This window comes from Buchnera aphidicola (Mindarus abietinus), assembly GCF_964059085.1.
Taxonomy (GTDB): domain Bacteria; phylum Pseudomonadota; class Gammaproteobacteria; order Enterobacterales; family Enterobacteriaceae; genus Buchnera_A; species Buchnera_A aphidicola_C.
The window spans coordinates 75,364-133,034 of sequence record NZ_OZ060398.1 but is presented as its reverse complement, the minus strand read 5'-3'; the positions used below and the strand labels follow the sequence as shown (position 1 = coordinate 133,034).

Genomic DNA, 57,671 nt, shown 5'->3' with positions numbered 1-57,671 from the left:
AGTATTAATCTTTATACTCAAGGAGACTCATATTTCCCCAATTTTTTAAACAAAAACATATGGAAAGCAACTTTTTATAAAAAGAATTACTATTTTTCTGATTTAAAAAAAATAGAATTCTGCTTTAATATATTAGTTAGAAAAACCAAGTGAACTTAAATATCAAAATTGAACAAATTTTTTTTTATCTTCAAATCGAAACATTGTTAATCCTCCTCCCCAACAACAACCTGTATCTAATGGTATTACCCAATCTGGAGTTTTAGTTCCTGATAAAGTTGACCAATGTCCAAAAAAAACTTTATAATTTTCGCTAATAGCAGGGTTTTTAATTTCATACCAAGGTTTAATTTTTTTTTTAATAAAAGATGGATTTTCTTTAGAATTCATTTCTAAGCTACCATCTAAATAACAATATCGCATTCTCGTTAAGACATTTACAGAAAATCTAAATCGGAAAATTCCAGTTAATTTATCTTTCCAATAATTTGGATAATCTCCTCTAATAGAATTTAGAATATTAAAATAATTTTTTTTCTTTAATAATAGTTTACATTCTTTAGCACATTTTTTTGCTGTTTCAATATTCCATTGAGGAGAAATTCCAGCATGAGAGATTAGTATTTTCTTTTCTTCTTCTACTCTTAATAAGGGTTGATTTCGTAACCACCTAATTAATTCATCAAGGTCGCTTGATTTTAATAATTTAGTTAAATTATCTTTTTTAGTATGCTTTCTTAATCCAGAATGTATCAATAACAAATTTAAATCATGATTTCCTAACACTATTTTCGCTGATTTTTCCAATGAAAAAATATATTGGAGAACACTTAAAGAATCAGGGCCTCTTGAAACTAAATCTCCACTTAACCAAAGTACATCTTTAGACGGATTAAATTTAACTTGTTCTAATAACAATTTTAATTCTTTATAACAACCATGAACATCTCCTACAAAATAATTACTCATTTATTTTTTCCTAAATAATTAAAAATGTAACTAACAAAAAATATTTTTAATAAATTTTTTATTATATTTTAAAAACTAAATATAAAAAATTTTTCATTTTGGAATTAAAAAATTTTTTTTAACTAAATAATCAGTTAAACGACAATATTCAGATATTGATATATTTTCAGCTCTTAGTAAAGGATTAATCCCTAAATCATATAATTTTTTTTCAGAAAATAGTTTTGATAAACTATGTCGAACTATTTTTCTCCTTTGAGAAAATGCTATATTAGTAATATAAGATAATATCTTAACATTTTTCACATAATAAGGAGAACAAATATGTGGCTGTAAACGAATAAAAGAAGAATTAACTTTAGGAATAGGGAAAAAAGATTGTTTAGAAATATCTAATATTGGAGTGACTTTAAAAAAATACTGAATAATAACACTTAATTTTCCATAATTTTTTTTATTGGGATGAGCCTGAATACGATTTGCTACTTCTGTTTGAAACATAAAATGCATATCTTTTATAATACTACTAAATTCTATTAATTTTAGTAATAAAAATACTGAAATATTATATGGTAAATTTCCAAAAATTCGTATTGGTTTATTATTTTTCCTATAAAATTCTAAAAAATTAAATTTCATAACATTTTTAGAAAAAATTACCAATTTTTTTGAAGGAAAAAAATTTTTTAATTTTTTTGACAAATTTTTATCAATTTCTATAGCATATAGCTTTTCTATATATTCTAATATAGGAAAGGTTAAAGAACCTAATCCAGGACCAATTTCTAACAAAATCTCTCCTAATTTTGGGTTAATACTATTAACAATTTTACTAATAAAATTTTTATCAACTAAAAAATTTTGTCCTAATTTTTTAGAAGGTTGAAATGATTGCATTTTTTTTTGCATATAATATAACTCATTTTTTTTTAAAAAATACAGCATAAATTATTTTTTTTTTGTAAAAAATATTTTTTATAAAATAATAAAAAATATAAATTTTATTTTTTTCGATAAAGTATAAAATATATAAAACATAAATTAATATAAATGAAATGAGAATTTATGGAATCATGGTTAAAATTACTATTGCTGCAATCTTTAACTTATTCTTATATAATTATAATTATAATTTCTTTTTTGGAATCATTAGCAATAATTGGTTTGTTTTTACCAGGCATTGTTTTTATGTCTATGATAGGTACTTTAATAGGCAATCAAAGTTTAAATTTTTATTCAGCATGGGTAACAAGTAGTGTAGGATGTTTACTTGGAGATTGTTTATCCTATTTTCTAGGTTTAAAATTTAAGCACTGGTTGTATTTTTTAAAAAATATAAAAAGATATGAATCTGTTCTTTTAAAAATACAAAATACTGTTCGTACTCATAGTATGGCAACAATACTGATTGGTCGTTTTATTGGGCCTACCAGAGCTCTAATTCCAATGGTTTCAGGAATGTTAAAATTATCTTTTAAAAAATTTATAATTCCTGATATGATTGGCTGTTTGTTATGGCCTCCTATTTGTTTTTTTCCCGGAATTATAACAGGAATAGTAATAGATTCCCCAAATTATAATGGAAATGATGATAATCTTAAATGGATATTATTAACAATACTTTTAATATTTTCTAGTGGAATATGGTTTTTATGGATAAATAGACATAAAAACTCTAATCAACTATTAACCCTATCATTATCAATAAAAAAAATTAATTATATTGGATATATATTAATTTTTTTTGGATCTATTGGATTTATTTTACTTCAATTTCATCCAAAAATATCATTTTTAAGACATGCGATAATAAAAATTATTTCTTTTTAATAAAAAATATTCATTTAAAAAAATTTGTAAAAGTTAAATACTATATTTTTAAAATAATCGGCACGGAGGGATTTGAACCCTCGACCACTGACACCCCATGACAGTGCGCTACCAAACTGCGCTACGTGCCGAAATTTATTTAAATAGTTTCTATTGTATTAAACATTTATAAAAAATAAAATATATTAACATTTTAATTTAGTTCACATAGATGAAATCTATATGTGTTATTTTAGGTTTAAATGCATGATAGTGAATTTCTTTAATTATAACAATATATTTTTTTTCAGAAACAATTAATTCTACTTCTTTTTTATTAAATTTTAAATTGATAATAATCTTATCATCTATTTGAATGTGCAAAATAGGTTTTTTTTTTCCATACACTATAGCTGGAAATTTATTATTTGTTCGTAAAAGTCTGCTAGCACTTTTTCCTATTTTTTTTCTTTCTACAGCATGAATAGTTAACATTATTTATTCCTATGAAATAAAAACATAAATTTTATATATTAATTTTTATAAAAAGTTAATAATTTTTACAAATCAAAAACAAATACTACATGGATTGTAATAAAGATATTTCTTGTTTCCACAAACTAGAATCAGTAGTTTCTAAAATTAAAGGAATATTTTCAAATTCTTTTTGTTTAATAATCCAATTAAAAGGAATTATTCCTATATTTCCTTTTCCTAAATTATGATGACGATCTAAACGACTATTAAAAGTTGATTTAGAATCATTTAAATGCATTCCTTTTAAGTACTTAAATCCTATAATTTCTTTAAATAATTTAAACGTATTCCTACAATCTTTTTCTGTTCTTAAGTCATATCCAGAAGAAAACAGATGACATGTATCTATACATATTCCTACTCTTGATTTATCATCAACTTTTTGTATTATTTTAAATAATTGCTCGAAACAAAACCCTATATTGGTTCCTTGTCCAGCAGTATTTTCTATTACTGCACTTACTCCTTTTACTTTTTCTAAAGCTATGTTAATCGAATCTGAAACAAGTTGTAAAGATTTATCTTTATTAATTTCTCTTAAAAAACTACCTGGATGAAAATTTAAATATAATAAACCTAGTTGCTGACAACGATATAATTCATCAATAAATGCTTTTCTAGATTTTTTTAATAATTTTTTTTCAGGATGACATAAATTAATCAAATAACTACTATGAGGTAGTATTTTAGATTTTTTAAATTTATATTTAGTGCATGCAGTTTTAAAATCTAATATCTCTAATTCACTTAACGGTAAAGATTTCCACCTTCTTTGATTTTTAGTAAAAAATGAAAAAGCAGTTGCACCCAGTTCATGAGCTCTAATAACTGCCATTTTTAATCCGCCTGCAGCACTTACGTGTGCTCCTATATATTTCATATTCTTAACTAATCCAAAAAAATAATAATGATATATATATGTATAGTACTATATGTTAAAAGAACAACATATTTTTTTAATAAATATTTTTTTTATTAAAAAAAAATATTTATTGAATAAAATTATTTTTTATTAATATATAATTTATAAACGATTATATTATTAATGTAAATAATACTCTTTAATTAATATTTAAAGAATTAAAATAAAATTTTTTATAAAAGCATAGTTTTTTACTATTAATTAATAATTAATATCTAATTTTTATAATTAACCTTATGAGAAAAAAATGAAAAAAAAAAAATATTTAACTATTTATGAAACTATTCATAAATTAGAAAATTTTTGGACTGAAAATGGATGTACTATTATTCAACCTCTTGATATTTCTGTTGGAGCAGGTACATTTCATCACAAAACATTCTTTTCTACTATAAATAGTACTCCTGCTAAATTTGGATATATTCAACCTTCTAGAAGACCTTATGATGGAAGATATGGAAAAAATAATAATCGTTTACAACATTACTATCAATTTCAAATTATAATTAAACCAGTTCCATCAAATATTCAAGAACTTTATTTAGAATCTCTAAAACATATTTTTATTGATCCTTCTGAAAATGATATACGTTTTATAGAGGATAATTGGGAAAATACTACTTTAGGAGCCTGGGGGGTTGGATGGGAAGTATGGTTAAATGGAATGGAAATTACTCAATTTACATATTTTCAACAAGTAGGAGGATTACACTGTGATCCTATTACAGTTGAAATTACATATGGACTAGAAAGAATTTGTATGTATATACAAAACGTTACAAACGTATATAAATTAATCTGGAGTAAAAATAAAAAAAATAGTATTACTTATAAAGATTTATTTCTTAAAAATGAAATAGAACAATCTTCTTATAATTTTAAACATTCTAATATTCAATTATTACTAAATCTTTTTGAAAATCATTTATTAGAATCTAAAAGATTATTATCTCTTAATCCTGCATTATTAATTCCATCATATGAACATGCTTTATATGCTATACATAATTTTAATTTGTTAGATGCTAAAAAAACTATGTCTTCTTCAGAAAGACAAAAAAAAATTCTTTTTATACGTGCATTAACTAAAGAAATAGCCACTAAATATAAAAACCTATAACGATTTTTATTAAGAGGACTTATACTATGAAAAAAATATTTTTATTTGAATTAAGAACAGAAGAACTTCCTGCAGATATACTTCGAGACCTATCAGAATCTTTTTTTAATAATTTTAAAAAATTATTAATTGTTTATCATATAAAATATGAAAAAATATTTTGCTTTACAACACCAAGAAGACTAGCAATTAAACTATATTTATTAAGTAATGAAAATTACTATAGTTTTTCTAAAGAAAAAAAAATAATTAGTTTAGTAAAATTAAATGAGAAAGAAAAAAAAAATCCTAAAAAAGTTATTTATTTTTTATCTAAAATCATTAACTTTTCTATTAAAAAAATTATTTCTTCTAAATTAATGAAATGGGATAGTAATGAATACAGATTTTATAGACCTGTTAGAAATATTTTAGCTTTATTGAATAAAGAAATTATTGATATTAAATTATTTAATATTTCAGCTACTCGAACAACTACAGGGCATTTATTAATGCATAATCAAAAAATTACTTTAACTCATGCGAAAGAATATCCTTCTTTATTAAAGAAAGAAGGAAAAATAATACCGGATTATGAAGAAAGAAAAAAAATAATACTCAAGAAAATGTTAAAAAAAACAAAAAAAATAAATGGAATTTGTAAAATTAATAAAAATTTATTAGAAGAAACAACCTCATTGGTAGAATGGCCTGATATTTTAATAGGAAAATTTGAAAAAAAATTTCTAAAAATTCCATTAAAAATATTAATTCATGTTATACAAAAAATTCAGAAATGTTTCCCAATATATGAAAAATCTAATAAGTTAAAAAACTATTTTTTAATTGTCACTAATATTATTACAAAAAATAGTAAAAAAATTATTTTTGGAAATGAAACTGTTATACATTCACGATTATTAGATATTGAATTTTTTTTAAAAAAAGATAGTTTTATAAAATTAGAAAATTATCTTCCTAATTTAAAAAATATAATATTTCAAGAAAAAATAGGAACTATATTCGATAAAACAATACGATTAAAAAAATTATCAGAATGGATTTCTATTTTTACTAAAGCAGATCTAAAAGACGCTATTCGTGCTTCTATGTTATCAAAATGCGATCTTGTTACTAACATGGTTTTTGAATTTCCAGAATTACAAGGTATTATAGGTAGTTATTATGCTGCATATAATAACGAATCTCTTCCAGTAATTAACGCTATTAAAGAACAGTATTATTTATTCAAAAGAAATAAAAAAATTCCATCTCATCCAGTATCCTGTACTTTATTAATAGCAGATAAAATTGATACTATTTCTAGTATGTTTTCAATTAATAAAATACCTTCGGGAGAAAAAGATCCTTTTTCATTAAAAAGAGCAGCTTTAGGAATAATTAAAATAATTTTATTTAATCAAATTAATATCAATTTAACTGAATTAATTAAAAAATCAATTGATTACATTCCTTTAAGTAATAATAAAAAAATAATATTTCAAATAAAACAATTTATTTTAAATCGATTATTTAATTTTTATAAAGATCAAGGATATTCTATTAAAATAATTAAATCTGTTTTGTCCTTAGAATTAGAAAAATTAATAGAAATTAATAATAGAATAATTGAAATATCTTCTTTAAAAAGTGAGCTAATATTACTGATTGCAATTTATAAAAGAATTCAAAATATATTAAAAAAAAATAAAGAAAAAATTAATACTACTATTAATGAAAAAATTTTAATTGATTTAAGTGAAATAGAATTATTTCATGCTTTTAAAAGGTCAAAAAAAATAATAAATGAACTTTTAGACAAAAAAAAATATAAAAACTCATTACTTGAAATAATTAATTTACAAAATTTTATAGAAAAATTTTTTAAAACAACAATCATTTATCATGAAAACCAAGATATTCGTTTAAATCGTTTATTACTTTTACAAAAAATAAAGAAAATTTTTTTAAAAATTACAAACTTTTCGTTATTAATTTAACTTAAATTAAATTAGTTGTTTTAACTTAACTATTTTTTATAAAAAGTAAATTATTCAATGCTTTTATTTTCTTTTAAAAAAAAATAAATATATGTTATATATATCTATATGATATATATAATATATTTTAGTAAAAAAATATATAAAAACATAGATTTAATTAATTCTTTTAAAATATTTTTTAAACATAAAAAATTAGAAAAAAATTATTAATTATTTAATAAATATTTATTTCTTTTTATTATCTTTTATTTAGATAAAAAATATAAAAATTCATAAAAAACATGATAAAAGTTATTAACTAATAATAGTTAATATTTTATTAAAAAAATACTGCTATTTTTTTAATAGTAAAAATTTTTAATAAATTTTTTTAATTCATTTTTTTTAATTGATTGCCTTAAATCATTCATAAGTGTTGAATAATAAGAAATATTATGAATAGTATTCAATCTGATACCTAAAGTTTCATTGCTTTTATCTAAATGATGTAAATATGCTCTGCTGTAATTCTTACATGTGTAACATGTACATTCCGAATCTAAACTCAAATGATCACTTTTATATTTTGAATTTCGAATTCTAATTATTTCTTTTTTTGTAAATAAAAAACCATTCCTAGCATTTCTAGTAGGAATAACACAATCGAACATATCAATTCCTTTACTTACAGCTTCTACAATATCTATCGGTTTTCCTACACCCATTAAATATCTTGGTTTTTTTTCAGGCAATTTTAAAGAAATTTTTTCGATTAAAGAATACATTATTTTTTTTGGCTCTCCTACAGCAAAACCTCCTAAAGCATATCCGTCAAATCCAATTTTTAACATTTCATAAATTGAAAAATATCTTAAATCTTTAAACATTCCTCCTTGAATAATTCCAAATAACATATTTTTATTATTTTTTTTATTAAATTGTTTTTTACTTCTTTTAGCCCATCTTAAGGATCGTTCAACAGAAGTTTTTACTTTATCCCAGCTATTTGGATAAGAAATACATTCATCAAAACACATTACGATATCCGATTGTAAAAAATGTTGAATATCTATTGATTTTTCAGGAGTTAAGAATAGTAAATTTCCATTTTCTGGGTTTTTAAAATTTACTCCTTTTTCTAATACTTTACAAAAATTGGATAAACTAAAAATCTGATATCCTCCAGAATCAGTAAGTATTTTTCCATTCCAATTCATAAAATTATGCAAATTACCAAAAGAATTTATAATATTTTCTCCCGGACGAAAATATAAATGAAAAGCATTTCCTAGTATTAAGCGTATACCGATTTTTTGTAAATCTTCCGAAGAAACACCTTTAACACAACCATATGTACCGACTGGCATAAATACAGGAGTTTCTATACTTACTTCTCCTAAATTTAAAATACCATATCTTGCTAAACCATCTTTATGTAAAACCTGAAATTTCAAATTCTCACCTTTAAAAAAAAGTTATAAGGTAATAAGATTTAAGTATCTATTATTTAATTAAAAAAACATTTTTATTTTCATTTTTTTTTTTTTGGTAATGAACATTGCATCTCCGTAACTTAAAAATCTATATTTTTTCTTGATCGCTTCTTTATAAACATTAATGGTATTTTTACAACCTAAAAAAGAAGCTACTAATAATATCAATGTTGATTTTGGAAGATGAAAATTTGTTATTAACGCATCAGCCATAGTATGCTTATAGCCAGGGTAAATAAAAATATTTGTTTTTCCAAAAAAAGAAATTTTTCTCTTGTTTTTTTTTCTATAAATTTGAAGAGTTTCAAGAGCTCTTATTGTACTAGTTCCGACAGCTATAACTCGATTCCCTCCCCTTTTGCATTTTTCTATTTTATCTATAACTTCTGAATTTATTCTTACATATTCTGAATGCATTACATGATCTTTAATGTTATTTGTTTTAATCGTTTGAAATGTTCCTAAACCAATATGTAAAGTGATAAATGCAAATTGAAAATTTCTTTTTTTTAATTTATCTAATAAAAAATGATCAAAATGTAAACCTGCAGTAGGGGCAGCTATCGACCCTGGTTCACTACCATAAATCGTTTGATAAGAAATTTTATCATGAATATTATCTTTTCGATGAATATAAGGAGGTAGAGGAACATGTCCTAAACAATATAATAAGTCTAACACTTTTTTTATATTATGAAATTTTATTTCAAAACATTTTTTTTTTATTGATATTATAGAACAATAAAATTTATCTTTTTCCCCACATATAAAAACATCTCCTATTTTAGAAAAATTAGATGATCGAATTTTTGCTATTACTGTAGTATCATTTTTTATTTCCAAAACAAAAATTTCTACTTTTCCGCCTGTTTTTTCTCTTATTCCAAAAATTCTAGCCGGAATAACTTTAGTATTATTAAATATTAACAAATCTTCAGGATTAAAATAATTAATAATATTTTTAAAAAAAGTATGTTTAATATTTCCATTTTCACCGTTAACTAATAATAATCGGCTTTCGCTTCTTGATGGAAGCGGATAATAAGGTATATGAGATTTAGGTAAAAAAAAATCAAAATCAGAAAAATAATACATATTTTATTGAATAAGACATATAAATTTTTTATTTAATTTATTAAATTATCATATTTTTAATAAAATGTATAAAAATATATATTTCAAAAAGTAAAAATTTTAATAAAAAACTATTTATTTCTTAAAATAATATTAAACTTGGCTTTTAATCGTAAAATACATTTTTCTACTAACTTTAAAATTTCATCTTCCATTAACGTTTTAAACTGATTTTGAAAAAATAAACTAATTGTCATGCTTTTCATTCCTTTAAAAAATTTTTTATCAGTATATATATCTATTAAAGAAACTTTTTTTATATTTTTAGGTGATATTAATTGACATTCTTTGTAAACATCATTAAAAAAAATTTTATCAGATATTAAGAATGATATATCCTTATTACTACTTGGATAAACGGAAATATTTTTAATACTAAAAAAATTGAAAGGAAATAAATTTTTAATTGATATTTCAAATAAAAAAACAATATCTTTTAAATTAAATTTCTTAATTAAAATTGGGTTTAAAGTACCAATTCTCCCAATTGATATGTCATTTAATAATATTTCTGCACTTTGTTGACAATGTAATCCAGGGAAAATTTTAGGAAAAAAAGAAATACTAGAATGATAACCCGTTAAAAAAAACATAGATTCTAAATCATCTTTCAAATCAAAATAATTTAATTTTCTATCTGCTATATTCCAATGTTTCTCTGTTATAGCCCCGCTTATTGCTCCAGAAATAAATAATTCTTGTTTTATTTCAAATTCTTTATTTTCATTAATTTTAAAACATAAACCTGTTTCAAATAAACGAATAGATGTTTCTTGTCTATTTTGATTATATGCAATAGTGTTTAATAAACCAACAAATAATGTTTGTCTCATAGAAGACATTTCTATTGAAATAGGATTTAATAAATTGATTGTTTTTTCATTTTTAATAAAATAATTTTGCTGTAAAGGATTTATAAAAGAATAACTGATTATTTCACTATAACCTTTATAAAGAAACATATTTTTTATGTCTTTTAAACAAAATAAAAGCTCATTTTTTTTATTAACAATATTTTTTGATTTTATTGGAGTAGAAAGAATTTTATTACATCCTTTTATTCGAATTATTTCAGAAATAATATCTTCTTCAAAAAAAAGATCATAACGCCATGTAGGTATAATTACTCTCCAAATATTATCTTTGTACTCTGATAATTCAAATCCTAAATTAATTAAAATTTTTTTTATTTCAATAATATTTATTGTATATCCTAAAATTTTTTTAATTTTTTCTAAATGTAAAAAAACTTTTTTTTCTTTAAAATAATTAGAGAATACATTCTCTTTTATAATCGATCCTGAAAAACCTCCACAAATTTGTACTACTAATGCAGTAGCATACTCTACAGCATAAGTTTGTAACTTAAAATCTATTCCTCTTTTATACGTTTCTAGAATCTTATGAGAAATATATTTATGATTTGATAAAGTTTTAGCATATTCAGGAGTTAAAAAAATACTACTTAAAAGAACATTGCTAGTATTAAAAGAAATTGCATTATCTTTTGAATTTAAACCAGAAGGTATAAAAATTATTTCTGATTTTTTATTTGTAACAACAACTATTTTTTTTTCTAAAATGATTGATTTTTTTTCTTTTATTTTAAATATCTCATTTTTTTTAGAAAATCGAACTTTTAAATTTATATTATTACTGTTCCAGGAACATATATGTAAAGGTTGATTTAATTCAATCAATACATAATTAATAATATTAAAAATAATATTTTTTTCTAAAAAAATATGAGAACTTCTTAATTTTTCTTTCATCCAAAAAGGAGTATCTACCGATAAATTAACATTTTTAATAATTCTCCCTATATATTTTGGAGACTCTTTACAAGTTAATATTTTAATATTTCCTAAACTTTTTATTTTAACAGGTAAAAAATTTTTTTTTAGTTGAAAAAAATTTAAATTATTTAAAACAGATACTTCTCTTGCTATACCAATAATTCCTAATACATCAGCACGATTAGAAGGAATACTAATATTGATAATAGAATCATTTAAAGGAAAATATTTCTGTACATCTTCTCCAATTAAAGCATTAAAAGGTAATTCAATTATATTATTGGTATAGTTATCAAACATGCCTAATTCTTGAAATGAACACAATATTCCTTCGGATAATTCATTCATTATTACTTTTGAAAAAACTTTTTTATTTTTAAAAATTGTACTTCCTTTGACAGCTACAGCAACTTTTATTCCTATTTTACAATTTTTAGCATTACTAATAACTTGAATATTTTTTTCTTTTTCTATTTTAACTTGAAGAATTTTTAATTTCTTAGATTTAGGATGTATATCACAATATATAATTTTTCCTACTACTATTTTTTTAAATTGATTCGATTTATTAATCAATATTTCTGATTCTAATCCAGCTTGAGTCATTTGATTACAAATTTCTACACCATTAACTAAAGGATTTATCCACTCAAATAACCATTTTTTACTAAATTTCATTAAAAATATCACCTAATTTTTTATTTAAATTGTTTTAAAAAACGCAAATCATTTTCAAAAAATAAACGAATATCAGTAACTTTATTACGTAACATTACTAGTCTTTCTACTCCCATTCCAAATGCACATCCTTGATATTTATCAGTATTAACATTTATTTTTTTTAAAATTGTAGGATGCACCATTCCACAACCTAATATTTCTATCCAATATTTTTCTTCTTTTAAAATATCAACTTCCATTGAAGGTACTGTAAATGGAAAAAAAGAACTTCTGAAACGTTTAGTTACTTTTTCTTTAAAAAAAGAATCGATAAATGAACTCATTATCCATTTTAAATTAGAAAAATTTATTTTTTTATCAATAACTAGTCCTTCTATTTGATGAAACATGGGAGTATGTTTAGCATCGTAATCATTACGATAAGCTTTTCCTGATACTAATGTTTTCACAGGAAATTTATTTTCTTTTAGTATTCTAATTTGCATACTAGACATTTGAGTTCGTAATAAATAATTGTTATTTATCCAAAAAGTATCATGAGATTCTCTTGCTGGATGATCTTTAGGAATATTAAGAGCATCAAAATTATGATATTCATCTTCTATTTCGAAATTACCATTAACTACATTAAAACCCATTTTAGAAAAATAATCTTCTATTTCATATATGGTTTTACTAATTGGGTGTATAGAACCAATATTAAATCGTTTACAAGGAAGGGTAACATCTATCTTTTCTGAATTAATTTTATTTTGTAAATTTGAGTTTAAAATTTTAGTTTCTTTAGATTTAATCAAATATTGAATTTCTTTTTTAATTTTATTTATTTCTATGCTCCATTTTTTTCTTTCTAATTGACATAAACAAGACATTTTTTTAAAAATTTCAGAAAAAATTCCTTTTTTTCCAAGAAAGATTATTTTTTTTAATTCTAATTCTTTAATATCTTTTATTTTTATAATGTTAGTTTTAAATAATTTAGTTTTTTTTAAAACCGATGTAATTTCATCATATATGCTCAATTTTATTACCTTTATTAATCTTTATCTATCATTTTTTAAAAAAATGAAAAAATAAAAAGAGGGAATATAAAGTTCCCTCCTCTTGTTTTTTTTTTATTTAGTTATATAAATTAAGAAAAAATTTATGCGGACGTATTCTCCAAAGCTAACTGTGATTTTTTGACTAGCAAGCTAAAAGCTAGCTTATCAGAAATTGCAATGTCTGATAAAACTTTTCGATTAATATTAACTAACGATTTTTTTAAACCAAAAATAAAATTACTGTATGACATTTGATGATATCGAATAGCAGCGTTAATTCTTATAATCCAAAGTTGACGAAATTTACGTTTTTTTTGACGTCTATCTCTATAAGCATATTGACCAGCTTTAATAACAGCTTGATTTGCTATTCTATATGCTCTAGATCGAGCACCATAATACCCCTTTGCTTCTTTTAAAGTTTTTTTATGACGAGCTCGAGCGACTGTTCCTCTTTTTATACGAGCCATTTTTTAACTCCCTACATGCTCGATGGAACATGCTTGTATTAGTATTTTAGTTTATGATATTATGCATAAGGTAAAAAAGATATAATTCGGTTGATATCACTTTTAGAAACAACTATCTTCGATCTTAAATGACGTTTTCTATTAGTTGTTTTTTTTGTTAAAAGATGTCTTAAATTTGCTTGTTTTCGTTTAAATTTACCTGATTCGGTTTTTTTAAAGCGCTTAGCTGCACTTTTTAAAGTTTTAATTTTTGGCATTAAAATAATTATTCTCTGTTAATAAAAAATTATGTTTTTAGAAATTTTTTTTTATTTATTTTTTTTAGGTGATAAAATCATTACCATTTGACGACCTTCTATTTTACGAGGAAAATATTCTATAACAGAAAATTGGAACAAATCATTTTTTATTCTTTTTAACATATTAATTCCTATTTCCTGATGCGCCATTTCTCTTCCTCTAAAACGTAATGTGATTTTAACTTTATCGCCATGTTTCAAAAATCGTATTAATTTTTTTAGTTTTACCGCATAATCTCCAACTTCAGTACTAGGACGAAATTTTATTTCTTTAATTTGAATAATCTTCTGCTTTTTTCTTTGTTCTTTAAGCAATTTAGTTTTTTCATATAAAAATTTTCCATAATTCATCATTTTACATACTGGTGGAGTTGCATTAGGACTTATTTCAACTAAATCTACTCCTAAAATTTCGGCTTTTTTTAAAGCATCTTTTAAACTAAAAATACCTATTTGATCGCCTTTAACATCTGTTAAACGAACTTCCGATGCTCGAATTTCTTGATTAATTCGATTCATTCTTGATGAATGTATTCTTTTTCCGCCTTTAATACTTTATTCCTCCATTTGCAAAAAACTACGAGTGAAAATCTCATCTTTTATTCTTTTAAGAAAAGTTTTAAATTTAAGATTATTTATATTATTTCCTTGACTCGTTCGAAACGAAACTAAATCGTCTCTTACTTCTTTATCTCCACAAATTATAATATAAGGAATATATTTTGTTGTATAATACCTAATTTTAAAGCTAACAGATTCTTTTCTTAAATCTAATTTAACACGAATTCCTAATTCTAACATTTTTTTAGCTAATTTCCTTGCATAATTAACATGAATTTGATTGACATTAATTATTGCTACTTGTATGGGAGATAACCAAGTTGGAAATTTTCCTTTATATTCTTCTATTAAAATTCCAATAAATCTTTCCATCGAACCTAAAATTGCTCTATGAATTAATACTACTGGCTTTTTTTTATTTTTTTTATTTATATAAAAAGCATTTAATCGTTCAGGTAAATAAAAATCAAGTTGAATAGTTCCACATTGCCAAATTCGTTGTAAATTATCGGAAAAAGAAAATTCTATTTTTGGACCATAAAATGCTCCTTCTCCGATTTGATATTTAAATTTTATATTATTTTCTTTTAATACTTCAGATAAGTCTAACTCTGCTTGATCCCAAACAAAATTACTACCGATTCTTTGCTTTGGTCTAGTGGATAATTTAACTTGAATTTTTTCAAATCCTAATAGATGATAGATGTCATAAATCATTTTTATACAATTAGTAATTTCTGACCGAACTTGATCGGGAGTACAAAATATATGTCCATCATCTTGTGTAAACGATCTAACTCTCATTAAACCATGTAAAGAACCTGAAGATTCATTTCTATGACAAATTCCAAATTCTGCCATTCTAATAGGAAGATCTCTATATGACTTGATTCCAGTATTAAATATTTGTATATGTCCAGGACAATTCATAGGTTTAATACAGTAAATTTTATTTTCAGAAATTGTACTAAATATATTTTCGAAATAATTTTCTAAATGTCCGCTTTTTTCCCATAAAATTTTATCCATTATCAGTGGACTTTTTACTTCTTGATATTTATAAGTTACTAATTTCGATCGAATTAAATTCTCTAATTCCCTAAAAATAATCCACCCGCTATCATGCCAAAAAACCATTCCCGGAGAATCTTTTTGAATATGAAATAAATTTAATTTTTTAGAAATTTTTCGATGATCACATTCTTTTGATTTTTTAAGATTTAACAAATATTTTCTTAATTCTTCTTTATTAACCCATGCAGTTCCATAAATACGTTGTAACATTTTATTATCTTTATTTTTCTTCCAGTAAGCACCTGAAACTTTCAATAATCTAAAAAATCGACATAACTTAATATTTGCTACCTGTGGTCCATAAAAATCAACATTTTTTTCATGATAATATAGAAATAATGTTTCTATATTTTTATATTTTTTTTCAAGTTCATCGATTTTATACAATTCTTGTTTTTTTTTATATAACTCGTAAACTTCATTCCATTGAACTTGTTTTTTTATTATTTTATATTTTTTTTGAGATAATTTCTTCATTTTTTCTTGAATCAATTCGATATCCTGTAATGTTAAGGATCGATTTAAATCAAAATCATAATAAAAACCATTTTCTGTAATAGACCCAGTTGCTATTTTTGCATCCGGCCAAATTTTTTTTACAGAATATGCTAAAAGCTGCATGGTAGAAAACCGAATAAGATTTAAAGCTAATTTATCTTTAATTGTAACAAATTCTACATTGCTATCTTCATTAATTATTGTTTCTATATCTACAAGAATATTATTAACAATACCTGCTATAATAATTTTAGAAACATTAAATCCAGCATTATCAGCAATTTCTAACAATGAAACTGATTTATTGTAAACTTGATGATGACCATCAAGAAACGTGATAATGGGCATTTAGAAATCCTTAATTTTATTTTTTTATTAAAATGTTTTTAATATAATAAAAATTATTTTAAATTATTAAATTTGATTAAAAATTATGTAGTAATTACTAATGTCAGAAAATTAAATTAAAAAATGCTAGTCTATTTTTTGACTAGCATTAAAAAATTAAAATCGACTACTTACCGCATTAGATAAATTTTTTAATATAATTACAGTATCATCCCAACCTAAACAAGGATCAGTAATAGATTGACCATAATTTAAAATCTGACCTTCTATAACTTCCTGTGACCCTTCTTTTAAAAAACTCTCAATCATAACTCCAGATATAGATTTAGATCCATCTTTTATTTGTTTACAGATTGAATCCGATACTGAACATTGACGTTTGTGTTCTTTTAAACAATTTCCATGACTAAAATCAACCATTAAATATTCTAAAAGATTAAATTCTTTTAGTTGCTTAACAGCAAAAAGAATATCTTCTGAATGATAATTTGGGGATTTACCTCCTCTCATGATAACATGAGAAAAAGGATTACCACTGGTATGATTAATCGTCATTTTTCCATGTTTATCGGGTGCTAGAAATAAATGTCTTGCTTGAGCTGCTCGAATTGCATCTATTGCTATTCTAATATTTCCATCTGTTCCATTTTTGAAACCAACAGGACAAGATAGCGCAGAAGCCATTTCTCGATGAATTTGACTTTCTGTTGTTCTAGCTCCAATTGCTCCCCAACTAATGAGATCTGCTATGAATTGACCTATAACCATATCTAAAAATTCAGTTGCTGCGGGCATGCCTAATTTATTGATATCTAATAATAATTTTCTAGCTATCGACAATCCATAATTTACATCGAACGAACTATCCAAATTAGGATCTGAAATTAAACCCTTCCAACCAACTACTGTTCTAGGTTTTTCAAAATAAGTCCTCATAATAATTTCAAGAGTAGAGGAATATTTTTTTCTCAAAGTATTTAATTTGTTAGCATATTCAACAGCAGCTACAGGATCATGTACTGAACATGGCCCTACAATAACTAATAAACGTGAATCTTTTCCAGTAATAATATTAGCAACATTTTTTCTAGCACTAATAACATTATCCATAATTTCAGAAGTGATAGAATGATGTTTGGCTAATTCTACAGGGGTAATTAATGGATCTATCCTTATTGTACGCAATTCATCTGTTTTTTTCATTTTTTTCTCTAAATGAGTTTTTTGTATTCTGAAAAGAATAATAAGTCATAATTAATTATTTATTAATAATTATTAATTACAAAAGATATTTATCTATATTAATAAATTATATAAGTTATAAAAATATATATACTTTCTTTAAAATCATATAAATTCTTTTCAAAAGAAAATAAAGAAAAAAATTTTTTTAATAAAATATTTTTATATTTTTAATAATTTGTATGCATTTTTTCATATATTTAATTAGTACCAATATATTTTTTATATTTAAAAACATTTTTTGAAAAATATTTTTTAATTTAATATAAATTTGCATCTAGATATTAATAATTACATTTTTATATGTTTAAATTGCTTAAATTTTAAAAAGTATTTAATAAAAAAAATTTAAATTGCATGCTTAATGTAGGTTTTTTAAAAAATTTTTAGTTTTTTATTTATAAAAAACATAACATTAACTTTCAATATATAAAAATAAATATTTTTAATATTATATATATTAAATTATTAGTTAATAACTACTAATTTATAATTTTAAAAAAAAATATACTGAAATAAATCCCTCCTCCTGACTATTGTATATTCTTTTTATAGATATTTTTTTTTAATTGATATATTACTTTTTTGGATATTGATCCCGAATATGAAGTTTCATTCATCCAAGATGTAATTAATCGATAAGAAATTAGCAACACAACAGGGCCTATAAATAATCCTATCATTCCAAACGCTAATAACCCTCCTATTACTCCTGATAAAATTAATATTATAGGTAAATCTGCTCCTGTTCTTATAATCATTGGACGTAATATATTATCTAAAATAAAAAGAAAAAAACTCCAAATTAACAGAATCGTTCCTAACGTAACATCATTTTTCCAAAACAACCAAATTATAGCTGGAATTAATACAGGTAATGGACCTAACTGAATTAAACACAATGAAAACATTAATAACATCAATAAAGCAGAATAAGGAATACCTGAAATTACTAATCCCATTCCAGCTAACATTCCTTGAATAAATGCTGTTACAACAACACCTAAAGCAACAGATCTAACAGCCTGACCTGCTAATAAAACTACTGCATCTCCTGATTGATCTGCTAATCTAAAAGCAAAATATCGTAGAACATGGGCAATTTTTTCTCCTTTCCAATAAAGAAAAGTACTGAATATTGCTGTAAAAACAAGATGTATAAAGCAATGACCAATATTTTCAACTTGAGTTACAAAAAAATAAGTTGTTTTCCCTATATAAGGTTGTACTTGGCTAATTAATAATCCTCCTCCTCCATTTAATAATTTTTGATAAGAAAAAAATAATTTTTTTCCTATAATTGGTATATCCTGCAACCAAATTAAATTAGGAAAGCTAAAATTTCCAGATATAAAACAATTAATAAAAGGAATACTAGTATCAATTAAACTATTAATTACACATATTACAGGAACAAACAATAGAATTAGTAATCCAGTAGTCATAACACCTACTGCTAAAAAACGTTTTCCTCCTAACAAATTTTGAATTTTTAACATAAGAGGCCAAGTTGCTATCACCACCATACTAGCCCATAAAAAACTCAATAAAAAAGGACGAAGTACCCAAAAACTAATAAACATCATTAAAGCTATAAACATAAAAGAAAAAACAGACTGCGGTAAATCCATACCTTCTTCTGTATTTCGCATATAAAAAATCATACCTCAATTGTGTTCAAATTATTTTTTATATAAAAAAACTGTACTTTACACTTTATAAAAATTAAATTATTATAAAACTAATTAATTTCATTTAATATTTTTCTATTTTATTAATAAAAAATATTAAAAAAAATAATTATTTATATAATAATACATAAAATGTAGACATCAAATAATCTATAAGAATATTTTTTTAAACTCATAATTTATATTTATTTTTAACTATTAATTATATCATAATATTACTTTGAAATTAATTTACAATACTTTCTTTAAATTTAAAAAAAATAAAAAAGGAAAATTTTTTATGATTGATAAAAATATTAAATTTGAATTAGATTCTTATCATCAATGTAAAAATATTAAAATTACCAACGCGGCAGAAAAACAAATTAAATTTCTTATAAAAAAAAATCCTTTAGGAAAAGGGATTAGAATTAATCTAAAAAAAACAGGTTGTGCAGGATTTAAATATATTTTAGAAATAGCAAAAAATAAAAAAGAAAAAGAAATATTTTTTTTAAAAAATGGTTTTAACATATTTATTCCTATAAAAATTATTCCTTTTTTAATTAATACTAAAATAGATTTTGTAAAAGAAGGAATGAATCAAGTGTTTAAATTTAAGAATTCTAAAATAAAAAAATTTTGCGGTTGTGGGGAAAGCTTCACCTTATCCGAATAAATATATTTATATATAAATGAAATTTGTCTTTTTACTTAAAAAAAACATTTTTACCAACATATTAAACAATAACTTTTTTTTCCTCTTCTTAAAAGAGTATATTTTCCAAATATTTTGTCTTGACAATTAAATTTATATTTTATATTTTTTTCTTTTTTATGATTTACATAAATAGCATTAGCTAAAATCATATTTCTCGCTTGTCCTCTAGAAGAGGATAAACCTGATTTTACTAAAGCTTCTTGTAAATCGTCAGAATTTAATAAATTTACTGTAGGAATACCATCTTGCTTTAATTGAAAAAAATCAATTTTTTTCATATTTTCTATACTATTAAAAAAAATAGATTGAGTAATTCTTTTTGCAGATTCACACTTTTCTTTTCCATGTACTAATGTAGTAACATTTTCTGCTAATTTCTGCTTTGCTAAGAATACATGTTTTTCAAAATTTTTTTTACCTTCAAAGTTATCAATTTCTGAATTTTTTAAAAAAGTAAATTTCCGTAAATAATCATATATATTATTATCAGATACATTAATCCAAAATTGATAAAATTTATAAGCACTAGTTTTTTTTGAATCCAACCAAATTGTTCCTCTTTCTGTTTTCCCAAATTTTAACCCATTAGATTGCATTAACAAAGGAATAGTTAATCCAAAAACTTTTTTTTTAGTAACTTTTCTAATTAAATTAATTCCAGAAGAAATATTTCCCCATTGATCCGATCCTCCTATTTGAAGAATAACTCCTTTTTGTTGATATAATTTTAAAAAATCATAGGCTTGTAATAAACTATAAGAAAATTCAGAAAATGCTATTCCTTGATCAATCCTTTTGATTCTTTTTTTTACAGATTCTTTATTAATCATTGAATTTATTGAAAAATACTTTCCTATATTGGATAAAAAATCTAATAAATTCATTTTTTTAAACCAATTTAAATTACTTAATATTGTTAAATTAGAAGAATTTTTATTTCTTTTAAAAAAATTAAAAATTTGATGCTTAATTTTTTTACTAAAAGCTTCCATATGAAAAATAGAATTCAATTTTCTAGATTTTTCCTTAAAACTTGGATCTCCTATTAAACTTGTTGCTTCCCCTACTAAAAAAACTAATTTATGTCCATTTTTTTGAAACCTTTTCATACAAATTAAAGGCAATAAATGTCCCAAATGCAAACTATCTGCTGTAGGATCAAATCCACAATATACTTTTATTTTCTTTTCTAGAAGTATTGTTAAAAATTCTGTTTCTTTAGTTAAGTTATGAATTAAACCTCTGTTTTTTAATTCAGAAACTATATTCAAATTCACTATTTTTCTCCTAATATTGTAAAAAAATATAAAAATATTTTTTGATGTTTTTTACAGTATTAAAAAATTCAATATCAAATTATGTTAAATATTAACAAAATATTTAATCTTTTAATTAAGATAACGATTCTTTTTAAAAAACTCGCAAAGTTTTGATATAATACATATACTACATTTTGGATTTTTTTTTAAACAAATATATCTTCCATGCAATACGAACCAAGAATGAGCATAGTATTTAAATTTTAATGGGATTAACTTAATTAGTTTTTTTTCTACTATAAAAACATTATTTCCTGAAGCAAAATTTATACGATTTACTACTCTAAAAACATGAGTATCTACAGCAATAGTATTCTTTTTAAAAGCTACATTTAAAATAATATTAGCTGTTTTTCTGCCTACACCTGGTAGCATCATCAATTTTTTTCGAGTATTCGGAACTAAACCATTATATTTATTTATTAATATTTTAGAAGTTTCGATTAAATATTGACTTTTTATATTAAACAAACCAATATTTTTTATATAATATTTAACTTTTTCTATTCCTATATCTAAAATTTGATAAGGGGTATTGGCAACAGAATATAATTTTCGAGTTGCTTTATTCACTTGCTTATCTGTTGTCTGTGCTGATAAAATTACAGAAATTAATAATTCAAATGTAGAAGAAAATATAAGTTCTATTTTTGGATTTGGATTATCTTTTTCAAATTCTAGTAATATTTTATATCTTTTTTTTTTATTCATAATCTATATGTCACTTACATATCTAAACACATAGAAATTATTTGTAATTTACAATACAATCTATACGTTTAATACTTTTATTTTTTACTGTTCTTTTCATAGCTATTAATAAACTTAAAATAAATAAAGCACCAGGAGGTAAAGTTGCTAATATAAATAATGAAGATGAATTTATAAATTTATAATAAAGAAAATTAAAAAAGGAACCTAATAAATTATCCACATTAGAAAATATAGTACCTTGACCTAATATTTCTCTAAAAATTCCTAAAATTACCATAGAAATGGTAGCTCCAATTCCTATTATGAAACTATTAATTAATGAAATATATATCTTTTCTTTTTTTCTTATTTCTTCAGCAGAGTTTAAAACTATACAATTAGTGATAATTAATGGAATAAAAATTCCTAGTGATTCATGTAAACTAAAAGAATAAGCATTTATTAAAAAATCTAAACAAGTAACAATTGAAGAAATAATAATCATATAAATAGGAATACGAAGATCATTTGGAATCCAATTTCTTACACTAGAAATTATACTATTTGTTAATAACAACACTATCATTGTAGATAAACCTAATCCTAATGCGTTAGATGCATTAGTTGTAATAGCTAATGTAGGACATAATCCTAATAATTTATCTAGAATAATATTTCTTTTCCAAATTTGATAAAAAAATTTATTTTTCATTAATTTATTTTTTTTCATTGTTACAAGTTTGAAGAAATTGAGTATCTTTTTGTTTTGATATAAATATAACTGAATTTTTAATTTGATTAATTACTGCTCTAGGCGTTATACTAGCTCCGGTAAACTGGTCTATTATACCTCCATCTTTTTTTAAAGCAAATTTTCCTCTATCAATTAAATCAAAAATATTTTTATTAGAAAAAAAAGTAATCCAATTAGATATTTTTAAGTCAATTTTATCACCTAATCCAGGTGTTTCGCGATGTTCTAAAACTCTAACTCCAAAAATTTTTCCTGAAAAATTGCTTCCTACTATCATTTTTATCGATCCAGAATATCCATTTAATGCTACTGATTCTACTATCATTCCATATAATTTATTTTTTCTTTTAATTAACCAAATACGATGACGTTTTTTATCTCCAAGTAATTTGTTAGAAGTTATATGGCAATTATATTTAATACTTTTATCATATTTATAATTATTGAAAATTGTTTTCAAAATTTTTTTTTCTTTTTCTTGAATGTTTTTATAAATAATAGGTTTTGTATGCTCGTATACAAACGCTGTAATTCCAGAGAAAAAAATAGCAAAAAAACCAATTTTAGCTAAATTTAAAAATATTTTTATTAACATTTTTGATTATTTTTTATTTCCATAAATAACAGGTTGAGTATAATACTCCAATAAAGGTACTAGCATATTAGCAAGTAATATAGAAAAAGCCATCGCATCTGGATATCCACCAAATGTTCGAATAATCCATTCTAAAAGACCAATTATTATTCCAAAAATAATTTTTCCTGCGTTAGTACAACATGTAGTTACAGGATCTGTTGCTATAAAAAATGCACCTAACATAGTCGATCCAGAAAATAAATGTATATAAGGAGATATTGATCTATCTCCAAGAAACATCCAACCTAATTCAGATACTAAAATAAATGTTACTAAAAATGAAAAAGAAATTCTCCAACTAATAACTTTTTTATAAATTAAAAATAAACCTCCTAAAAAAAAAGCAATATTAATGTTTCGAGAAATTAAAAAATTAAAAAAACAATATTTATTTTTTTCCCTTAAAAAATTTATAAAAAAACTTTGATTTTCAACTTTGTAACTTCGAAGATAATCTAAAGGAGTAGGTTGAGTTATAAAATCAATTTGATTTATAGAATTTTCAAAAGATTTCCAATAATTAATAGAATTATTTGATAATATACTTTTAAAAGTATCTGAAAAATGCATATATTGAGCAATATATTTATAAGGTATAACTACATAACTCATAAAATCTGGGAAAGAAATTAATAATACTGCATATCCTACCATTGCAGGATTAAATATATTTTTTCCAAATCCTCCAAATACTTCTTTAGCAAAAATAATAGAAAAAAAAATACCAATTACATTAATCCACCAAGATGAAAAGGAAGGTATGCTTACACCTATTAAAATAGCTGTAACAATAAAAGAAAAATCTTCAAATATATCTTTTATATTTTTTCCTTTTAATTTTAAAATAATTATTTCTAATATTGTAACCGCAATTATAGATAATATTATTTGAATTAATGTACTATAATTATCATAAAAAGATTTTATTAAAATTCCAGGAAACATTGCTAGAATTACATAAATCATAATTTGATTTATACTATTTTTTTTATAAATGTAAGAAAAAATAATCATATAAGTTACTTTATTATTAAATATAAATATTATTTGTAAATTACAGATAGAAAATAAAATATGAATTAATCAAACATTTCTTTTAAATCAGTTATAAACTATAATAAAAGTTATATTTTTTTTCTTGATTTTACACGTAAAAACGCATCTTGAATATATTTTCTTTTATCTTTTTTTGTTTTAAATAAACTATTTTCTTTAGTAAGTTTAAATTTAATTTTTGTTTTATGCTTTTTATTTATAGAAAAAAAATTAATATTTCTTTTATCAATCAACTTTCTAGTATTATGTTCTTTGAAACGAGTTTTCAATTGTTTAGTAAACAACTCTTCTCTATCTTTTTTTTGCACTATTTTTTTTTCTTTCTTATAGTATTTAACTAATGAAATATTACTGGGACAAACCAATTCACAACTTTTACATTCAATACAAGAATTAATATTATACTCTTTTGTTTTAATATGATTTTCTTCTTTAATATACCAATATAGCTTTTGCGGTAATAAATTTATAGGACATACTTCGGAACATTTTGAACAAAAAATACATTCCTTCTCTATTATTTTAGAACTATTTTTAATTCTAAAAAATATAGCTACACAATTTGTTTCTGCAGAAATATAGGATTCTATATTTTTATTAATTTCCATTCCCATTATAGATCCATTAATCAAAATATTTTTTATTCTTTTATTAGTAACACAAAAAGTATCTATAATATATTTTATTGGTGTACCTATTCTTATCCATACATTCCCTTTTTTTATCAAAGAAGAAATTCCTGTTACTGTAACTACTCGTTGTGTAAATACTTCTCCATTTATTATTGATCTTTTAATAGCGTATATTGTTCCAACATTATGTACTATTATTCCAATATTAAATGATCTAAAATTTTTCGGAATTTCAATTCCAAATATTTTTTTAATTAATAATTTTGAACTTCCTAAAGGATATATCGATGGTAAAATATATAAGCTAAAGTTAGAAACTTCTAAAATTACTTGCTCTAAAATTTTAATACATTGCAAATTATTTTCAGATATTGCAAAAATTACTTTTTTTATATGTAAAATATGAGAAATAATTTTACATCCTAAAATAATTTCATTAATCTTTTCAAGAATTAAGATACTATCTGAAGATATAAAGGGATCACTTTCCATACCATTAACTATCAACGTTTTAACATTATGTTTAATTGATAAACGTAATTTTAAAAAAGACGGAAATTTTCCTCCTCCTAAACCTACAATTCCTGCTATATAAATACGATTTATTAAAATTGAAGAAGAATAATTATAATAATCTGTTAAAAATTTTAATTTTTTCCAAGAATCTCTTTTATCTGGATAAATAATTATACTTTTTATTTTTGTAAAAGAAGATTCTTTAATATTATCTAAATAATACTCAATTTTTATATAACCCGATGTAGGAGAATTAATAGGAACTGTTAAATGATCTCCTTTAATTAATAATTCTCCTCTTAATACAAAATCTCCTGATTCAATACATATTCGTTCTTTATGTAAAAATATATCAGGTAAATTTATTTTTAAGTAAGTAGGAAGAGAACTTTTTTTTAAAGGAGAATTAATAGATAAATATTTTTTTGAAAAAAGATTAACTCCTAAAACTAAAAAATTCTTTTTTAAAAAAAATAACTTTAAAAATTTTTTTTTTAAAATTTGAATAATATTCATAATTATAATTTCTTTCTTTTTATACAATCCATGGGACATATGGATACACATAAATCACAACCTGTACAAAATTTTTGTAACACAGTATGTAAAAAACCAAACGAACCAACAATAGCATCTATAGGACATATATTTAAACATTTAGCACAACCTATACAATTTAATTCATCAATGATTACTGTATGATCTATTAATTTAGAATTAAATCGATTATATTTAATAGAATTACGATTAATTTCAATTTTTAAAATTTTGGCTATTTTTAAATAAGTTTCATGACCTCCAGGAGTACATTTATTAATATCTTCTTTATTTTTTAAAATAGCCTCAGCATACAGATAACAGCCTGGATAACCACATTGTCCACATTGTGTTTGAGGCAATAAATCATCTATTTTTTCTATAAACTTATCTTTTTTTACTGCTAAAAAAAAAGAGAAAAAACTTAAAATCATACCTAATAATAAGGTTAAAATAGTAAAAGTAAATATTGCTAATAATATGTTGAATATCAAAATTTTATTAATCCGTTAAATCCCATAAATGCTATGGAAATTATAGCAGCAGTTACAAGAGAAACCGGAACTCCTTTAAATGCATATGAAGTATTAATTCTAGAAATCCGATTACGAAGACTAGAAAATATGGTTATAACCACAAAAAACCCTATAGAAGAACTTATTCCTTGAACAAAATTTTCTAAAAATGAACTATTTAACTTTAAACTAACCAAAGGAACTGCTAAAACAGCGCAATTAGTTGTTATTAAAGGTAAAAATATTCCTAACGAATTATACATTTTAAAACTTATCGAACGAATAATTATTTCTAATAATTGAACGCTAACAGCAATCAATAATATGTAAAACATGGTATTTAAATACATTAAATTACATGGTTTTAAAATAAAAAAATTAGTTATCCATGATAATACTGAAGTTAATGTAATAACAAAAATTGTTGCGTATCCTATTCCAATAGAATTCTCTATCTTTTGAGAAACTCCCATAAACGGACACATTCCTAAAAATTTTGATAAAATCAAATTATCAATTAAAATATTGCTAATAAAGATCCAAAAATATTCTTTCACAAATTCTACCTAAAAAACAACATATAATAATTATATATAATAAATAAAATTATTTAAAATTCTTAATTTTTTTATAAATTTTTTTTTAATTTAGTTAATGTATTCACTGTAGAAACAATAGTTTGTGTAAAGTAATCTATTTCTAAATTTAAATAATCATTTTTTCTTTTATTTTTAATAGTAGTTACTCTTAACGTTTCAGGAATTAAATATACACAAAAACTATTCTTTTTTATTTTTGCTATGGTTAAGCTAATTCCATCTATACAAATAAAACCTTTATGTAAAATAAATTGCATTATACTAGTATTTAGTACTGTCAACCAAATCAAATAACTATCATTTTGATTTATAACTTTTTTAACTTTAGCCATAGTAATAACATGTCCAGAAACTATATGTCCTCCTATTTCATCACCGAATTTAGCAGCTCTTTCAAAATTTACATATTCTCCTATTTTCAAAATTTTTAAATTTGTATTATTTAGTGTTTCCTTAATTATATCAAAACTAATATAATTATTATTAATTTTAGAAACTGTAAGACAACATCCATTATGTGAAATTGAATTTCCTAATTTTAAATTTTTTATCTGATATTTTTTAAATTTAAAAATATATGTACGATATTGATCTTTTTTTTCAATTTTTACTAATTTAGTAAAACCGTGTACAATTCCAGAAAACATAATTTTTTCCTTAAAATTCTTATTAAAAAAATAAATATAATTTTATTTAAGAATTTTTATTTTATTTAAAATTTAATTGATGTTATTATAAAAATAAAAAAATTGCGTTTATAGCTCAGTCTGGTTAGAGCATCTTTATGACATGAAGAAGGTCAGTGGTTCAAATCCACTTAAACGCATAGTAATTTAAAATTAATAACTCAAAAACAATAATTAGTTAATTTTTAATTTATATAACATGCAAATTCTAAATGAAGAAATTAAAAAAAACAAAAAATTTTTAGTAGCATATAGTGGTGGCTTAGATTCTACTGTTCTATTACATAAATTATTAGAATTAAAAAAAAGATATTCATCTATAAAATTACGTGCTATCCATATAAATCATAATTTACATCCTTCCTCAAATTTTTGGGTTGAATTTTGCCAAAAAGAATGTGATAAATTTGGTGTAAAATTAATTATTAAAAAAATATTTTTATCAAAAACAACAGGGATAGAAGAAAAAGCTAGACTATTAAGATATAAAAAGATAATTAAAAACTCTTATCCTAATGAAATAATTCTTACGGCTCATCACTTAGACGATCAAATCGAAACCTTTTTTTTATGTTTAAAACGAGCTAGTGGCTCAAAGGGTCTTTCGGGAATATCTGAAATAATTCATCTTTCTAAAAATAAAATAATTCGACCTTTTTTAAAAATAAAAAAATGTCAACTAAAAAAAATAGCTATTGAAAATCAATTAATATGGATTAAAGATCCTAGTAATAAAAATATTCAATTTGAACGAAATTTTTTAAGAAAAGAAATTATTCCTAAATTTAAAAAAAGATGGCCTTTTTTTTTAAAAAATTGCTATAAAAGTATGCTTATTTTTAAAGAACAAGAATCAATAATAAATCAACTAATAACCGAAAAAATTAAAAATTTATCTTTAATCAATAACGGGTTGAATATTACCCAATTAAAAAAAATAAATAAACCTATTCAAAAACTTATATTAAGAAATTGGATTAAAAAAAATAGTTTAATTTGTCCGAATAACAATTTCATTAAACAAATATTTATTCAACTAGTATCAAATAAAAATAAAAAAAACATAAAAATATGTTTTAAAAACTTTGAAATACAAAAATATAATGATGCTTTATATTGGACTAAAACTTTTCCTTCTATCAAAAAAGAAATTTTACTTTGGAAAAATTTTAAAAATTCAATAAATTTGCCTTATAATTTAGGAAAATTAATAATTAATAAACTAGGAATGAAAATTCCTTATCCTAAAGAAAAAGAAAATATACAAATTCGTTTTCATGTAAAAAAAAATGAAAAAATTTTTTTTTCTGAACAAAAAAAAGCAATAACTATAAAAAAAATATGGCAAATGTATAGCATTCCTCCATGGTTAAGAAACAAAATTCCTATTTTATACTACGATAATCAATTAATTAGTGCTTTAGGTGTATTTGTAATACATACAAAAAAAATAAATTCAAATTTGTATATTTCTTGGACTAATTCAATCAAAGAAAAAAAAGATAAATTTCCTTTTTAAGAATGTAAATCAAATCAATAATATTATTTTTTTTTACAGAAAAAAAAATCAGTATTTGACATTTCTAAACGTTTATATAAAGGCGTAAATAAAGAAATTTTATGATCAAGTAAAGGAATAGAAATTTCTTTCCATAACAATTTTGTATTCAAAAATTTTTCAACTTTTAAAAATAAATCAGGCATAATAGGAGCTAGCCAAATTATAATAATTCTAAATAAATTAATTCCCATAGAACATATTGATTGTAACTTCAAACTTTTAGAATTGTTTTTAGCAATTTTCCAAGGTGATTGTTCTGTAATATATTTATTTGCTAAATCGGAAAAAAACATAATTTTTTTAATAACTAAAAAATATTCTCTTTTTTTATAAAAACTTTCGATTACATTCGATTCTTTATAGAATAAAGAAAATAATTTTGGTTCATCAATACTGGAGGATAACGAATTATTAAAATTATAATTAATAAATTTAGCATTTCTAGATGCTAAGTTAATAACTTTATTAACTATTTCTGAATTAAATCTTTGAACTAAATCTTTTAAATCAAATTCAATATCTTCTATAGTAGAAGATAACTTACTAGCATAGTAATATCTTAAACTATCAGAATTAAAATATTTAAGCCAATCTGATGATTTTATAAAAGAATTTTTAGATTTTGAAAATTTTTTTCCATTATTAGTTAAATATCCATGAACAAAAATTTTTGTGGGTTTTCTAAAAGAACTAGCTTCTAATATAGCTGGCCAAAATAAACTATGAAAATAAATAATATCTTTTCCTATAAAATGAAATACTTGAGAAGTAGAATCTTTTTTCCAAAATTCATCAAAATTAATATTATTATTTTTATTACATAAATTTTTAAAAGTACTTATATAACCAATAGGTGCATCCAACCAAACATAGAAATATTTATTTAAAAAATTTGGTATTTTAAATCCAAAATATGGAGCATCTCTTGAAATATTCCAATTCTTTAAACCATTCTTAAACCATTCTTTAGTTTTATTCATTACTGATTTTTGTAATACTCCAGACGCTATCCAAATTTTTAACATTTTAGTAAATTTTTTTAATTTAAAAAATAAATGAGTAGACTTTTTGATAACTGGAGTTGTATTAGAAATAACTGATTTTGGATCAATAACATCCATTGTTGAATAAGTAGATCCACACTTTTCACAATTATCTCCGTATTGATTATTTTCTAAACAAACAGGGCAAATTCCTTTGATATATCGATCGGGTAAAAATATATTTTTTTTTGAATCGTACAATTGATTAATAACTTTTATTTCAAATAATTTTTTTTTATCTAGTTTAGAAAAAATTTTTTTTAAAAAAAATTTATTTTCTTTACTATGAGTTAAATAATAATTGTCATACGAAATATTAAAATTTAATAAATCTAATTTATGTTGTTTATAACTATCTAAAATTAATTTTTCCGGACTTATATTAAATGTTTCTGCTTTTAACATGGTTGCTGTACCATGACTATCATCAGCTGAAATAAACCACACTTCTCTTTCACGCATTCTATGATATCTTACCCAAATATCTGCTTGTATATGTTCTAACATATGGCCTAAATGTATAGGCCCATTAGCATATGGAAAAGCACAAGTAACTAACATTTTTTTTTCTTTATTAATCATTTTTCACCATGAAATATTTTTTAAAAATTAAATATTTTAAATATTTAATATATTTTATATAATAGTTATCATTTTTATATAAAAGATATCAAATGTATGCAACCTCTTAATATACTTACCATTGCTGGAACAGATCCCTCAGGGGGAGCAGGGATTCAAGCAGACATAAAAACTATTTCTGCTTTAAAAGCTTATAGTGCTAGCATTATTACAGCTATTGTTGCTCAAAATACTTGTTCTGTTCAATCAATTCTACCTCTTGATAGCAAATTAGTTTTAACACAATTAAACTCTGTTTTAAACGATGTAGAAATACATAGTTGTAAAATTGGAATGGTTGGAAATTCAAAAACTATTAAATGTATTTCTAAAAGATTAGAAGAAACTAAATTATCTTGTATCGTACTAGATACTGTTATGTATACAAAAAATGGATTTCCATTATTATCTAAAAACTCAATTAAAACTTTAATTAATTATTTAATACCTATTTCTTCAATAATTACTCCTAATTTATTGGAAGCATCTATTTTATTAAATTGTAGAATAGCTCAATGTGAAGAAGATATGCAAATTCAAGGTAGAAAATTATTAAAATTAGGAAGTAAAGCTGTTTTATTAAAAGGTGGCCATTTAAATAATATTAATTGTCCTGATTGGTTATTTACTAATAAAATAGAAAAAAGATTTTTTAGTAAAAAAATTGATACTCTTAATACCCATGGTACAGGATGTTGTTTGTCATCAGCATTAGCTACTATAAAACCAAATTATAAAAATTGGATTGATGCCATTAAAAAAGCTAAAAATTGGCTACAAGGAGCTATTTTAAACTCTAAAAAATTGTCTGTTGGAAAGGGAAGAGGCCCTATTCACCATTTTTATGAATGGTGGTAAATATATATCTCCTTAATTAAATAATAAATAATCTAAAAAATTATTTATTGTTTAATCTTGATCAATACGACTTAATATTATGTTATTTTGACGATAATACTTTGCTCTATTCTTAGAACTATACGGATATAATACTGATTGAGACAATATTTCAAAACTCAAAGCAGCTATGAACATTCCTGGTCTCAAAGCTAATTTTATATTTCCTGAATTAAAACATTCTAAAACTATATTTCCCTTCCAACCTGGATCTACACGATGAGAAGTTGCATGAATCATTAATCCTAATCGAGCTAATGATGATCTACCATCTAACCAGCCTACCAAATTGTCGGGAATACTAAAATTTTCTAGAGTAGTAGCAAGAATAAATTCCTTTGGAGATATAATGAAGACATCTTCATTTTTAACAAGAATTTCATGACTTATATTTTTTTTTATTTCTAAAGCGATATCTTTTTTTTTAGCACTTAAATCAATGAAAGAACCTTTTTTATTATTAAATTTTCTAAATCTATTTCCTAAACGAATGTCAACAGTTACCCCAGTAATTGAAGATTCATCAGGAGAAGGATTTATAATTAATTTCTTTTCTTTTAACCAATTTTTTATTTCTTGATCACATAAACGCATAATTCTATTCCTATATTTTTTTATAATCTATTATTTTTTATAAAGTTTCATAAATTTTTTTATATGCAAAGTAATCTTTTTTTTAAAAAAATTTAGTTCTTTAAAATTACCAGAGATTTATATCTCTGGAACCTTAAAGAAAAAATATATATTTTTATATATCAAAAATTTTATATTTAAAAATTTCAAAGAAACTAAAAAAAAAAATTAAATTAACCAATTAGTATGAAAATTTCCTTTTTTATCTATACGCTTATATGTATGTGCTCCAAAAAAATCTCTTTGCGCTTGAATTAAATTAGCAGGTAGAAATTTTGAGCGATAAGTATCATAATATGATATAGCTGAGGAAAATGCAGGAATTGGAACCCCATTTTTAACTGAAAATGAAACGATATCTCTTAAATCAACATGATATTTGTTAGCAATATTTTTAAAATATGAAGTTAAAAGTAAATTAATAACAACTTTTTTTTCTGAATAAACATCGGTTATTTTTTGTAAGAAGTCGGCTCTAATAATACATCCTGCTCTAAAAATTTTAGCTATCTCTGAATAATTTAAATTCCAATCATACTTCTCAGATGCTTTTTTTAATTGTGAAAATCCTTGAGCGTACGAAATAATTTTACCTAAATATAATGCTCTTCGTATTTTTTCGATAAAAATTTTTCTTTCATTTCTTAAACAAAATTTTTTTTCTGGTCCTTTTAATATTTTTGACGCTAAAACACGTTGATCTTTTAAAGAAGATAAATAACGAGAAAAAACGGAAGTAGTAATTAAAGATAAAGGTTCTTCAAGATTTAAAGCATCTTTAGCTACCCATTTACCAGTGCCCTTATTTTCAGCATTATCGCAGATCATATCTATCAAATCGATATTTTTTTGATCTTTTTTTAAAAAAATATATTTGGTGATATCTATTAAATAACTATTAAGTTCCCCTTTATTCCAATCAGAAAAAACATCAGAAATTTCTTTATTATTTAATTTTAATACAGATTTTAATAAAAAGTATGCTTCTGAAATTAACTGCATATCTCCATATTCGATTCCATTATGAATCATTTTTACATAATGTCCAGAACCATTTGGACCTATATAAGTTACACAAGATTCATTATTAAACTTTGCAGAAATTTTTTTTAGTATAGGAGAGACTAAATTATATGCTTCTTTTGAACCACCTGGCATAATTGAAGGACCTTTTAATGCTCCTTCCTCTCCACCAGATATTCCAGCACCAATAAAATTAATTCCTATTTTAGATAATTCATCATCTCTTCGAATTGTATCAAGATAAAAAGTATTGCCTCCATCTATTAAAACATCTCCTTTTTTTAAAAAAGGCACTACACTAGCAATGGTTTCATCAGTAGCTATTCCTGCCTGAACCATTAAAAAAATACATTTAGGATAATCTAAGGAATTAATAAATTCAGAAAGATTAAAAAATGGAAATAACATTTTTTCTTTATTTTCTAATATTACTTTTTTAGTTTTTTCCTTGCTTCTATTAAATATAGATACTGAATACCCTTTGCTTTCAAGATTCAAAGCTAAATTTTTTCCCATTACTGACATGCCTATTACACCAATTTGTTTTTTTAACATAATTATCCTTTTAAAATAAAATCAACTATTATTTAAAATAAAAACTATTAAATTTTACTTATTAATAAATATTTACAGAAATAAAAATCAATTATTAAATTTTTTTATAAAAAAATATTATTTTTTTTTGATCTATATATCAAATTTTTAATAATAACATCTAAATTTAAATCACTTTTTTTTAATAAAACTAAAAGATGATATATTAAGTCCGAAGATTCATTAATTAATTCTTTTTTATTCTTTGAAATTGCAGCAATAACAACCTCAATAGCTTCTTCACCAACTTTTTGAGCAATTCTACAAATACCTTTTTTATATAATTTATTTGTATATGAATCATCTAAATTATATTTTTTTTTATTTTCTAATATTTTCTCTAAGGTATATAAAAAAGAAAAAATAGTATTTTTATTATCAAAACAACTTTCTTTTTCTAAATGACATGTATTTTTAAAAGCCGATACTAATATTAAAATTGCATCAGCATCACAATCTAAAAATATTTTTTTTACTTTTAAATAATTTTCTGAAGTTTCTCCTTTAGTCCATAATCTTTTTTTAGTACGAGAATAAAATGTAACTAATTTTGTTTTTTGAGTTTTTAATAATGCTTCTTTATTCATATATCCATGCATTAATATAGTTCCAGAAGATTGATTCTGAATTATTGCTGGAACAAGGTTATTAACTTTTTTCCAATTTATTTTAAGGTATAAATCTTCATGTTCTAACATCTTCTAATTTCTATTCCTCTATCAAATAAAAATTTCTTAAGATCCCTAATGTTAATAAAATTTTTATGAAATACAGAAGCCGCTAATGCCCCGTCTACATTAGACTCACTAAATACTTTATAAAAATCTTCCATTTTCCCAGCACCTCCTGAAGCGATTAGGGGAATTTTACATATTTCTCTAACTTTGATCAATTGTTGTAAATCATATCCTTTCATCATACCATCTTGATTCATTACATTTAATACAATTTCTCCAGCACCTCTACTTTGTACTTCTTGTATCCATTTGATAGTTTCTAAATTAGTAATCTTTGATCTATTAGGATCTCCTGTATATTTTTTTACGCGATATACTTTATCAATATGATCAAACCATGAATCAATTCCTACTACTACACATTGAACTCCACAATATTCTGCTATTTTATTAATTAAATTAGGATTCATTATTGCTGGAGAATTAATAGATATTTTATCCGCTCCTAAAGAAAGAATTTCTAATGCCGTATTTAAGCTAGTTATACCTCCAGCAACACAGAATGGAATATCAATGATTTTTGCAATTTTAGACACCCAACTTCTATCAACTGTTCTATCTTTTGTAGAAGCTTCAATATCATAAAAAACTAATTCATCTGCTCCTTCTTTAATGTATTTTTTTATTAGAGGTAATATACTGCCTATTAGTTTATGATTCAAAAATTGAATTCCTTTAACAACTAAACCATCTTTTACATCTAAACATGGAATTATTCTTTTTGACAACATTTTTTAGCCTCTAATAATGTAAATTTATTTTCTAATAATGCTTTTCCTACTATAATTTTTTTAATTCCATTTTTTCTAAGAATAGAAATATCTTTTAATGAACTTACTCCTCCAGAAGCCTGAAATTTAATATGTTGAAATTTTTTTGAAATTTCTTTATATAAAAAAAAGTTTGGACCAGATAAAGTTCCATCTTTAGATATATCAGTACACAATACATGTTTTAAACCAAAGGGGGAAAACTCAGAAATAACGTATTCTAAACTTATTCCTGTTCTTTTTTTCCAACCAGAAATAACAACTTCTTTAAAAAAATTATTGTGAATATGTACATCAATAGCTAAAGTTATAACTTCTGAACCATATGTTTTAAACCATTTTTTTGCTTTATTCATATTATTTAATGCTGATGATCCAATTACCACTCGTTTTGCTCCAAAATCTAATAACATTTCTATGTCTTCGGATTTTTTTATGCCTCCTCCGATTTGAAAAAAATTTGGATTTTTTTTTAATATATTTTTTAAAAAAGCTGTTTGTTTGCTAAGATGATTTCTTGCTCCATCAAGATCTACTAAATGAACCATTTTTACTTGATGAGTTCGATACTTTTCAATATAAAATTGAACATCTTTATTATACTCTTTAATTTGATCATATTTTCCTTGATACAAACGTACTACTTTTCCTTTAATTATATCGATAGATGGGATAATCATATTATATCTCTAAAAAATTTTTTATTAGTTTAGACCCGGCAGAACCTGATTTTTCAGGATGAAATTGAACCCCAAAAAAATTATTTTTTTGTATAGCAGCAGAAAAATTAATTCCATAATTTGATCGACAAACGGTATATTTATTGATTGGCAAAGCGTAACTATGTAAAAAATAAAATCTTTCTTTTTCATTAATATTCTTAAATAAAATATTTTTATTATCCCAATTTACTGTATTCCAGCCATTATGAGGTAAAAAAATATTTTCAGCTTTTATACGAATTACTTTTACATTAAATACATCTAACATCTTTACACCTAAACACTCCTCACTAACATGACATAATAATTGCATTCCTAAGCAAATTCCTAATACTAGTCCTTTATAATTTTTAATAAATGAATATAAATTATTTAATTTAATTTTTTTCATTGCAGCCATAGGTGTTCCTACTCCCGGTATAAATAATTTATCGGATGTCGATAATTTATCTATATTTGAACTTATGATTGCGTTAAATCCCAATTTTTTAATTGAATATTTCAAAGATGCTAAATTAGCACATCCTGTATTAAGGATCATAACTTTCATTATAAAAGACCCTTTGAGCTAGGTATAAAATTTCCGTTAATTTGAAATGCTTGTTTTAAAGCAAATCCAAATGATTTAAATAAACTCTCTGCTATATGATGATCATTTTTTCCTTTTGCTTTTAAATGCAATGTTATATTCATCGAATAAGTTAAAGAATAAAAAAAATGCTCAATCATTTGAGTACTTAAAGAACCTATATATTGATAAGTGAATTTTGCCTTAAAATTAAGATACGGTCTACCTGAAATATCTACTATACAAGAAGATAAGCTTTCATCCATAGGGACATAAGAACCAAACCTATTTAAACCTATTTTATCTTTTAACGCTTTTTTTAAAACTGTACCTAATACTATTCCTGTATCTTCTACAGTATGATGATCATCTACTTTTATATCTCCACAAACTTTTATTTTCGCTGAAATTCCTGAATGTACAAATATTTGTTCTAACATATGATCAAAAAATTTAATTCCTGTATGAATATCATTTTCTTTTTTTTCATCTATCCAAACTTCTATTTCTATATTAGTTTCTTTTGTATTTCTTTTTATTTTAAACGTTCTATTTTTTTCTTTAATTAAAATATTATGAGTAATTTGATTCCAATCAAATTTTTCTTTATAATGTAAACCTGTAACTCCTATATTCCTTGCAAACTCCATATCGCTTTTTCGATCCCCAATAACGTAACTTTCTTTCAGTGATATTTTATTATTTAATAAAAATGAATCAACTAATTTAGTTTTAGGTTTTCTGCATTCACAATTATCTATTTCTTTATGAGGGCAAATCAGTATTTTTTGAAAAAAAATACCTTGTGAAAGAAAAATATCAATTATAAAATTATGAGTTTTATCAAAGTCTTTTAAAGGAAATGAGGAACTACCTAATCCATCTTGATTTGTAATCATTACCAATTTATATTTTTTTTTCTGTAATAAAATTAAAGAAGGAATAACATTTTTTTCTAATTTAATTTTATCTAATCTATCAATTTGAAAATTATCTATTGGTTCAGATACTAATGTTCCATCTCTATCAATAAATAGAATTTTTTTATACATATGTTTTCTCAATAATAATAAGCCTAATGAAATTATAATTTTAATAAATTTAAAGAATCAATCAATTTTCTGCACTCATTTTTTGTTCCAATAGAAATTCTTAAATATCCTTTCAAATTAGTTTTTTCACTTTGATTACGAACTACAATTCCTTCATTCCAAAGAAATGTAAATACTTTATCTGAAAGATAAAATTTTACTAAAATATAATTAGCTTCACTATGACATATTTTTTCAACTAAAATATTATTTTTTAAAGATTGTATTAACCAGTCTTTATTTTGGTTTAATAAAACTATATTATTTTTAATAGTATTAATATTTTTTTTATTTAACGCTTCTTCTGCTATTTCTGAAGTAGGAGTAGATATAGGATAGGGTGGTATTATCGTAGATAATATTTTAATTATGTTTTCATTACTTAAAAGAAATCCACATCGTAGACCTGCTAAAGAAAACGCTTTTGAAAATGTTCTTAATATAACTAAATTAGAATAATCGTATAACCAAGAAGTAATAGTTTTATTATAACAAAATTCAATATATGCTTCGTCGACTACTACAATTGCCTTTCTATCAGCAATTTCTAATACTTTTTTTAAAATTTTATCATCAAAACAATTTCCAGTAGGATTATTTGGTCTACATAGATAAATTATTTTTACATTTTTAATATTTAATTTAATATTTAATATGTCAAGATTCCAATTTTTTAGTAATGGAACTTGTTTAACATTAATTCCCATTATTCTAGCAGAAACCGAGTACATATCGTAGGTCGGCGGGAAAATCATAATTGAATCTTTATTCGGTATACAAAATGTTCTATTTAGTAAATCTATTCCTTCATCCGATCCTCTAGTTACTAATATATTTTTAACATTAACCTTTGAATAATTTGCATACTTTAATATAACATTTTTAGGTTGACATTCAGGATATCTATTTAAATTATTTTTTTTTGTTAAATAGTTAATAGAAAAAGGTGATTCGTTAGCATTTAACCATATATCTCCCTTACCCCCTATTCTTCTAGCAGATTGATAAGGAAGAAATTTACGTAGATGAGGTTGAACTAATTTTTTAATATTAAATATCATAATTTTCCTTTAATAAATTAAAACTATCTATCCTAATTTGTACAGCATTAGAATGCTCATTCATTTTTTCCTGCTTAGCTAATGTTTGAATAGTACTCGATAAATTTTTTAATCCTTGTTTACTTAATTCCTGTACTGTAATCTGTTTTTGAAAGTCCGAAACTGATAACCCAGAACGAGTATTTACAGAACCTGAAGTAGGTAAAACATGATTTGTTCCTGACGCGTAATCTCCAGCAGAAACGGGAGACCATTTCCCTAGAAAAATTGAACCTGCGTTGTTAATATTACTCAATTCTTTTTTAGGTGAATTTGTTTGAATAATTAAATGTTCAGGACCATATCTATTTACTATGCTAATACACTCTTCCATACTTTCTGAATAAATTATTCTACTATTCATAATTGATTTTCTAATTACATGTACATCAGAAAAAAACTCTAATTTTTTTAGTAAAATAGATAAAGTTAATGTGGCTATTTTTTTACATGAAGTAACTAATAAAACTTGAGAAGAAGGACCATGTTCTGCTTGAGAAAATAAATCAGCCACGATGAATTCAGGATTAGCTGTATAATCAGCAAGTATTAATAATTCTGATGGTCCAGCTATCATATCAATATCAACATTATAAAAAGATTTACTTACCTGTAATTTTGCTTCTGTAACATATACATTTCCTGGACCGAATATTTTATCAACTTTAGGAATTGTTTCAGTCCCAAATGTTAATCCTGCTATAGCTTGAGCACCACCAACTTGAAATACTTTATGTACTCCGCACAATTTAGCTACGTATAATAATTCACGAGAAATTGGAGGAGGAGAGCAAATAACAATATTTTTACATTTAGCAATTTTAGCTGGTATTGCTAACATTAAAGCAGTAGAAAATAAAGATGTAGAACCACCTGGAACATATAATCCAACCGATTGAATTGGTAATACTAATCTAGAACATTTAATTCCAGGTTGTGTTTCTACTTCTTTTTTTAATTTATTTTTCAATTTATGAAATAATTCTATATTTTTAAAAGCAATTAAAATAGAATTTTTGACATTATTTTTTATATTTATTGAATCAATAGAAACGTTTTCTTGATTTAAAAGAAAATTTTCTATTTCAAGTTTGTCAAATATTCTAGTATATTTTTTAATTGCTTTATCTCCAAACTGTTTTACATCATTAATAATACTAGAAACTGTTTGACTAACTAAATTCGAATTTTTTAAATGAGGTCTAGTTAGAACTTTTTGTTTCTCTTCTAAATTTAATTTATCCCAAATAATAATATTTCTTTGTATCATTTTATTTATTCCATCATTTTTTCAATTGGTAAAACTAATATAGAACTGGCACCTAAATTTTTTAATTTTTCCATAGTTTCCCAAAACAAAGTCTCGCTACTAACCATATGCATAGCTACTTTTGTTTTATCATTTGCTAATTTTAAAATTGTTGGATTTTCAGCTCCTCGTAATAATGAAACAACTTTGTCTAACTTAGAAATTGGAGCATGTAACATAATATATTTAGATTCTCTTGCTTTAATAACACCTTGAATACGTGTTATTAATTTATTAATTATATTTTCCTTAAAAATCGACATTTTTCCTAATCTACTAATAAGGCAAGCTGAAGAAATATAAACTGTTTCTACTTCATATAGTCCATTTTCTTTAAGAGTAGCACCTGTAGAAACTAAATCACATATAGCATCAGCCAAATTTAACCTTGGAGCAACTTCCACAGATCCATTTAATGAACATAATTTAAATTGAATTTTTTTTTTATCTAAAAAATTCTTTAGCAAATTAGGATAAGATGTAGCTATACGCGTATTTTGAAAATATTGTATATTACAATACTTTACATTTAATGGAATTGACAATGATAATCTACATGTTCCAAAATCAAGATCACATAATATATTATATAAATTTTTTTTTAATTTTTCTTTTCTATTTAAAAAATTTTCTTTTAATACATTTTTTCCTACAATTCCTAAATCAACTACTCCTTGAATAACTAACTCAGGAATGTCGTCGTCTCTAACATACATAATATCAATAGGCATATTTTCAGCAAAAGCAATTAAACCTTTTTGTTGTAAATTAATTTTAATCCCACAACGAGTTAATAATTTTTTAGAATCGTCACTTAGTCTGCCTGATTTTTGCATAGCAATTCGAACACGAGAATTTTTCTCTAGCATTTTTTTTCCTTATTTAGTAAATTTAATAAATTTTTTAAGAAAAATGTATTTTTTATAAAAAACAAAAAAGAATTATTAATTATTTAAAATTAATAATTTTTATTTAAAATAAAAAAAAATTTTATGTAAATAAAAAAATAAATTTTTTTAGAAAAATGAAAAAAATAAAAAAAATTTAAATTAAACAGTCAATTAAAACAATTAACGCTGCTGAATTTCCTAAACTTTTAGGCGCTTGACAAAAAGCAATAATATCTGGATGTTGAGATAACCAAAAAGAAGTTTGTTTTTTAAGAATATTTTTTCCATGTCCATGTATTATACATGCACAAAATATATTTTCTTCAAGACAGACAGAAATTAATATTCCTAATTCTTTCTTGGCTTGCAATTGATTTAAACCATGCAAATCAAGAGTAATTTCAGGAATATATTTTCCTTTTTTTATTTTTTTTAATTTATTTTTTTCACTTATATTTCGTACATATGAAATAGGATTATTCTTTACTTTATGAGTTAATTTACTGTTCGATAATAAATGAGAATTCAAATCATGCTCAAATATTTTACGTTTTAAAAATACAGAATTCTTTTCATAAGAATTTTTATAATGAAATATTGTATCTTGTTTTATTTCATTAATACCTTTTAAAGATTTTCGAAATAATGAAAAATCACTTAATAAAAATGTTTTATTGTTTTCCATAATTTTTTTAATTACCATTATACTTTTCATACAAAAATATTATTAAGCTTTTAATTATCTTAAATAAAATAAGATTTTTAAAAAATTAAACTAATTATAATAATTTTATTATAAAAAAGTATATTAATACTACAGCAAAAAAAATTTTTTTTAAATTAAAAAAACAATATGCTTATTATTAAATATAAACAAGGATTTCAAAATGGCCGGAAATACTATTGGAAAAAATTTTTGTATTACTACTTTTGGAGAATCACATGGAGAATCATTAGGTTGTATTGTTGATGGCGTGCCTCCAGGAATAAAAATATCCGAAAAAGATTTGCAAAAAGAACTTGATAGAAGAAAACCAGGAAGTTCTAAATATACAACCCAAAGAAAAGAAGAAGATAAAGTACAAATCTTATCAGGGTTATTTAATGGAATTACTACTGGTACTAGTATTGGATTACTTATCCATAATACCGATCAAAGATCAAAAGATTATGAAAATAATAAAAATTTATTTCGTCCAGGTCATGCAGATTACACCTATTATAAAAAATATGGTATTAGAGATTATAGAGGGGGAGGACGCTCTTCAGCTAGAGAAACAACTATGAGAGTTGCAGCTGGTGCAATAGCTAAAAAATATTTATTTGAAAAACATAATATTCTTATTCGAGGATATTTAGCTCAACTAGGAAATATTATTTGTGACTTAAAATCATGGGATGAAGTTAAAAATAATCCATTTTTTTGTGCTGATTCTAAAAAAGTTAAAAAAATTGAAAGTTTCATACGATTATTAAAAAAAGAAGGAAATTCTATTGGAGCAAAAATAACTATAATTTCAGAAAATGTTCCAGTTGGATTAGGAGAACCAGTATTTGATAGATTAGACGCTGATTTAGCTCATGCATTAATGAGCATTAATGCCGTTAAAGGGATAGAAATAGGAGATGGTTTTTCTGTAATAAACCAAAAAGGTTCTCAACATAGAGATGAAATTAATAATCAAAAATTTATAAGTAATCATGCTGGGGGAATACTCGGTGGAATTAGTAATGGAAAACCTATTCTAACAACAATTGCTTTGAAACCAACTTCTAGCATTAGAATTCCTGGAAAAACAATAGACATTTATGGAAATAATAGTGTAATTTCTACTAAAGGAAGACATGACCCTTGTGTAGGAATTAGAGCAGTTCCAATTGCTGAATCTATGGTCGCTATTGTTTTAATGGATCATTTATTGAGATATAGAGCTCAATGTAATAAAATTTAATTTTATTAAATTAAAATTTCAGTACCTATTTTTTCTTTAAAAACATAAATTTTCATATAAATTTATAATTTTTTTTAATTTAAATGCTACTAAACTAATAATTTAGTAGCATTTTTTCTACTTAAAACAATTAAATTATTTTAAAAAATTTATTTTTTTAAAAATTAATAATAAATTATTTAACGTAAATTTAACTTAATATAGTTTAAGACTAATTCATGATGAGTATTAGCCTGAAAATTATTAAATATTTTTCTAATAAAACCGGTAGAATCAATAAAAAAACTAGTTCTATCAACTCCATAATAATCTTTTCCAATAAAAGTTTTTTTTTTCCAAACACCAAATTTTTTACTTACTTTATGTTCAAAGTCTGATAGTAAGGTAAAATTTAACATTTCCTTTTCCATAAATCTTAGCAATTTTTTTGGTTTATCAGTACTTATTCCAATAATTTCTGTATTAAAATATTTAAAATTTTCTAATTTATCTCTTAAATTACATGCTTGTATTGTACAGCTAGGAGTCATAGCTTTAGGATAAAAAAAAAGTAATACATTTTTCCCTAAAAAATGATCTGAAGATACTAAAGCATTATCTTGATCTAATAAAAAAAATTTCGGGGCCATATCTCCAACTTCTAATTTTTTCACTAATGTTTCTCCGCATTAATAATTAATAAAAAAATATAAAAATATTTTTTTTTAATCAATAATATTGATTATAAAAAAATCTAAATTAAAAAAGTAAAAAATGCTATTATATTGATAATATCATTATATCTTTCTAAAAATTCAAATTTTCTGTATCATAAAACTATTATTAAAATTTTTAAGAAAGATATAAATATGTTAAGTATGAAAAATAAAAAGTAAGATTTTTTTAATACCATCAAAAAAAATCTTTAGTTTTGTTTAAAAAAATTGTTTTAAATTTAATAAAATTAATTATGTGTTAAGCATACAATCTTCTACTTGCTTTTTACATACCTTTTCAAACGTGCTATATAAAATTTACCTTTGGGAAAAATTAAAAATGTTTAAAGGAAGTATTGTAGCTCTTATTACTCCAATGGATGAAAAAGGAAATATTTGTAAAAATAGTTTAAAAAAATTAATTAATTATCATATTAAGTCCGGAACAAACGCTATTGTATCTGTTGGAACAACTGGAGAATCAGCTACTTTAAATCAAAATGAACACCTTAATTTAATTATGCATACTGTGGAAATAGCTGATGGAAAAATTCCTATTATTGCTGGTACAGGAGCTAATGCAACATCGGAAGCAATATCATTAACTAAAAGATTAAAAAATTCTGGAATTTCTGGTTGTTTAAGTGTTACTCCTTATTATAACCGTCCTACTCAAGAAGGTTTATATCAGCATTTTAAATTAATTTCTGAAAATACTAAAATTCCACAAATTCTTTATAATGTACCTTCACGAACAGGTTGTGATTTATTACCTAAGACTGTAATTAAATTATCTAAACTAAAAAATATTATAGGTTTAAAAGAAGCTTCCGGGGACTTATCAAGAGTAAATAATATTAGAAATTATGTTTCTAAAAAATTTTTATTATTCAGTGGAGATGATTCTAGTGCTCTTGATTTTATACAATTAGGAGGAGATGGAGTAATTTCAGTAACTGCGAACATAGCAGCAAAAGAAATGTCAGAAATGTGTAAGTTAGCTTTAAAAAAAGACTTTAATTCTGCTAAAAAAATTAATAAAAAATTAACAGATTTACATGAAATTTTATTTATCGAACCAAATCCAATGCCTATTAAATGGGCAGCTAAAAAGCTTAATTTAATATTAACTGATACTCTTAGACTACCAATGATTCAAATTTCTAATTCTACTAAAATTGCTTTAAAAAATATTTTAAAAAAAATAAATTTATTATCTTCAGAATAATCGAATTGAAAAAGAGTATCTTATTAAATTTCAAAAATATTTTTTGTATATACAAAAAATATTTTTTTAAATTAAAAATTTCCTTTTAAACATGCTTAAATTATATAATTTGAATTAAAAAATAAAAAAATTTATATTTACAATTATATATTAATAACCGTAAAACTAACTTAATTGAACTTTGATAAATAAATTCAATGAAAAATTATTGTTATTAACAATAGATAGAATCTTATACGGAGCATTATAATAATGCTCCGTATAATAAAAATTTATACTATGTAAGTAGTAACAATATTTATTTACACAAAATAATTTAAGCAACTAATTTATTCATAATATATTCATATATTTTACTCAAAATACATAAATCTTCTATTTCAACACACTCATTAACTTTATGAATAGTTTTATTTAAAAGTCCTAATTCAATAATTTCAGCACCTGTTAAAGAGATAAATCGACCATCCGAAGTTCCTCCTGCTGTTGATAATATAGGTGTAATTTTATTAGTATATTGAATAGCTTTAGTAACTACTTTTGTTAATATTCCAGGAGTAGAAAAAAATGGAAGACCTGATAATTTCCAGTCAATAAAATATTTTATTTTATATTTAAGTAATATTTTTTGAAAATATTTTTTTATTTCTTGAACGGTAATAACCGGGCTAAATCGAATATTAAATATTATAAGTAACTCATTTGGAACTAAATTCTCCGAATTTGAATTAGATTCAACTTTAACTATCTGCATATTTGTAGACGGAAAAAAATCATTTCCTTTATCAAATTCATGCGAAATTAATTCTTTTAAAAAAGAAATAGATTTATGAATAGGATTATCTGAAAATTTAGGATAAGCTACATGTCCTTGAACGCCTAAAATTTTTAAATACCCTGTTATTGAACCTCTTCTACCGTTTTTTATAGAATCACCTACTTTAATATTACTAGAAGGCTCTCCTAAAATACAGTAATCTATATTTTCTTTTCTAGATATCAATTTTTTTATAACAGCTTTAGTTCCATCAATTGCGAGCGATTCTTCATCAGAAGTTATTAAGAAAGATAATCGATTTTTATGATTAGGATTTAAATAAATAAAATTTTCAGCTGCTATTATCATTGCAGCTAAAGCACCCTTCATATCAACCGCGCCTCTTCCAAAAAGTGTATTATTTTCAATAGTAGGACTAAATGGAGGAAATTTCCATAAATTTTTTTTTCCAGCAGATACAACATCTGTATGTCCTGCAAATGTTAAATTTTTTCCTTTTCCTCTAAAAGCCCAGATATTCGAAGTGTTATTAATATTTATATGTTCTACAGTAAATCCTATAGACCTTAATCTATTTGAAATAATTTCTTGACAACCCAAATCTGCTGGACTTATAGAGGGTATAGAAATTAATTGTTTTGCTAATTCAACAATAAAATTTTTTTTCATTAAATGCCTTAATAAATAAAAAATTAATATTTTTTTATTTAATACTATTAATATATATCTAATGTTTTAAATAGAATCATTATTTTAAAAAAAAATCAGAAAATTAGAATATCCAATTATTTATTTAATATTAATTTTAATTTATTCACAATATTTTCTATTGTAAATCCAAATTCAGAATATAAAACTTCACCAGCAGCTGATTCTCCGTATCTATTAATCCCTATTATTTTTCCATTTAAACCAACATATTTATACCAAAAATCCGTTATTCCAGCCTCAATAGCTACTCTTTTTATAACTTTTTCAGGAAAAAGATATTGTTTATATTCTATATTTTGTTTATCAAATGTATCTGCAGAAGGCATTGATATTACTCTGCTAGAGTATCCTAAAGAATCAATTTTTTTAGATACTTCTAATGTTAAAGATAATTCAGAACCTGTTGAAACTAAAATTAAATCAATTTTATTTTTATCAGTATCCTTAATAATATACGCTCCCTTAGAAATATTTTTTAATTGTTCTTTATTTCTATTAAATTGAATTAAATTTTGCCTAGATAGAATTAAAGCAGTGGGACCGCTTTCGTTTTCTATAGCACACTTCCATGCTACAGCAGTTTCAACTTGATCACTAGGTCTCCATACACTTAAATTTGGAGTTAATCGTAAATGTGTTAACTGTTCAATAGGTTGATGTGTTGGACCATCTTCTCCTAGTCCTATGGAATCATGAGTATAAATAAAAATCTGTTTAGTTTTCATTAATGCGGACATTCTAATGGCATTTTTTGCATATTCTGAAAAAACTAAAAAAGTAGCAGTATATGGAATAAAACCTCTATAAACTGAAATTCCATTAGAAATAGCTGTCATTCCAAATTCTCTAACTCCAAAATGTATATAATTTCCATTATGATTGTTTTTGATAGAAACAGAATTATGATGAATTGTTAAATTACTAGGAGATAAATCAGCAGAACCACCAATTAATTCTGGTAATATTTTTCCAATGAATGATAAAACTTTTTGCGATGCTTGCCTTGTAGCAATAGTTTCAGAATTTTCCTGTAAAGTACTAATTAAACTATTTATTTCTTTCTTCCAATTTTTTGGAAGTAAATTATTTATTCTTCTTTTATACTCTAATGCTAAATCAGGATATTCTTTTTCATAATTTTTAAAAATATTATTCCATTTTTCTTCTATTTCTTTACCTTTTTTTTCAGCATTCCAAAGAGAATATATTTCTTTAGGTATAAAAAAATCTGAATATTTCCAACCCATATTTTTTTTTGTTAATTCTAATTCAATTTTTCCTAAAGGAGCACCATGAACAATTTCTTGATTAGCTTTATTAGGTGAACCAAATCCAATGATTGTGTTACAAATAATTAATGATGGTTTATTAATATTTTGTTTAGCTGCTCTGATTGCATTAGAAATTGATAAAGTATTATGTCCATCTGCTTCTACCACATGCCAATTATAAGCTTCAAAACGTTTTTTTGTATTTTCACTAAACCAATTTATAACCGGGCCATCTATGGATATTTTATTACTGTCATAAAATACTATTAATTTTCCCAAGCTTAATGTGCCTGCTAATGAACAAGCTTCATGGGAAATTCCTTCCATTAAACAACCATCCCCTACGAACACCCAAGTATAATGATCTACTATAGAATAATTTTTTCGATTAAAATAGGCACCTAAAGTACGCTCAGATATAGCCATTCCAACTGCATTAGCTAATCCTTGCCCTAATGGACCTGTTGTAATATCAACACCTTCTGTACAACCAAATTCAGGATGTCCTGGCGTTTTTGAACCTAATTTTCTAAAATTTTTTAATTCTTTTATGGATAAATTATAACCTGTAAGATGTAAAAGACTGTATAATAAAGCAGAAGAATGTCCGTTTGAAAGAACAAATCGATCTCTATTTGCCCACTTTGAATTTAAAGGATTATGCTTAAAAAAATCTCTCCATAATACTTCTGCTATATCTGCCATACCCATAGGAGCTCCAGGATGACCAGAGTTAGCCCTTTCAACCATATCTATACTTAATGCTCTAATTGCATTAGCCAATTCTTTTCTTGAATACATATTAATCCTTAAAAAGTTGTTTTAACTATTTAAAAAAAGTTCAAAAAATAAAATTAAATAAAAAAACTAAAATTTTTTTGACAATATTTTTTCTAGATTTTCTTGATCTTGAGCAAATTTTCGAATGCCTTCTGATAATTTTTCAACAGCCATAGAATCTTGATTATGATCCCATCTAAATTCAGATTCTGATAAAATTTTTCTATTTTTATAACATTTTTTTTTATAATTTAAAACTTGCTTTACATTTTTTATATTATTCTCTAATTCTTTTAATAAAGGAGGAGAAATTGTTAAATAATCACATCCGGCTAATGCTAATATTTGTTCTATTCTTCTAAAACTAGCACCCATAATAATTGTTTTATAATTGTTTTCTTTATAATAATTGAAAATTTTTTGAACAGATAACACTCCTGGATCTGTTTTAACTGAATAAATACTATTAGGAATCTTTGATTGATACCAATCATAAATTCTTCCTACAAAAGGAGAGATTAAAAAAACTTCCGCTTCTGCGCAAGCCCTAGCTTGTGCAAAAGAAAATAATAAGGTTAAATTGCAATTAATATTGTCTTTTTTCAATTCTTTAGCTGCAGAAATACACTCCCAAGTAGCTGCTAATTTAATTAAAATTTTAGATCGATTGATACCTTCTTCTTCATACATTTTTATGATTGAATTTGCTTTTTCAATGCATGCTTCTTTATTAAAAGATAACCTAGCATCTACTTCTGTAGAAATTTTTCCTGGTATATATTTTAATATTTCTGAACCAATTAAAACTGAAATTTTTTCACTGGCATTAGTAATTTTTTTTTGATAATTTCCACCTATTAATTTAGCATATTTTATAGCAGAAATAATAAGATTCTGATAACAAGGCAAATTAATAGCTTGTAAAATAAGTGTTGGATTAGTAGTCGCATCTTTTGGTTGATACTTTTGAATAAATTTAATATCTCCTGTATCAGCAACAACGGTCGTAATTTTCTTTAAACTTTGTAATTGATTCATTATAAACAAAAACCTCTTTTTAAAATTAAATATTTATATTCAAAAAATAAAACTGTTATAGTAAGATATAAATAAAACTTAATAAAAAAATATTTTTTTTCAAAAAAATTTTTTTTAAAAAAAATTTAAATAATATTTAATATTTTTTAAAAAAAAATTAAGAAAAAAATTTTTTTATAATTAAAGAAACATTAGTCCCTCCGAATCCAAAACTATTAGACATAATAGTTTTAAGATTAAACTGTCTAAAATTTTGAACTATAGGAAAATCTTTAGCAATAGGATCTAAGTTAGAAATATTAATACTTGGAACAATAAAATTATATTTTAACATCAAAATAGAATAAATTAATTCATGTACTCCAGCCGTTCCTAACGCATGACCTGTTAAACTTTTAGTTGAAGAAATTAGTGGAATATTTTTCTTATCAAATGTTTTTTTAACGCTCAATAATTCAGAAACATCTCCTATTTTTGTAGATGTTGCATGTGTATTTAAATAATCAATAGGAAAATTAATTGTACTTAAAGCTAATTTCATGCATCTAATTGCTCCTTTTGCTGATGGTTTAACCATATTTTTTCCATCTGAACTAAATCCATATCCTATGATTTCTCCGTATATCTCAACATTTCTAGACAAAGCATGACTTAATTCTTCTAATACTATTATTCCTGATCCTTCGGATATGATAAAACCATCTCTATCAATATCATAAGCTCTAGAAGCTTTCTCAGGTATATTATTTCTTTTTTTTGACAATACTTTCATTGCATCAAATTTTAACATTAATTCTTTACTTAATGCTTCAGCACCCCCAGCAAAAATAATATCTTGTTTTCCTGTTTGAATTAAATTATAGGCATTTCCTATACAATGTGCTGAACTAGAACAAGCAGAACTAATAGAATAACTAATTCCATAAATATTAAAAAAAGTAGAAAGACAAGCTGATAAATTTGATGTCATTGTTTGTAATAAAGAATATGTGTTAGGGAATTTTTTTCTTTTTATATTTTTATTCTCTCTTCCATTCAATAGATCATATCTATTTTCTTGATTCATCGAAGAACCTGTTATAAGTCCTACCCGAGAATTTTTTTTAAAAATGTTTACTGTAAGATTAGAATCTTTAATTGCTTCTAACATTGTTAAATATGCATATGCTGAAGAAGTATTCATAAACCGAATATTTTTTTTATAAATTTTTTCAAACATATCTAGATTGCATTTTATATTACCGCAAATTTGACTACTCATACCTATTTTTTTCATAAAATCAGAAAAAATTATTCCTGATTTTTGCTTTTTTAATGCTAGCAATACTTCTTGAACGTTATTTCCAATACTAGAAATAATTCCTAATCCTGTAATAACAACTCTTTTCACATTTAATACACCTTATAATAAATATTTATTTATACATAATCAAAAAAAATAATTAATTTTTTTTGAAATTAATTTACTGATAATAATCAAAATTAAAAAAAATTTTTTTTATATTTAAATTTGAAAAAATATTTTTTTTAAAAAAACCAATTTTTTTTTAATAATTATTAATCAATAGTTTATTAAAACTTTTTCTAAACCAAATAAAAGCACATAAAGATATTTATATCTAATAATATATGATAAAATTTTATTTAAAACATTCTTAATACGAAAATATATTTTCTTTAAAAAAATATATATTTCTACTAAAGAAGTTGACCGGGTAGTCGCTGCTAATTTAAATATTTATTAGGAGAGGAAAGTCCGGGCTCTAAAGGGCTAAAAGTGCCAGATAATGTCTGGGAGGTGTGAACCTACGAATAGTGCAACAGAAAAAAACCTCCGATTTTTTAAAAAAATATTTATAATTCGGGAAGGGTGAAAAGGTGAGGTAAGAGCTCACCGCAAAATTAGTAATAATTTTGGCAGTGTAAACTCCACTTGGAGCAAAGCTAAATAAGGTAAAAAAAGTTATAGCCCTTACTTAAAAACCTGGGTAAGCTGCTTGAACTAACAAGCGATTGTTAGTCTAGAGAAATGACTACCTAAAACAAAACCCGGCTTATAGGTCAACTTCTTTTTCTTTAAAATTTTATATAAAAGTAAATAAAAAAATTATTTTTCTTAAATTCCTGATATTTGAACATCTGATATTAATATAGAACCACATTGTATACAATTTCTATTATTTAGCTCATCACTTATACTTTCTATATTAAGAAATAAATCTCTTAAATTTCCCGATATAGTAATTTCACTAACAGAATATTGAATTTTACTATCTGATACCCAAAATCCTACTGCTCCATATGAATAATCACCTGTAATTAAATTAATTCCATCACCTAATAATTCGGTTATAAATAATCCTGTTTTCATAATCTTTAGTAAACTACTGAAATTTACTTTTAAAGCAGGAGTAACTATCCAATTATGAATTCCTCCTGAGTTTCCAGTGCTTAATTTCCCTAATTTTCTACCTGAATAACTATTTAATAACCATGTTCTCAATATTCCTTGTTTAACTATATAACGGAATTTAGTTTTGACTCCTTCATTATCAAATGGTTTAGATTCTATTCCTTTGCTTAAATTTGGGTCTTCATGAATATTTAACCAATCAGGAAATATTTTTTTTTCTAAGTAATTTAATAAAAATGTTGATTTTTTATATACATTTTCTCCACTAATTGCAAAAGAAAAAGACGATAAAATTTCCGCTGCTACATCAGGATTTAAAATAATAGAAGATTTCATTGTTTTAATTTTAGTAGGAGATAATCGAGATAAAGCTTTTTTTGCACTTTTTTTTCCTATCCAAACTGGACTTTTTATATCTTTCATATCTCTTACAAGAGAATATTCATAATCTCTTTGCATATCATTTTTATCTTTTGCTATTACACAACTTGATAAAGAATACTGACTAGTATGATATGATTGAATCATATTATAAGTATTTCCAAATACTTTTGTAGTTACGTAAGCATTAAAAGAACTTCCTTCAGAATTTACAATTTTTTTATCAAATTTAAAAGATGTCTCTTCAGCTAATATTGCTAAATTTTTAGCTTTTTTTAAGTCAAAAATCCAGGGATAAAACAAATTAATTTTTTTTACTTTAAATGCTAATAACTCTACTTCTGGTAAGCCAGAAAAAACATCTTGCGTTGTATATTTAGAAATATTAATAGCTCCTTCTATAGTTTTTTTAATTCCATTAATACTTAAATCAGAGGAATAAGCAGTGCCTGTTTTATTTTTATTAAAAACTGTAATAGTTAAATTAGATTCGTTATGAAATTCTATATTCTCTAATTTTCCAAATCGTATATTTATATTAATACCTGTGATTCTTGTAATACTTACAGCTGCATTTTCAACTCTATTTTTAATTAGACCCAAAATCGTTACTATCTTATCTTTTAATAATTGTTCTTCTGTACTTACCGAATGAAAAATATTCATTATAAAAATTCCTTTTATTTAAAAAAAAAATTTAAGAAAAGCATTTTTTTTAAAAGGTACGTAGTTTCTAACAAAACTTTATCAAATATTTCTTATTAGTGCTAGAAGTTTAATTCTAGAAACGAAAAATTAATTTAATTAAAATTGAAAATACTAAATTTTTATAAAATCAAAAAATAAAAAATTGTTTTTTTACCATTTTTTTTGCTATTATAAATAATAATTGATATTAATATTATTAATGAGACTAATAAAAAAATTAAGAAAAATTATGAATTTAAATATTATTCCTGCTGGAAAAAAAGTTCCCCAAAATATTTATGTTGTTATCGAAATATCTGCTAATTCAACACCTGTAAAATATGAAGTTGATAAAAAAACAGGTGTTCTATTCGTTGATCGTTTTATTTCTACTCCTATGTTTTATCCTTGTAACTACGGGTATATAAATAAAACAAAGTCTCAAGATGGAGATGCTTTGGATGCTTTAGTTCCATCACCTTACCCCATCCTACCAGGTTCTGTAATTTTATGCCGACCTATAGGTCTATTAAAAATGATTGATGAATCAGGAAAAGATAATAAAATTATTGCTGTTCCTGATGAAAAAATTAGTGATAGATATAATCATATAAAGGATATAGATGATCTTTCAAAAACATTAAAAAAGAAAATTATACATTTTTTTTCACATTATAAAGATTTAGAATCTGGAAAATGGGTTAAAAATATAGAATGGTCTAACTGTGAAGAAGCAAAAAAAGAAATTTTCTCTTCTTTAAAAAAAAATAAAAAAAATTCTTCTATGTAAATTTTAAAATAGCTATCACTTATTTTTTAAAAAAAATATTTCTTATATCTAAAAATTATTTTTTTTAAAATTTTGTATTTTTATTTAGGAAACATAAAAATGTCGCAGATTTGTAAAATTACCGGAAAAAAACCAATGTCAGGAAACAATCGTTCTCATGCAATGAATGCAACTAAAAGAAAATTCCTACCAAATCTACAGGTACACAGATTTTGGGTTAGCGAACAAAAAAAATTTATAAAATTGAGAGTATCAACCAAAGCTATTCGTTTAATTGATAAAAAAGGTATACTTTATTTTTTAAAAAAAGAAAAAAAAATATAAAATTAATACATATACAACATAAGAAAAATATGGAGAATTTATGGCTAAAAAAGTTAGAGAAAAAATAAAACTAGTATCTTCTAGTGGATCAGGACATTATTATACCACTACAAAAAACAAAAGATCTAAACCAAAAAAACTAGAACTAAAAAAATACGATCCTAAAATTAAAAAACATGTTTTATACATTGAAAAAAAAATAAAAAAATAATTTTTTATTATCAAATTTAAAAAAATCTACAATAAAAAATTATAATTTATCTAATAAGTTAAAAAAAAATGTTTCATATACTGAAGAAATTATCGGAATAAAATATAACAACATTATTATTCCAATAGATAATGTAATAGGAATGCCAATTGAAAAAATAGATAACTGAAAACAAATACGATTTAAAAAAGAAATAATAATATTTATCAACAATAAACATATTAAAATAGGAAATATGAGCATTAAACTTTGTAACAATATTGGACCAAAAAAAATAACTAAATTAAAAAATATTTTTTTTGAAAAAAAAATATTTTGTATAGGAAAAATCTGAAAACTTTTAACAATAATTTTTATTATTATAATATGTCCATTAAATGAAAGAAATAAAAAATTTGTAAGTAAATTAATTAATCTTGAAAGAATTAAACTATTTAAACGAGAATTCAGATCAAATATAGCAGAGAAAGATAATCCCATCTGTACACTTATTATTTCTCCTGCTATTCTAGATATTGAAAAAAATAAAACAAAAAAATAGCCCATTACACACCCGATCAGAATTTGTTCTATTAAAGTTAAAATTCCTTTCGATGAAAATAATGAAAAATTTAAATAAAATTTATTAACTTCCAAAGAATAATTAATTAATATTGAAAGTAAAAATTTAATCTTATAGTTTATAACCTTATTACCTAAAATTGGAACTATGATTATAAATGAAAAAATTCTTATTAAAGAATAAATAAAAGAATTGGATTCTCTTAATAGCTCTTCTAAATAGTTATTTAACATTTTTAATTATTCAGTTAAAAGTTATTAAATAAAAAATATATATAATCTTTTATAATTCTTAGCATCCAAGGCCCTAAAATAATCAAAGTGATAATTACCGAAAACATTTTCGGAATAAAAGATAAAGTTTGTTCATTAATTTGTGTTACAGCTTGTAAAACGCCAATAATTAATCCTGTAATTAATGAAACTAATAACAGTGGTAAAGATAACATCAGAATCACTTTTAAAGCTTCATGAAAAATTAAAGAAATATATTCAGAAGACATACGATTCCTTTTTTATTTTTTTTAACATTTAAAGAAAATATTTTAGTTAAAAAAAAATTTTAATATTAATTATTAATTAAAACTATTTACTAATGAAAGAACTAATAATTGCCATCCGTCCACTAAAACAAAAAGCATTAATTTAAGAGGCAAAGAAATAGTTGATGGAGGTACCATCATCATGCCCAAAGACATCAAAACACTAGCTACTACCAAATCTATAATTAAAAAAGGAATAAAGATAGTGAATCCTATCTGAAAAGCAGTTTTTAATTCACTTATAATAAAAGATGGTAATAAAATATTCATAGGAACATCTGCTTTTTTTTTAAATACAAATGTATGAGAAATATTAGAAAATGCTATAAGATCAGATTCTTTTACTTGATTTAACATAAATTCTTTAAAAGGTTTTATACTTTTATGAAAAGTTTTTTTTATTGAAATTTTATTTTCAATAAAAGGAATATAAGCTTCATTATATGACTGATTAAAAACAGGAGACATGATAAAAAATGTTAAAAATAAAGAAAGACCAATTATTATTTGATTAGAAGGAGAGTAAGGTATACCTAACGCATTTCTTAACAAACTGAAAACAATGATAATTCTAGTAAAACTAGTCATCATTAACAAAACAGCCGGAAAAAATGTTAACAACGCTATAATTATAAATATTTTTATAGAAGATGAAAAATATTCATTATTATTATTTAAGACATTATCGAGAATAGCGTTCGAATTTTTTCCATAAACTGATGATGAAAAAAAGAAAGAAAAAAAATAAAATAATGGAAAAAAATTAAATTTTCTAAAAAAATAACTATTACTTTTTTTTAGCATTTTTATCACCTTTAACAGATAAATTTTTGTCATGTATTCTGTATTCAGGTAAGATTTTATGCAAACATGTTATATTATTTTTAGTTATACCCAATACAAGTATTATTTGATAAAATTCAATAATTAATATGTAATTATTTAAACCTATAAAAGTTTTAGAAATAATTTTAATATGTTTTTTTTTTTTAAAAATATTTTCTTTTTTAAAAATAAAAAAAATAAACAAAAATAAACATATTAATATTAATATTAATAAAAAATTTTTATATTCAATAATATTTTTTTTAAAAAAAATAGAGTACATATTCAAAATTTTTTTCATCTCATGCATAAATAATTTACCCAATATACTTTTTATAATGTTAAAAAAATTATAATATTAAATTATTTGATATAAAAATATCATTAATATTATTTAATATAAAACAAATATTTTTAAAATGTTAAATAAATTTAACTTATTTTATTTTTTTAAATAGTTTTATTATTAGCTAAAATTCTATTTTTTAAATTATTAAATATTCTTAGTTAAATAAAATTATTATTTTATAAAACAATATTTATTTAATTTGTATTTTTAAAAAAAGTTTTTTTTTACTTAAAGATCTTTTTCTAAAAATTATACAAAAAAAAATAGTTTTTTTTTCTTTTTTT

57 protein-coding genes, 2 tRNA genes and 1 other RNA gene (1 of these 60 running past the window's edge) are annotated in these 57,671 nt (G+C 23.1%); 14 read left to right on the top strand and 46 right to left on the bottom strand.

Annotated elements, in window-relative coordinates; translation table 11 throughout:
* Positions 1–153, top strand: partial view of a dihydrofolate reductase gene (locus AB4W62_RS00650; protein WP_367680027.1) — the final stretch only. It extends 351 nt beyond the left edge of the window; the window shows 153 of its 504 coding nt (coding positions 352–504); the start codon falls outside the window, past its left edge; its stop codon occupies positions 151–153.
* A 9-nt stretch (positions 154–162) separates the two neighbouring features.
* Here the strand turns inward: AB4W62_RS00650 and AB4W62_RS00645 are convergent, their stop codons facing one another.
* Together AB4W62_RS00645 and rsmA are read right to left on the bottom strand one after the other, a co-directional pair.
* On the bottom strand, positions 163–969 hold the full coding sequence (locus AB4W62_RS00645; RefSeq protein ID WP_367680026.1) for a symmetrical bis(5'-nucleosyl)-tetraphosphatase: 807 nt from the start codon (positions 967–969) through the stop codon (positions 163–165).
* A 93-nt stretch (positions 970–1,062) separates the two neighbouring features.
* On the bottom strand, positions 1,063–1,878 hold the full coding sequence (gene rsmA, locus AB4W62_RS00640; RefSeq protein WP_367680025.1) for a 16S rRNA (adenine(1518)-N(6)/adenine(1519)-N(6))-dimethyltransferase RsmA: 816 nt from the start codon (positions 1,876–1,878) through the stop codon (positions 1,063–1,065).
* A 156-nt stretch (positions 1,879–2,034) separates the two neighbouring features.
* Between rsmA and AB4W62_RS00635 the strand changes: the two genes are divergently transcribed.
* On the top strand, positions 2,035–2,799 hold the full coding sequence (locus tag AB4W62_RS00635) for a DedA family protein (protein WP_367680024.1): 765 nt from the start codon (positions 2,035–2,037) through the stop codon (positions 2,797–2,799).
* Positions 2,800–2,856: 57 nt separating this feature from the next.
* Here AB4W62_RS00635 and AB4W62_RS00630 read toward each other — a convergent pair.
* From AB4W62_RS00630 to nfo, 3 genes are all read right to left on the bottom strand, one after another.
* A tRNA-Pro gene (locus AB4W62_RS00630) sits at positions 2,857–2,930 on the bottom strand.
* A gap of 67 nt (positions 2,931–2,997) precedes the next feature.
* Positions 2,998–3,273 carry a 50S ribosomal protein L25 gene (rplY, locus tag AB4W62_RS00625; protein WP_367680023.1) on the bottom strand — a complete coding sequence of 92 codons (276 nt, stop codon included), beginning with the start codon at positions 3,271–3,273 and terminating at the stop codon, positions 2,998–3,000.
* Between the two features lie 85 nt (positions 3,274–3,358).
* Positions 3,359–4,195 (bottom strand): deoxyribonuclease IV, encoded by an 837-nt coding sequence (gene nfo / locus AB4W62_RS00620; RefSeq protein ID WP_367680022.1) that lies wholly within the window; start codon positions 4,193–4,195, stop codon positions 3,359–3,361.
* Positions 4,196–4,484: 289 nt separating this feature from the next.
* Here nfo and glyQ point away from each other — a divergent pair, with 289 nt between their 5' ends.
* The gene (gene glyQ / locus AB4W62_RS00615; RefSeq protein ID WP_367680021.1) at positions 4,485–5,357 is read left to right on the top strand and encodes a glycine--tRNA ligase subunit alpha; all 873 of its coding nucleotides are present in this window, start codon (positions 4,485–4,487) and stop codon (positions 5,355–5,357) included.
* A 26-nt stretch (positions 5,358–5,383) separates the two neighbouring features.
* Positions 5,384–7,336 (top strand): glycine--tRNA ligase subunit beta, encoded by a 1,953-nt coding sequence (gene glyS / locus AB4W62_RS00610; protein WP_367680020.1) that lies wholly within the window; start codon positions 5,384–5,386, stop codon positions 7,334–7,336.
* A 344-nt stretch (positions 7,337–7,680) separates the two neighbouring features.
* Here the strand turns inward: glyS and tgt are convergent, their stop codons facing one another.
* The 10 genes from tgt to ydiK form a co-directional block, all read right to left on the bottom strand.
* Entirely contained in the window at positions 7,681–8,772 is a 1,092-nt protein-coding gene (gene tgt, locus AB4W62_RS00605) for a tRNA guanosine(34) transglycosylase Tgt (RefSeq protein WP_367680019.1), read from the bottom strand.
* Positions 8,773–8,829: 57 nt separating this feature from the next.
* Entirely contained in the window at positions 8,830–9,906 is a 1,077-nt protein-coding gene (gene queA, locus AB4W62_RS00600; protein ID WP_367680018.1) for a tRNA preQ1(34) S-adenosylmethionine ribosyltransferase-isomerase QueA, read from the bottom strand.
* A gap of 110 nt (positions 9,907–10,016) precedes the next feature.
* Entirely contained in the window at positions 10,017–12,419 is a 2,403-nt protein-coding gene (pheT, locus tag AB4W62_RS00595; RefSeq protein ID WP_367680017.1) for a phenylalanine--tRNA ligase subunit beta, read from the bottom strand.
* 20 nt (positions 12,420–12,439) lie between these two features.
* The gene (pheS, locus tag AB4W62_RS00590; protein WP_367680016.1) at positions 12,440–13,444 is read right to left on the bottom strand and encodes a phenylalanine--tRNA ligase subunit alpha; all 1,005 of its coding nucleotides are present in this window, start codon (positions 13,442–13,444) and stop codon (positions 12,440–12,442) included.
* Positions 13,445–13,566: 122 nt separating this feature from the next.
* The gene (rplT, locus tag AB4W62_RS00585) at positions 13,567–13,935 is read right to left on the bottom strand and encodes a 50S ribosomal protein L20 (protein WP_367680015.1); all 369 of its coding nucleotides are present in this window, start codon (positions 13,933–13,935) and stop codon (positions 13,567–13,569) included.
* A gap of 59 nt (positions 13,936–13,994) precedes the next feature.
* Complete coding sequence (rpmI, locus tag AB4W62_RS00580; protein WP_343152929.1) at positions 13,995–14,192, bottom strand: 50S ribosomal protein L35; 198 nt, start codon at positions 14,190–14,192, stop codon at positions 13,995–13,997.
* Positions 14,193–14,243: 51 nt separating this feature from the next.
* Positions 14,244–14,786, bottom strand: a complete 543-nt coding sequence (gene infC, locus AB4W62_RS00575; RefSeq protein ID WP_367680132.1) for a translation initiation factor IF-3 — start codon at positions 14,784–14,786, stop codon at positions 14,244–14,246.
* A 3-nt stretch (positions 14,787–14,789) separates the two neighbouring features.
* Entirely contained in the window at positions 14,790–16,715 is a 1,926-nt protein-coding gene (gene thrS, locus AB4W62_RS00570) for a threonine--tRNA ligase (protein ID WP_367680014.1), read from the bottom strand.
* A 156-nt stretch (positions 16,716–16,871) separates the two neighbouring features.
* Entirely contained in the window at positions 16,872–17,918 is a 1,047-nt protein-coding gene (locus tag AB4W62_RS00565; protein WP_367680013.1) for a 3-deoxy-7-phosphoheptulonate synthase, read from the bottom strand.
* A 572-nt stretch (positions 17,919–18,490) separates the two neighbouring features.
* Entirely contained in the window at positions 18,491–19,609 is a 1,119-nt protein-coding gene (gene ydiK / locus AB4W62_RS00560) for an AI-2E family transporter YdiK (RefSeq protein WP_367680012.1), read from the bottom strand.
* A gap of 319 nt (positions 19,610–19,928) precedes the next feature.
* On the opposite strand from ydiK, the gene AB4W62_RS00555 reads away from it, so the two are divergent.
* Entirely contained in the window at positions 19,929–20,306 is a 378-nt protein-coding gene (locus AB4W62_RS00555; protein ID WP_367680011.1) for a HesB/IscA family protein, read from the top strand.
* A gap of 50 nt (positions 20,307–20,356) precedes the next feature.
* Here the strand turns inward: AB4W62_RS00555 and tyrS are convergent, their stop codons facing one another.
* The 9 genes from tyrS to AB4W62_RS00510 form a co-directional block, all read right to left on the bottom strand.
* Positions 20,357–21,628, bottom strand: a complete 1,272-nt coding sequence (tyrS, locus tag AB4W62_RS00550) for a tyrosine--tRNA ligase (RefSeq protein WP_367680131.1) — start codon at positions 21,626–21,628, stop codon at positions 20,357–20,359.
* 108 nt (positions 21,629–21,736) lie between these two features.
* Positions 21,737–22,378, bottom strand: coding sequence for an endonuclease III (gene nth / locus AB4W62_RS00545; protein WP_367680010.1), 642 nt, complete (start codon positions 22,376–22,378; stop codon positions 21,737–21,739).
* Between the two features lie 37 nt (positions 22,379–22,415).
* Complete coding sequence (rsxE, locus tag AB4W62_RS00540) at positions 22,416–23,072, bottom strand: electron transport complex subunit RsxE (protein ID WP_367680009.1); 657 nt, start codon at positions 23,070–23,072, stop codon at positions 22,416–22,418.
* A 4-nt stretch (positions 23,073–23,076) separates the two neighbouring features.
* Positions 23,077–23,709: an electron transport complex subunit RsxG gene (gene rsxG / locus AB4W62_RS00535; protein ID WP_367680008.1), complete on the bottom strand. Its 633-nt coding sequence runs from the start codon at positions 23,707–23,709 to the stop codon at positions 23,077–23,079.
* Between the two features lie 6 nt (positions 23,710–23,715).
* Positions 23,716–24,765, bottom strand: coding sequence for an RnfABCDGE type electron transport complex subunit D (locus AB4W62_RS00530; protein WP_367680007.1), 1,050 nt, complete (start codon positions 24,763–24,765; stop codon positions 23,716–23,718).
* Between the two features lie 110 nt (positions 24,766–24,875).
* The gene (gene rsxC / locus AB4W62_RS00525) at positions 24,876–26,522 is read right to left on the bottom strand and encodes an electron transport complex subunit RsxC (protein WP_367680006.1); all 1,647 of its coding nucleotides are present in this window, start codon (positions 26,520–26,522) and stop codon (positions 24,876–24,878) included.
* Positions 26,474–26,986, bottom strand: coding sequence for an RnfABCDGE type electron transport complex subunit B (locus tag AB4W62_RS00520; RefSeq protein WP_367680005.1), 513 nt, complete (start codon positions 26,984–26,986; stop codon positions 26,474–26,476). The genes rsxC and AB4W62_RS00520 overlap by 49 nt, the downstream gene beginning before the upstream one ends.
* Entirely contained in the window at positions 26,983–27,564 is a 582-nt protein-coding gene (locus AB4W62_RS00515; protein WP_367680004.1) for an electron transport complex protein RnfA, read from the bottom strand. Before AB4W62_RS00515 ends, AB4W62_RS00520 begins: the two co-directional genes overlap by 4 nt.
* Positions 27,565–27,635: 71 nt before the next feature.
* Positions 27,636–28,253: a riboflavin synthase subunit alpha gene (locus AB4W62_RS00510; RefSeq protein WP_367680003.1), complete on the bottom strand. Its 618-nt coding sequence runs from the start codon at positions 28,251–28,253 to the stop codon at positions 27,636–27,638.
* 104 nt (positions 28,254–28,357) lie between these two features.
* Between AB4W62_RS00510 and AB4W62_RS00505 the strand changes: the two genes are divergently transcribed.
* A tRNA-Ser gene (locus AB4W62_RS00505) sits at positions 28,358–28,432 on the top strand.
* Positions 28,433–28,491: 59 nt separating this feature from the next.
* Positions 28,492–29,811 carry a tRNA lysidine(34) synthetase TilS gene (tilS, locus tag AB4W62_RS00500; RefSeq protein WP_367680002.1) on the top strand — a complete coding sequence of 440 codons (1,320 nt, stop codon included), beginning with the start codon at positions 28,492–28,494 and terminating at the stop codon, positions 29,809–29,811.
* A gap of 23 nt (positions 29,812–29,834) precedes the next feature.
* On the opposite strand, the gene metG is transcribed toward tilS, so the two are convergent.
* Positions 29,835–31,478, bottom strand: a complete 1,644-nt coding sequence (gene metG / locus AB4W62_RS00495) for a methionine--tRNA ligase (protein WP_367680001.1) — start codon at positions 31,476–31,478, stop codon at positions 29,835–29,837.
* A gap of 96 nt (positions 31,479–31,574) precedes the next feature.
* Here metG and thiD point away from each other — a divergent pair, with 96 nt between their 5' ends.
* Positions 31,575–32,375 (top strand): bifunctional hydroxymethylpyrimidine kinase/phosphomethylpyrimidine kinase, encoded by an 801-nt coding sequence (gene thiD, locus AB4W62_RS00490; protein WP_367680000.1) that lies wholly within the window; start codon positions 31,575–31,577, stop codon positions 32,373–32,375.
* Between the two features lie 51 nt (positions 32,376–32,426).
* Here the strand turns inward: thiD and dcd are convergent, their stop codons facing one another.
* The 11 genes from dcd to smrB all read right to left on the bottom strand — a co-directional run bounded on the left by dcd (position 32,427) and on the right by smrB (position 42,536).
* Positions 32,427–33,008, bottom strand: coding sequence for a dCTP deaminase (dcd, locus tag AB4W62_RS00485; RefSeq protein WP_367679999.1), 582 nt, complete (start codon positions 33,006–33,008; stop codon positions 32,427–32,429).
* A gap of 207 nt (positions 33,009–33,215) precedes the next feature.
* Entirely contained in the window at positions 33,216–34,625 is a 1,410-nt protein-coding gene (gndA, locus tag AB4W62_RS00480) for an NADP-dependent phosphogluconate dehydrogenase (protein ID WP_367679998.1), read from the bottom strand.
* Positions 34,626–34,729: 104 nt separating this feature from the next.
* Positions 34,730–35,362, bottom strand: coding sequence for a bifunctional phosphoribosyl-AMP cyclohydrolase/phosphoribosyl-ATP diphosphatase HisIE (gene hisIE / locus AB4W62_RS00475; protein WP_367679997.1), 633 nt, complete (start codon positions 35,360–35,362; stop codon positions 34,730–34,732).
* Positions 35,356–36,132: an imidazole glycerol phosphate synthase subunit HisF gene (gene hisF, locus AB4W62_RS00470; RefSeq protein ID WP_367679996.1), complete on the bottom strand. Its 777-nt coding sequence runs from the start codon at positions 36,130–36,132 to the stop codon at positions 35,356–35,358. Before hisF ends, hisIE begins: the two co-directional genes overlap by 7 nt.
* The gene (gene hisA / locus AB4W62_RS00465; protein WP_367679995.1) at positions 36,114–36,851 is read right to left on the bottom strand and encodes a 1-(5-phosphoribosyl)-5-[(5-phosphoribosylamino)methylideneamino]imidazole-4-carboxamide isomerase; all 738 of its coding nucleotides are present in this window, start codon (positions 36,849–36,851) and stop codon (positions 36,114–36,116) included. The genes hisF and hisA overlap by 19 nt, the downstream gene beginning before the upstream one ends.
* 1 nt (position 36,852) lies before the next feature.
* The gene (hisH, locus tag AB4W62_RS00460; RefSeq protein ID WP_367679994.1) at positions 36,853–37,443 is read right to left on the bottom strand and encodes an imidazole glycerol phosphate synthase subunit HisH; all 591 of its coding nucleotides are present in this window, start codon (positions 37,441–37,443) and stop codon (positions 36,853–36,855) included.
* On the bottom strand, positions 37,443–38,513 hold the full coding sequence (gene hisB / locus AB4W62_RS00455) for a bifunctional histidinol-phosphatase/imidazoleglycerol-phosphate dehydratase HisB (protein ID WP_367679993.1): 1,071 nt from the start codon (positions 38,511–38,513) through the stop codon (positions 37,443–37,445). Before hisB ends, hisH begins: the two co-directional genes overlap by 1 nt.
* A gap of 32 nt (positions 38,514–38,545) precedes the next feature.
* Positions 38,546–39,613 (bottom strand): histidinol-phosphate transaminase, encoded by a 1,068-nt coding sequence (hisC, locus tag AB4W62_RS00450; RefSeq protein WP_367679992.1) that lies wholly within the window; start codon positions 39,611–39,613, stop codon positions 38,546–38,548.
* The gene (gene hisD, locus AB4W62_RS00445) at positions 39,603–40,922 is read right to left on the bottom strand and encodes a histidinol dehydrogenase (RefSeq protein WP_367679991.1); all 1,320 of its coding nucleotides are present in this window, start codon (positions 40,920–40,922) and stop codon (positions 39,603–39,605) included. The genes hisC and hisD overlap by 11 nt, the downstream gene beginning before the upstream one ends.
* Positions 40,923–40,927: 5 nt before the next feature.
* Positions 40,928–41,830 carry an ATP phosphoribosyltransferase gene (gene hisG, locus AB4W62_RS00440; protein WP_367679990.1) on the bottom strand — a complete coding sequence of 301 codons (903 nt, stop codon included), beginning with the start codon at positions 41,828–41,830 and terminating at the stop codon, positions 40,928–40,930.
* 175 nt (positions 41,831–42,005) lie between these two features.
* Complete coding sequence (gene smrB / locus AB4W62_RS00435) at positions 42,006–42,536, bottom strand: endonuclease SmrB (RefSeq protein ID WP_367680130.1); 531 nt, start codon at positions 42,534–42,536, stop codon at positions 42,006–42,008.
* A 202-nt stretch (positions 42,537–42,738) separates the two neighbouring features.
* Between smrB and aroC the strand changes: the two genes are divergently transcribed.
* Positions 42,739–43,803, top strand: a complete 1,065-nt coding sequence (aroC, locus tag AB4W62_RS00430) for a chorismate synthase (RefSeq protein ID WP_367679989.1) — start codon at positions 42,739–42,741, stop codon at positions 43,801–43,803.
* A 179-nt stretch (positions 43,804–43,982) separates the two neighbouring features.
* Here the strand turns inward: aroC and bcp are convergent, their stop codons facing one another.
* The gene (gene bcp, locus AB4W62_RS00425) at positions 43,983–44,456 is read right to left on the bottom strand and encodes a thioredoxin-dependent thiol peroxidase (RefSeq protein ID WP_367679988.1); all 474 of its coding nucleotides are present in this window, start codon (positions 44,454–44,456) and stop codon (positions 43,983–43,985) included.
* Between the two features lie 382 nt (positions 44,457–44,838).
* Between bcp and dapA the strand changes: the two genes are divergently transcribed.
* Positions 44,839–45,726, top strand: coding sequence for a 4-hydroxy-tetrahydrodipicolinate synthase (gene dapA, locus AB4W62_RS00420; RefSeq protein ID WP_367679987.1), 888 nt, complete (start codon positions 44,839–44,841; stop codon positions 45,724–45,726).
* Between the two features lie 316 nt (positions 45,727–46,042).
* Here the strand turns inward: dapA and dapE are convergent, their stop codons facing one another.
* From dapE to AB4W62_RS00400, 4 genes are all read right to left on the bottom strand, one after another.
* Positions 46,043–47,173, bottom strand: a complete 1,131-nt coding sequence (gene dapE, locus AB4W62_RS00415) for a succinyl-diaminopimelate desuccinylase (RefSeq protein ID WP_367679986.1) — start codon at positions 47,171–47,173, stop codon at positions 46,043–46,045.
* A 116-nt stretch (positions 47,174–47,289) separates the two neighbouring features.
* Positions 47,290–49,287, bottom strand: coding sequence for a transketolase (gene tkt, locus AB4W62_RS00410; RefSeq protein ID WP_367679985.1), 1,998 nt, complete (start codon positions 49,285–49,287; stop codon positions 47,290–47,292).
* Between the two features lie 66 nt (positions 49,288–49,353).
* The gene (gene tal, locus AB4W62_RS00405) at positions 49,354–50,304 is read right to left on the bottom strand and encodes a transaldolase (protein ID WP_367679984.1); all 951 of its coding nucleotides are present in this window, start codon (positions 50,302–50,304) and stop codon (positions 49,354–49,356) included.
* Between the two features lie 157 nt (positions 50,305–50,461).
* A complete protein-coding gene (locus tag AB4W62_RS00400; RefSeq protein ID WP_367679983.1) occupies positions 50,462–51,694 on the bottom strand; it encodes a beta-ketoacyl synthase N-terminal-like domain-containing protein in 1,233 nt (410 codons plus the stop codon).
* A gap of 313 nt (positions 51,695–52,007) precedes the next feature.
* On the opposite strand from AB4W62_RS00400, the gene rnpB reads away from it, so the two are divergent.
* An RNA gene (rnpB, locus tag AB4W62_RS00395) (RNase P RNA component class A) lies at positions 52,008–52,377 on the top strand.
* A 43-nt stretch (positions 52,378–52,420) separates the two neighbouring features.
* Here the strand turns inward: rnpB and pmbA are convergent.
* On the bottom strand, positions 52,421–53,764 hold the full coding sequence (gene pmbA / locus AB4W62_RS00390; RefSeq protein WP_367679982.1) for a metalloprotease PmbA: 1,344 nt from the start codon (positions 53,762–53,764) through the stop codon (positions 52,421–52,423).
* A 271-nt stretch (positions 53,765–54,035) separates the two neighbouring features.
* On the opposite strand from pmbA, the gene ppa reads away from it, so the two are divergent.
* The 3 genes from ppa (at position 54,036) to rpmG (ending at position 55,110) form a co-directional block, all read left to right on the top strand.
* Complete coding sequence (ppa, locus tag AB4W62_RS00385) at positions 54,036–54,575, top strand: inorganic diphosphatase (RefSeq protein ID WP_367679981.1); 540 nt, start codon at positions 54,036–54,038, stop codon at positions 54,573–54,575.
* Positions 54,576–54,674: 99 nt separating this feature from the next.
* Positions 54,675–54,899 (top strand): 50S ribosomal protein L28, encoded by a 225-nt coding sequence (gene rpmB / locus AB4W62_RS00380; RefSeq protein ID WP_367679980.1) that lies wholly within the window; start codon positions 54,675–54,677, stop codon positions 54,897–54,899.
* 40 nt (positions 54,900–54,939) lie between these two features.
* Positions 54,940–55,110, top strand: a complete 171-nt coding sequence (gene rpmG, locus AB4W62_RS00375; protein ID WP_343152864.1) for a 50S ribosomal protein L33 — start codon at positions 54,940–54,942, stop codon at positions 55,108–55,110.
* A 39-nt stretch (positions 55,111–55,149) separates the two neighbouring features.
* Here rpmG and AB4W62_RS00370 read toward each other — a convergent pair whose 3' ends face one another.
* The 4 genes from AB4W62_RS00370 to AB4W62_RS00355 all read right to left on the bottom strand — a co-directional run bounded on the left by AB4W62_RS00370 (position 55,150) and on the right by AB4W62_RS00355 (position 57,348).
* Positions 55,150–55,905 (bottom strand): flagellar biosynthetic protein FliR, encoded by a 756-nt coding sequence (locus AB4W62_RS00370; RefSeq protein ID WP_367679979.1) that lies wholly within the window; start codon positions 55,903–55,905, stop codon positions 55,150–55,152.
* 14 nt (positions 55,906–55,919) lie between these two features.
* Positions 55,920–56,174, bottom strand: a complete 255-nt coding sequence (gene fliQ / locus AB4W62_RS00365) for a flagellar biosynthesis protein FliQ (protein ID WP_367679978.1) — start codon at positions 56,172–56,174, stop codon at positions 55,920–55,922.
* Between the two features lie 72 nt (positions 56,175–56,246).
* On the bottom strand, positions 56,247–57,017 hold the full coding sequence (gene fliP, locus AB4W62_RS00360) for a flagellar type III secretion system pore protein FliP (RefSeq protein ID WP_367679977.1): 771 nt from the start codon (positions 57,015–57,017) through the stop codon (positions 56,247–56,249).
* The gene (locus AB4W62_RS00355; RefSeq protein ID WP_367679976.1) at positions 57,001–57,348 is read right to left on the bottom strand and encodes a flagellar biosynthetic protein FliO; all 348 of its coding nucleotides are present in this window, start codon (positions 57,346–57,348) and stop codon (positions 57,001–57,003) included. Before AB4W62_RS00355 ends, fliP begins: the two co-directional genes overlap by 17 nt.
* Positions 57,349–57,671 lie beyond the last annotated feature (323 nt).

Bases quoted from the DNA above. Each gene is read 5' to 3' on its own strand.
- fliQ (WP_367679978.1), bottom strand. From the start codon at position 56,174: ATGTCTTCTGAATATATTTCTTTAATTTTTCATGAAGCTTTAAAAGTG.
- hisIE (WP_367679997.1), bottom strand. From the start codon at position 35,362: ATGTTAGAACATGAAGATTTATACCTTAAAATAAATTGGAAAAAAGTT.
- glyS (WP_367680020.1), top strand. From the start codon at position 5,384: ATGAAAAAAATATTTTTATTTGAATTAAGAACAGAAGAACTTCCTGCA.
- rsxG (WP_367680008.1), bottom strand. From the start codon at position 23,709: ATGTTAATAAAAATATTTTTAAATTTAGCTAAAATTGGTTTTTTTGCT.
- rplT (WP_367680015.1), bottom strand. From the start codon at position 13,935: ATGGCTCGTATAAAAAGAGGAACAGTCGCTCGAGCTCGTCATAAAAAA.
- glyQ (WP_367680021.1), top strand. From the start codon at position 4,485: ATGAAAAAAAAAAAATATTTAACTATTTATGAAACTATTCATAAATTA.
- rpmB (WP_367679980.1), top strand. From the start codon at position 54,675: ATGTCGCAGATTTGTAAAATTACCGGAAAAAAACCAATGTCAGGAAAC.
- rsxE (WP_367680009.1), bottom strand. From the start codon at position 23,072: ATGAAAAATAAATTTTTTTATCAAATTTGGAAAAGAAATATTATTCTA.
- hisG (WP_367679990.1), bottom strand. From the start codon at position 41,830: ATGCTAGAGAAAAATTCTCGTGTTCGAATTGCTATGCAAAAATCAGGC.
- nfo (WP_367680022.1), bottom strand. From the start codon at position 4,195: ATGAAATATATAGGAGCACACGTAAGTGCTGCAGGCGGATTAAAAATG.
- pmbA (WP_367679982.1), bottom strand. From the start codon at position 53,764: ATGAATATTTTTCATTCGGTAAGTACAGAAGAACAATTATTAAAAGAT.
- thiD (WP_367680000.1), top strand. From the start codon at position 31,575: ATGCAACCTCTTAATATACTTACCATTGCTGGAACAGATCCCTCAGGG.
- rplY (WP_367680023.1), bottom strand. From the start codon at position 3,273: ATGTTAACTATTCATGCTGTAGAAAGAAAAAAAATAGGAAAAAGTGCT.
- ydiK (WP_367680012.1), bottom strand. From the start codon at position 19,609: ATGCGAAATACAGAAGAAGGTATGGATTTACCGCAGTCTGTTTTTTCT.
- queA (WP_367680018.1), bottom strand. From the start codon at position 9,906: ATGTATTATTTTTCTGATTTTGATTTTTTTTTACCTAAATCTCATATA.
- hisH (WP_367679994.1), bottom strand. From the start codon at position 37,443: ATGAAAGTTATGATCCTTAATACAGGATGTGCTAATTTAGCATCTTTG.
- nth (WP_367680010.1), bottom strand. From the start codon at position 22,378: ATGAATAAAAAAAAAAGATATAAAATATTACTAGAATTTGAAAAAGAT.
- rsmA (WP_367680025.1), bottom strand. From the start codon at position 1,878: ATGCAAAAAAAAATGCAATCATTTCAACCTTCTAAAAAATTAGGACAA.
- tilS (WP_367680002.1), top strand. From the start codon at position 28,492: ATGCAAATTCTAAATGAAGAAATTAAAAAAAACAAAAAATTTTTAGTA.
- metG (WP_367680001.1), bottom strand. From the start codon at position 31,478: ATGATTAATAAAGAAAAAAAAATGTTAGTTACTTGTGCTTTTCCATAT.
- hisB (WP_367679993.1), bottom strand. From the start codon at position 38,513: ATGTATAAAAAAATTCTATTTATTGATAGAGATGGAACATTAGTATCT.
- AB4W62_RS00565 (WP_367680013.1), bottom strand. From the start codon at position 17,918: ATGAAAAAAACAGATGAATTGCGTACAATAAGGATAGATCCATTAATT.
- AB4W62_RS00510 (WP_367680003.1), bottom strand. From the start codon at position 28,253: ATGTTTTCTGGAATTGTACACGGTTTTACTAAATTAGTAAAAATTGAA.
- tal (WP_367679984.1), bottom strand. From the start codon at position 50,304: ATGAATCAATTACAAAGTTTAAAGAAAATTACGACCGTTGTTGCTGAT.
- AB4W62_RS00555 (WP_367680011.1), top strand. From the start codon at position 19,929: ATGATTGATAAAAATATTAAATTTGAATTAGATTCTTATCATCAATGT.
- dapE (WP_367679986.1), bottom strand. From the start codon at position 47,173: ATGAAAAAAAATTTTATTGTTGAATTAGCAAAACAATTAATTTCTATA.
- AB4W62_RS00370 (WP_367679979.1), bottom strand. From the start codon at position 55,905: ATGTTAAATAACTATTTAGAAGAGCTATTAAGAGAATCCAATTCTTTT.
- rpmI (WP_343152929.1), bottom strand. From the start codon at position 14,192: ATGCCAAAAATTAAAACTTTAAAAAGTGCAGCTAAGCGCTTTAAAAAA.
- rsxC (WP_367680006.1), bottom strand. From the start codon at position 26,522: ATGTGTATCCATATGTCCCATGGATTGTATAAAAAGAAAGAAATTATA.
- pheT (WP_367680017.1), bottom strand. From the start codon at position 12,419: ATGAAATTTAGTAAAAAATGGTTATTTGAGTGGATAAATCCTTTAGTT.
- hisD (WP_367679991.1), bottom strand. From the start codon at position 40,922: ATGATACAAAGAAATATTATTATTTGGGATAAATTAAATTTAGAAGAG.
- ppa (WP_367679981.1), top strand. From the start codon at position 54,036: ATGAATTTAAATATTATTCCTGCTGGAAAAAAAGTTCCCCAAAATATT.
- dapA (WP_367679987.1), top strand. From the start codon at position 44,839: ATGTTTAAAGGAAGTATTGTAGCTCTTATTACTCCAATGGATGAAAAA.
- AB4W62_RS00645 (WP_367680026.1), bottom strand. From the start codon at position 969: ATGAGTAATTATTTTGTAGGAGATGTTCATGGTTGTTATAAAGAATTA.
- AB4W62_RS00635 (WP_367680024.1), top strand. From the start codon at position 2,035: ATGGAATCATGGTTAAAATTACTATTGCTGCAATCTTTAACTTATTCT.
- hisF (WP_367679996.1), bottom strand. From the start codon at position 36,132: ATGTTGTCAAAAAGAATAATTCCATGTTTAGATGTAAAAGATGGTTTA.
- gndA (WP_367679998.1), bottom strand. From the start codon at position 34,625: ATGTTAAAAAAACAAATTGGTGTAATAGGCATGTCAGTAATGGGAAAA.
- dcd (WP_367679999.1), bottom strand. From the start codon at position 33,008: ATGCGTTTATGTGATCAAGAAATAAAAAATTGGTTAAAAGAAAAGAAA.
- rpmG (WP_343152864.1), top strand. From the start codon at position 54,940: ATGGCTAAAAAAGTTAGAGAAAAAATAAAACTAGTATCTTCTAGTGGA.
- hisA (WP_367679995.1), bottom strand. From the start codon at position 36,851: ATGATTATCCCATCTATCGATATAATTAAAGGAAAAGTAGTACGTTTG.
- AB4W62_RS00530 (WP_367680007.1), bottom strand. From the start codon at position 24,765: ATGATTATTTTTTCTTACATTTATAAAAAAAATAGTATAAATCAAATT.
- AB4W62_RS00355 (WP_367679976.1), bottom strand. From the start codon at position 57,348: ATGCATGAGATGAAAAAAATTTTGAATATGTACTCTATTTTTTTTAAA.
- thrS (WP_367680014.1), bottom strand. From the start codon at position 16,715: ATGCCCATTATCACGTTTCTTGATGGTCATCATCAAGTTTACAATAAA.
- hisC (WP_367679992.1), bottom strand. From the start codon at position 39,613: ATGATATTTAATATTAAAAAATTAGTTCAACCTCATCTACGTAAATTT.
- smrB (WP_367680130.1), bottom strand. From the start codon at position 42,536: ATGGAAAACAATAAAACATTTTTATTAAGTGATTTTTCATTATTTCGA.
- aroC (WP_367679989.1), top strand. From the start codon at position 42,739: ATGGCCGGAAATACTATTGGAAAAAATTTTTGTATTACTACTTTTGGA.
- tkt (WP_367679985.1), bottom strand. From the start codon at position 49,287: ATGTATTCAAGAAAAGAATTGGCTAATGCAATTAGAGCATTAAGTATA.
- fliP (WP_367679977.1), bottom strand. From the start codon at position 57,017: ATGCTAAAAAAAAGTAATAGTTATTTTTTTAGAAAATTTAATTTTTTT.